Source organism: Anaerostipes amylophilus, from assembly GCF_025567365.1.
GTDB classification, from domain to species: domain Bacteria; phylum Bacillota; class Clostridia; order Lachnospirales; family Lachnospiraceae; genus Anaerostipes; species Anaerostipes amylophilus.
On sequence record NZ_JAOQJG010000002.1, the window covers coordinates 230,059 to 287,729 of the forward strand.

Sequence of the window (57,671 nt, forward strand, 5' to 3'; positions counted from 1 at the left end):
CCCAAGTTTCCCCATAGCATCTTCCAAAACTTCAATACGAGGCAGATAAACCACTCTGAAATGATCCGGCTCCTTCCAGTTAAATCCACTACCATGCACGATCAAAAGCTTCTTCTCACGTAAAAGATCCAAAGCAAACTGCTCATCATTCGTGATATTAAACTTCTTCGTATCAATCTTAGGAAAGATATAAAACGCAGCCTTCGGTTTCACAGCAGAAATACCAGGAATATCACAAAGTGCCTTATAAACATATTCCCTCTGCTCATAAATACGTCCACCAGGAACAATATAATCATTAACACTCTGATGACCACCAAGCGCCGTCTGGACAACCGCCTGCGCAGGCACATTTGAACAAAGTCTCATATTAGAAAGCATATTAAGTCCCTCGATATAATCCTTTGCAACCGCCTTATTACCACTTAAGATCATCCAGCCAATACGGAAACCAGCGATCATATGAGATTTAGACAATCCGGAAAATGTCACACAAAACAGATCAGGAGCAAGAGAAGCAATGGATACATGTTTCTCTCCATCCATCACAAGACGATCATAAATCTCATCAGAGAAGATAATAAGCTGATGTTCTCTCGCAATATCAACGATCTGCTGTAAGACCTCTCTAGGATACAAAGCCCCAGTTGGGTTATTCGGATTGATCAAAACGATCGCTTTCGTTCTATGATTGATCTTCTTCTTAATATCCTCCATATCAGGATACCAGTCTGACTGTTCATCACAGATATAATGAACCGCCGTACCACCAGCAAGCGTAGCACAAGCTGTCCACAAAGGATAATCCGGAGAAGGGATCAAGATCTCATCCCCATCATCAAGCAGGGCAGACATAGAAAGATTGATAAGCTCACTGACACCATTCCCAGTATAAATGCTGTCGATATCAACATTTGGAAGGTGCTTAAGCTGTGCATACTGCATGATCGCCTTTCTCGCAGCGAACAATCCTTGAGAAGGGGAATATCCTTCGCAGTCAGTCAACTGATGTCTCATATCATAAATGACTTCATCCGGTGTTCTAAAACCAAATGGAGCAGGGTTTCCGATATTTAACTTTAAGATATTTGTTCCATCACGCTCCATACGATTCGCTTCATCCACAACAGGACCACGAACATCATATAAGACATTATCAAGTTTGCTTGATTTACTAAAATGACGAACAGGAGGCTTCTTATTGTCGGTCAGAGAAGAACGATCGATCTCAGGTTCAAAGAAATCTTCCTTAGAAGCATCACCAAGAAGCCATTCCTCCTCAACTTCCAATGTATCTGCAAGAAAATGAGCGATATCCGCACGAGGAAGAGTCTTTCCACTGACATACTGGCTGATATGGCTCTTTCCAACCTTTAACCCTGCCTGATCAGCAGCGTGTACTAGATCCACCTGTTTCATTTGTTTTTGCTCCATAGCAGTACGTAAATGCTCTGCAAATAGTTCTTTCTGATTCATAATACAGCTCCTTTATTAAGAAAAGTTCAATTTATATTTAAAAAGTTCAATTTGTTAAAACGATTATATCATAAAAGAAAAGAAAGTTCAATTTAAAATACACAAAAGTTCAAAAACGACAAAAATATACTTATTATAACAAAAAGTACAAGGAAACTTATTGAAATTTATGATAACATGTAAAGAAGATTAATGAACAAGAATAAAAAAACTATATTATGGGGATTAGAAGAATATGGGAGTATCAAAAAGACAGATGCAGAATTTCCTGATCTATATACTTGATATGGTGGGATTGACTGCAGGATATTTTGTTGCAGTTTATCTGCGATTTGGAAATCTAAAAACAGCATATGGGTTTATGAGAGCTGATACATATTTGCGATGGATCATTGCAATGGCAGTTCTGACTTTTGTTTACTTGCTGTTCCACCCAAATCGCAGTTTTTTTAAGCGTAAAATTAAAGACGAAATACGATGCGATTTTCAGACAGCAGTTCTGACTGGAGCCGGGATGTCAATGATCGCATTGCTGATGGCAGATGCATCCGAGTATTCAAGATTCATTTATATGTTTACGATCGGATTTGAGTTCTTTTATATGATCATAGCACATCGTCTGTACCGTAAGTACTGGCTGCGAAGAAGATCCAATCATTCATTTGCAAGGAAAATGATGCTGATCACAACTAGTGGTGAAGCAGAGCAAGTGATCACGAATATTATAAAAGAAAAAACATGGGATTTATGGATCACGAGTATTGTCATTATAGATAAAGATATGGTAGGAGAAAATGTCTATGGGATACCAGTCATTGGATTTACATATCGAAGTATGTTTGAATACGCAGCAAGAAATGTTGTAGATGAAGTGTTTAGCTACATTCCAAAAGAATATAAATATCCAGTTGCAATGACAATTCAGAATTTTGAGGATATGGGAATCAATACAAGTCTGAATATTCCTTTATTCCAGATCAATCAGAATCTAAATAAGACATTAGAAACTGTAGGACCATATAATGTTGTATCATTTTCTGGAAGAGAAGTTTCTTTATTTATGTTACTTCTTAAGAGAGCGATGGATATCCTTGGTGGACTGGTTGGACTTTTGATCACTGGAATCGCATTGATCTTTGTGGCACCAGCGGTGAAACTGGAATCTCCGGGACCATTATTGTTTTCTCAGAAGAGAGTTGGTAGAAATGGTAGAATATTTAAGATCTATAAGATCAGATCGATGTATCAGGATGCGGAGGAGCGTAAGAAGGAATTGATGGCTCAGAATGAGATGGACGGGCTGATGTTTAAGATGAAAGATGATCCTCGTATTACGAAGGTTGGGAAATTTATCAGGAAGACTAGTATTGATGAGCTTCCGCAGTTTTGGAATGTACTGAAGGGGGATATGAGTCTGGTTGGGACTAGACCACCTACAGTGGATGAATTTGAGCAGTATAATGCTTATCATAAGAAGAGGCTTTGTAGAACACCTGGGTTGACTGGAATCTGGCAGGTTAGTGGTCGTAGTACGATTACTGATTTTGAGGAGATTGTGAAATTGGATGTTCAGTATATTGAGAATTGGTCTCTTTGGTTGGATATTAAGATATTGTTTAAGACAGTGGCGCTTGTGTTTAAGGGTGATGATGGGGCGCAGTAGAAGGGAAGTGTACGGTGAGTAGTAATTATATAAGGAAGAAACAATTAAAAATTGCGATGATCGGACATAAAGTTGTTCCATCAAGAAGAGGCGGAATTGAACTTGTACTGACTACGATGTGTCCTAAGATGGTAAAACGAGGACATCAAGTTACATGTTATAATCGTTCCGGTGATAAAGTTGAAAATGAATATGTAAATACCGTAAAAAATGGTACATATAAAGGCGTAAAATTAAAGAAAGTATTGACGATCAACAAGAAGGGGCTGGCAGCAATGACATCCTCCTTTTCTGCTGCTATCAGAGCAGCATTTGGAAGATATGATATTGTACATTTTCATGCAGAAGGACCTTGCACAGCTCTTTGGATTCCAAAATTATTCAGAAAACGTTGTATCGTAACAATCCATGGATTGGATTGGGCAAGAGATAAATGGAAATCTGGATTTGGTTCAAAATATATCAAATTTGGAGAGAAAGTGGCTGCGAAATATGCAGATGAAATCATTGTTTTGAGTAAAGGAGTTCAAGATTATTTTAAACAGACGTATGGTCGAGATACAATTCTCATCCCCAATGGAGTATCAAGACCTGAGAATGTGGAAGCTGATCTGCTCACGAAGAAATTTGGTCTGCATAAAGATGATTATATTTGTGCGTTGTCACGACTTACAGAAGAGAAAGGTATTCATTATCTGATTGAAGCTTATCAGAATGTGAAGACGGATAAGAAGTTAGTGATTGCTGGAGATACTAGTGATACGGATGATTATGTGATGAAACTTAAGAAGTTGGCTGGGAATAATCCGAATATTATCTTTACTGGGTTTGTTTCTGGTAGAACATTAGAGGAACTTTATAGTAATGCTTATGTTTATGTGCTGCCTTCTAAGTTGGAGGGGATGCCACTTAGTCTGCTTGAGGCTATGAGTTATGGGAACTGCGTGATTGGGTCTGATATTGCTGAGATTGCGGATGTGGTTGAGGATAAGGCGATATTGTTTAAGAAGGCTAATGTGGAAGACCTTAAAGAAAAGCTACAGATGGTTTGTGATGATGTGGAGCTTGTGGAAAAGTATAAGAGAGAAGCATCTGGGTATATTTGTGGTAGATATAATTGGGAAGATGTTGTAAGTCGGACTGTTGAGGTTTATAGAGGAAAGAAAAGCTGCAAGGAAAATTAGTAGAGAATAGTAGTGTGGCTTCTATTTGAGGTTATTAAGGTGAAAGGAAAACAAAATGATTAGAGTATTACAGTGTGTAAATGATATGCATCGAGCTGGATTAGAAACGATGCTTATGAATTATTATCGAAATATCGATCGAACAAAGATTCAATTTGATTTCTTGACACATAGACCAGATAAGAGTGATTATGATGATGAGATTTTGAGTCTTGGTGGAAAAGTTTATTATGCACCAAGATTATATCCACAGAATTATCCAGCATATTTCAAATATATGAAAAAGTTTTTTGCAGAACATCCCGAATATCAGATAGTTCATTCTCATATTGATTCTATGAGTTATTTACCTTTATTAGCTGCGAAGAAAGCAGGGGTTCCAATTAGAATTGCACATAGTCATAATACATCTATTGACAAGGACTTTAAGTATATTTTAAAACAGTATTTTAGAAAGAAGATTACAAAGGCAGCTAATTATTATTGTGCATGTGGTCAAGAAGCAGGAGAATTTTTATTTCCGGGAAAAGAATTTAAATTTATACCCAATGCAATAGAAGTAGATAAATTTTTGTATAATGAAGAAGTAAGAGATAGAAAACGAAAAGATCTTGGATTGACAAGTGAATTTGTTGTTGGACATGTTGGAAGATTGAGTTATCAGAAAAATCATGAATTATTGATTAGAATTTTTAGTGAGCTTCATAAGAAAGATGTTAATACAATATTATTATTGATTGGTGTTGGAGAGAAGGAAGATGAAATTAGAGAACAGGTTCATGAGTTGAATTTAGATGAATGTGTAAGATTCTTGGGAAATAGAGATGATGTGAATGAGTTGTATCAAGCAATGGATGTGTTTGTGATGCCTTCGTTGTTTGAGGGAATTCCGGTGGTTGGAGTTGAGGCGCAGTTTGCGGGATTGCCTTGTGTGTTTTCTGATAAGGTGCCGGTGGAAGTGAAATTTACGGAGAATAGTGAATTTGTTTCATTGGAGAAAAAGCTTGAAGATTGGGCAGATATTGTGTTGAGTAAGAAAACAGATTCAGATAGGATAAATGATTTAGAATTTATTAGTACAAGTATGTATAATATAAAGAATGCACATAAGATCTTGGAACAGTATTATGCTGAGACAGAAAGTAGTTTATTATAAAAATATTATACTTTTTATAACTAAGTAAAAGAATATATAGAATAGATATAACTAAAAAAGAAAGAGGTGAGTAGATGTGATTAACTCAAAAAATGATTATTTGAAATATTTAAAACAAGATAAATTGGCATTAGGAAAAAATTATAAATCTCCTAAGTTGGTTCATGATGAAATATGGAGATTTGAGATACTGCTTAGAAAAACGGAATATTATGTAAATTGTAAAAAAACATTTATTGGGAAATTATATAGTAAAGTTTTGCAATTTTTATATTATAAAAAAAGATTGAAATATAATACATATATCCCGTTAAATGTATTTGGACCAGGACTTTCTATTGCTCATTTTGGTTCAATTATAGTTAATGGGAATGCTAAGATTGGTAAAAATTGTAGAATTCAAGACAGCGTGACAATTGGAGCAACAAATGGAGCATCAGATGCTCCAGTATTAGGAGATAATATTTTTATAGGAAGTGGTGCAAGAATTATTGGCAAAGTTAATATTGCTAGTGATATTGCGATTGGATCAAATGCTGTGGTTGTCAACAATTTTAATGAAAGCGGTATAACCATTGGAGGTGTGCCAGCAAAAAAAATCAGTGATAATAATTCACATTCAAACTTGAATAAGTATTTGGAGATAGATAAATGAAATTGTATTCTATAAGAATGAGAAGAAAAGTTTTATTGGGGATTACCTTATTTGTGTGTGCAATCATGTCGAAAGGTTTCGTTGATGCGTTGTTTGTAAATGATAATGCAAATGGAGTTTTAAATCTTTTGAAATACTTTTTTTTAATTGGAGCATCATTTGCTTTTTATGCATCTAACAGAAGTAAGAAGAAAAAGTTTTCTAAAGAATTTAGGATTTTAATGTGTTTTTATTTGTTTGTAGCTTTTATTTCAGTGTTTTCAATAATTGAGAGTGGGCGATTTACATTTAGAACGATTAAAGAATTTTGCTTTATTCTTACACCTATTGTCTTTACATATTATGCAATAAATGCGTTAAATAAAGATGAAATTACAATGATGGCTAAATTTTCAGTAGTAATTTATGTTGTTTCATATTTCATGGAAATTTCAGGTAACTTTTCAATTTCCATGGCAATTAATGCAATTAAAAATTTTTCACTGTTAGGTGGGCAAGCATCATTTGCATATGATTATTATGAAACTAGTCATTTTCCTGATCCGATGATGGCATTATTTTGTTATTTTTGTTATTATAAAAAAAATAATCGAAAGTGGGCATGGATTAGTTATATATCTATCCTTGTGATGAATAAACGTTTAATTATTTTATTTGCTACAATAATACTTATACTTTCTTATTTGCCGAATTGGGAAAAAATAACCTCGATTAAAGTTAATAAAAAAATTTGTATAATATGTGCAATTGTTTTTGCAATATCTCCGTTAGTTGTGATTAAATTGATAACATCTCCTTTAGGCATTTGGTTCTCAAACAAAACAGGTCTAAATATGGCAGATTTTTGGATGGGACGAGACAATATGGTGCTCTATTATTTAAATAATCATTTCCAATCATATGGATTAGGTTCTACTTATGATTTTACTGGATCTATGTTGGAAATAGAAAGTGTTAAAATTTATTTGGAAACAACAATTGTAGGAAGTGTTTTATTATCTATTTCGTATTGGAAGATTACCAATCGTAATTTATTTTCAATGCTTGTTATGTTGTATATTTTTCTAAATATTAATACTTCTACGTCACTTACAACAGGTGCGTTTGCTTGGATTTATTATTTATTTTTGATTGGAGGTATAAATTATGAAACAGTTAATAACGATAATAGTCCCGATCTATAAAGCTGAGAAATATCTAGATAAATGTATTGAGTCATTGGTTAATCAAACATATACTAATATTGAAATAATTTTAGTGAATGATGGTTCACCTGATAATTGTTTTTCTATTTGTGAAAAATGGAAAAGAATAGATGATAGAATAGTTGTATTGAATAAAGAAAATGGCGGACAAAGTGATGCTAGAAATGCTGGAATGAAAATAGCAAAAGGTAAATATTTCATATTTGTAGATAGTGATGATTATGTTTCTAAGGATTATGTAGGGGATTTATTTGATATATTAAAGGCAAACAAAGCAGATATTGCAGTTGGAAAGATGGAAAAATTTCTTGAAGGTTCATCTCTAGAAAGCAGACAAAATGATAGAGAATATATCTTAACATTCAATTCTACTGAAGCGATTCAAGATTTTTTATATGAAAAGCATTTTGTTACAAGTGTAACAGCAAAAATATACAAAAGAGAATTATTTGATGGTATAGAATTTCCAAAAGGAAAAAAATATGAAGATTTATATGTGTTATACAAAATAGTTTCTAAGTGTAATACAGTTGTTTATGGTAATAAACCGGTTTATTATTACATGATTAGACGTGACAGTACTATTGGGACATTAGATCCAGTAAAGAATAAAGATTTTTTATTGGCCGCAAAAGAGGTGCATACGTATGTACTAAACTATTGCTATACAATCAGAAAAGCAGCGGATTTTAAATTATTTCAAGCGGCTATAGAAATGTTTGTTCATTTACCTAAAAAGACTAATAATTATGAACAAAAAAGTTATAAAGAAGAATTGTGGGAGTATATTATAAAATATAGACTTCAGATCGTACAAGATAAAAATTGTAGGTTCAAGTATAGGATACTCGCACTGGTATCTTTTTTGGGACAAACGATATTGAGTAGATTTTTTCAGTTCGCATCTAGGAGATAATACTTATGCATGCATATTTAATAATGGCTCATAAAAATTTAGAGCAAATAAAAAAATTAATGAAGTTACTTGATTATTCTGAAAATGATATATATATCCATATTGATGCTAAAGCGGATGATACTATTAGATTTTTTGATTATGCTTCCTGCTGTACTAAATCAAAAGTAATTCAATCATCAATATTCAAGTCGGCTTGGGGAAGTTATAGTTTGATTGAATGTGAGTTATTTTTATTGAAACAAGCCACTGAAAATAGGAAATATGATTATTATCATTTAATTTCTGGTATGGATTTACCATTAAAAGATCAGTCTGAAATTCATCGATTTTTTGAAAGGAATAGTGGGAAACAATTCGTTCATTTTTCTGGTAAGAATAGTAAGAATGAATACTCAATAAAAAGAAGAGTTAAATACTATTGGGCGACAAATTATTACAATTCTTTAAGTTTTATTGATTTTAGATTAATAAGAAAGATTGATTGTTTTCAAATTAGATTGCAAGAATTATTTCATATTAATAGATTGAAGAATAATGATTTAGTTTTTTATCATGGATCGCAGTGGTTTAGTATAACTGATGAGTTGGTACGAGATTTATTAAAAAAGAAAAAATATATAGAAAAAGTATATAAAAATACAAATTGTTGTGATGAACTAGTTATACAGACATTTATTGCAAACAATGATAAATGGTTTTCGAAACTTTATGATTCAAGAATGGATGATAATTATTGTGCAAATGTGAGGAAAATTGACTGGTCTAGAGGTGGTCCTTATGTTTGGACAGAAAAAGATTTCAACGAATTAATAGATAGTAATTGTATGTTTGCAAGAAAATTCGATGAGAAAGTAGACCCCAAAATCATAGAATTATTATACGAAAGGATTTTATTGAAAGGTAACAATTGTGAAAAATAAATTTATTGGTATTAATGCATTGCTTAACGCAATTAAAACTATATTTTCCATAATATTTCCATTGATAACTTTTCCATATATATCTAGAGTATTAGGAGTTGAAAACATTGGAATTTATAATTTTAGTTCATCTATAGTAAGTTATTTTACACTGCTTGCTGGATTAGGAATTAGTACATATGCAATAAGAGAAGGTGCTAGATATAGAAATGATAGAAATAAAATTTCTGATTTTTGCTCTGAAGTTTTTTCAATTAATTTTATATCAACTTTAGTGTCTTACGTTATTTTGTTATTTTGTTTAATTTTTCTGAATAAGTTACATGATTATATTTCTATAATAGTAATTTTAAGTATATCAATTTCCTTTACAACTTTAGGATGTGAATGGATTTTTAATATTTTTGAGGAATTTGGACTTATTACAATTAGAACAATAATTTGTCAATTTATATCAGTTGTACTGATGTTTATATTTGTGAAAGATAGGGATTCATTAGTTCAATATTCTGTTATTACTTTGATATCAACATCAGGTGCTAACTTTATAAATATCTTTTCTAGAAAAAAATATTGTGATATTAGATTTTGCTTTAATAGCAAAATGAGAAGACATTTAATTCCAATCCTTATTTTATTTGCCAATTCTATAGCAATGACGATATATATTAATTCTGACGTTACAATATTAGGCTTGATATCAGGCAGCTATCATGTTGGTTTGTATTCAGTAGCAACAAAAGTTTACACGATGCTTAAGTCATTGTTGGGAGCTTTAATCGTTGTATCAATTCCTAGATTGTCATCTTATATTGGAATTGGAAATAAAAGAGAATACTCAGAAACGGCATCTACTATATTGAATTCGTTAATTACTTTAGCTGTTCCTGTAATGGTTGGGACATTTGCGTTAAGTGATAAAATAGTGTTTCTATTATCAGGAAAAGACTTTTTACCAGCAACAACTTCATTACAAATACTTAGCGTAGCACTTTTATTTAGCATATTTAGTTGGTTTTATACTTCTTGTGTACTTATTGTAAATAAAGAAGATAAGAGTGTATTGAAAGCTACAACTTTCGCAGCTTTAGCTAATATTATATTGAATGTGCTTTTAATTCCATATTTTAATCAAAATGCCGCAGCTTTCACTACAGCACTTGCAGAATTAATATCAGCAGTTGTATGTTATCTGTATGGAAGAAAGTATTTTCAAAGTAATTTACAAAAAAATGATATTATTTCTACACTTTTAGGCTCTTTTCTGATAATAGTAATTTGCCGCTTAGTAAAAATATATATATCAAGTCTATATGTGAGCATATTTGTTTCTTTTATGTTATCAGTGATTGGATATGGAATTGTTCTAGTGCTGTTTAGAAATAATTCGTTAAAGCTAATTTTAGATTTTGTAAAAAGAAAATAAATCTTTAACTGTTTAAAAATTTCAAAAGTGTGAGGAGTGTTTACTTTTGATTATTGAATAGAATATATTGGTGATTCTATAAAATGAGCCATAGAGAGGAGAAATGATGAGAAATCTTTATGATAGATTACATGATAAAGTCTTGATAAAATATGTAAAAAACCCAGTGACAGAGTGTTACTCCAAAGATTATGTGTTTAAATATCAAGAAGAAATTTATGATGCTACAGTAATTATTCCTTGCTATAATGTAGAAAAATATGTTGCTGAATGTATGGAGTCAATACTGAAACAAAAAACTTCATATAATATTGAAATTATTGCAATAGATGACGGTTCAACAGATAGTACAGCTGAAATACTGTGTCGATATTCCACTAAAATAAAGAATTTTAGAATAATAACACAGTGTAATAAAGGATTTTCTGGAGCACGAAATACAGGTATACGAGAGGCGAGGGGAAAATATCTAATCTTTATTGATTCAGATGATTATGTTACAAGTGATTATATTGATTTTCTCTTAAAAAAAGCATTCTCTAAAGATGCAGATATTGTAGCAACTGGGTATTATACTTTTAATAATGAGAATAGAAAAAAATTAAAGAATATAACAATAAAAGATGAGAATGACACTTCGTTATTAAATGGTTGTGCATGGGGAAAGGCAATAAAAAGAAAGTTTTTTGAACATTTAGTGTTTCCGGAAAATTATTGGTATGAAGATTCTATTATAGCTCATCTTGTTGTTCCGAGAGCGAACTCTATTTATATGGTGTCTAAATGTCAATATGCATATAGAAGTAATCCGACAGGAATTACTAAAACTTCTGTGAATAGTTTAAGAGCTATTGAGTCATTTTATATTACAGATTTGATGCTGCACTCATACGTTCATTTTTATTCAGAGGATGTTACAAACACGCAAGAGTTCATAAATCTCTTAATTGAGCAATTTTACTTGAATGAGAAAAGAGTTATAAGATTAAATTCAGAAATTAAAAGGACAATCTTTATGTATCAATGTAAGTATGTTCATACCCTCCCCATTATGGATTTAAAATTAGAATTTTCTAAAAAGCTATATGCAATAGGGCTATTAAAAAACAATTATCAGATAGCCCAAATTGGTTTAAGACTTGACATTTTGAATAAAATCATACGAAGAATAAAGAATAAATGATATAGATTTGTGAAATTAAAATATTTTTTTGAATACTTAAACCTGGAAGAACTTAAGTTCCCAGGGACCTTAAGAAATCAGTCTCAAAGTGAATAGTTATATTGAATAAAAAATACGAAAAAATTTTGAAAAATAGGTTCGCTTTTTATAAAAAAGGAACTTTTATATTGTAAAGGGGAGAAAATACGAATGAATACAACATTAATTATTATGGCAGCTGGAATCGGCTCCAGATTTGGAGAAGGAATTAAACAGTTAGCCCAGATGGGACCAAATGGAGAGATCATCATGGATTATTCCATTCATGATGCAAAAGAAGCAGGCTTTAATAAAGTAGTCTTTATTATCCGCAAAGACATTTTCAAGGAGTTCGAAGAGATCATTGGAAACAGAATCAAAGAACAGATCGATGTTGAATATGTATTTCAGGAGCTTGATGATCTGCCAGAAGGTTTTGAAGTACCAGAAGGAAGAACAAAAGCATGGGGAACAGGACAGGCAGTTTTATGCTGCAAAGATGTAGTGAAAGAACCATTTGTGATCATCAATGCAGATGATTATTATGGAAAAGAAGCATTTGTGAAACTGCATGATTTCTTAGTATCAGGAGAAGACCTTGGAAGAGAATTTACCATGGGAATGGGAGGATTCATTTTAAAGAACACATTAAGCGATAATGGAACTGTGACCAGAGGAGTCAGTGTTGTCGATGAGAATGGTTTATTAAGTCAGGTACATGAGACAACAGGAATTGAAATGGGAGAAGACGGACAGATCAAATGCGACAGTGAAGAAGTACAAGAATGGATCAGTCCAGAAGATAAAGTATCCATGAACATGTGGGCAGGATATCCAGAATTTTTAGATTTCTTAGCAGAGGATTTCAAAGATTTCCTTGCAAATGTGGAAGAAGGAGATTTAAAGAGCGAATATCTGTTACCGAATATTGTGGACAAACTTTTGAAAGAAGAAAGAGCGAACGTGAAGGTGCTGGAGACACAGGATCGTTGGTTTGGAGTTACATATAAGGAAGATAAAGAGACTGTGCAGGATGCTTTTAGGGAGTTGATTGCTGATGGAGTTTATGCGGAGAAGCTTTGGGAGTAGATGAATAGGTGGTAGCCAATAGAATGTGGTTTTTGTTAGGATCATATTTTATTGGCTAGAAAAACTTAAGTTCCCAGGGACATTAAGAAATCAGTCAACAAAGTAAATTGTTATATTGAATAAAAAATACGAAAAAATTTGAAAAACTAGATTCACTTTTTGAAAGGAATAACTTAAGCTCCCTGAGAATGGATTTGATATTAAAAAGATTATTAAAAAATTTAGAAAGTAGGTGAATGAATTGTGGCGACCTTTTATGAGGTAAAACATTTGCTTTGTAAATTACTTGGGCAAGAAAGACTGAATGATGATGAAATAGTAAACAACGATGATGATATAGTTTTTGAGCCTCGTTCTTTTAGGGTACGGCAAGAAACGAGACAGATTACTATTTTAAATTCTGACTTAGTGGAGCTTTATAATAAAGTTTTTTCTATGAATACAAATGATTTAGAATTATATTCAGAAGATGGTTATGAAGTTGCAATAAACATGAATTATTATTTAATGCGTCACCAAGAATTTCCATTTAAAGCAGAGGATGAAATAAATGGTATAAGTTATGAGATAGGCTATCCAACGGCTGAATATAGCTTATATTTACTTATGCTAGTTAAAGATGCCATGAATCAGCAGGAAGGTCGTAATAATAGAATACCACCTATGCGGTTACGAAGATCTATTGGTTTAGATAGAGTGTTTAATAATGAAGAAGAAAATACTTTAGAAACTGTTTTACATAAAATAATTGGAGAATGTTCTTTAAAAATAAAAAATATAAATGAAAGTTATAAATCATTAGATACATTTAGAAAAATGAAAACTTCATTTTTATTTGAATTTATGTACAAAACAGGAAATTCGGTTATTGAATTTTTAGATATCTTAGATATTTATCCAATGAATAATGTTATGAGAAGCAGAATTGCTGAAACTCAAATTGACGCCCCACCATTGAGAAAATATAGTGAAGATGTAGTAGACTATTATAAACAGGCATTAGCATCAAATGATCCTTATATTAAATATATTTCATTCTATCATGTCATGGAATATTTTTATGATGAAGTATTTAAACGCAAGATGGTTACTGATTTAAAAAATAAAATTACACATCCAGATTTTTCATATAAAAATGAAGATAAAATATATGAAATAGCGATGTTTGTAAAAAATAGATTACGTATGAATGACGAGACTGGTCATGGAAATGAATTAGAATCTTTGAAATATGTCTTAAATGAATATGTCTCTATTGATGCACTTAAAACAAGGATAAATAGAATAGATTTAAATGCACTTAATTATTATCAGAATAATAAAGTCGCTTTTTGTAATGCACCAGTTATTAGTTGGTCGGATTCTCAAGGAGCTTTTACACAAATTGCAAAACGAATATATTTTACTAGAAATTCATTGGTACACAGTAAAAGTGGAAAAAATAAAGAACGTTATCATCCATATCAAGATGAAAAACAATTACAATTGGAAATTCCCCTTGTAAAGGCGGTGGCAGAAGCAATTATTATTAATTCAAGTGAGATTCTATAGTATAATTTAAGCATTCCTGGATACTTAAGTTCGGGGGTGCGGACGAATTCTTGGACCAATTTACGCTAGTCCCAGACTTCGTCTGTATTCCATTGGACTGACTCCTCCCAATGACATTTTGATTCTCTTTTCTCTAAACCAAATGATATATTCTATAATGGTCTCATAAATTAAGACACTTTTTCGGACAGATCTTAATGAATCTGATATACTTAAATCAATACATAAGAAAGGATTCAGTGTCATGTCCAGAAAAAGAAGAAATTTTAGTGCAAAATTTAAATCAGACCTTGTGATCGAGCTACTCAAAGGAGAAAAAGATCTCAATACCTTAGCAACAGAAAACAATATTCAACCAAATCTTCTCCGTAACTGGAAAAGAGAATTCTTGAACAATGCTTCTGCTGTGTTTGACGACAAACGTGAGGAAAACCTCAAGGAAAAGCTTGTCGAAGAACGCAAGGAAAAAACTGAGTATGCAAAAAAGGTTGGTCAGTTAACCATGCAGGTGGACTGGCTCAAAAAAAAATCTGAAGAAATTTGCGGACCTGACTACGAGAGTAAATTTAGTCCGAAACCTTTTGACGACTAAAGAACTTCCTGCTTCTGTTGGCACAAGCTTACTTGATATCAACCGTACAAGTATTTATTACAAAGGATCTCCAGTATCTGATGATGAACTGGCATGTAAAGAGATCATTGATCATCTCCATACGGATAATCCAACCTGGGGTACAAGACAGATGTCTGCACAATTAAAAGCCAGAGGATATAGAGTCGGTCGTCGGAAAGCCAGACGATACATGAATGAAATGGACATTCATCCAATCTATCCTAAGATGAATCTGTCTAAGCGTATGCAACAGGCAAAAGCCTGCCCTTATCTACTCCGCAATGCTGTCATCGATAAACCAAATCAGGCATGGTCCATTGATATTACATATATCCCGATCAAACATGGATTTCTATATTTGACTGCAGTGATCGACTGGTACAGCCGCTGTATTGTCGGATGGGAAGTGGATGATACTCTCGATACCCGAATGGTGATCAATGCGTTAAACAAAGCATTTAAGATAGCCAAACCTCAGGTTTTGAACTCTGATCAGGGATGCCAGTTTACCAGCCAGCAATATATCGATTTTGTAAAAGAAAATGGTATCCGTCAGAGCATGGATGGAAAAAGTCGTTGGGCTGATAATATCATGATCGAACGATGGTTTCGAAGTTTTAAGTATGAAGAAGCTTACCTGACACAATATAATAATATCAAAGAAGCCAGAGCAGCTATCAAACAATATGTTCACACCTATAACTTTGAAAGATATCATTCTACATTGGATTATCACACACCAGCGGAATATTATTATCCTGCAATGCTAATGTCATATGTAGCTTAATTATCTGTAAAGAAAACTAGTTCATCCTACGTACGTCTCTACAGATACAGTAACTTATCAACCTATCAACCTATCAGTTCATTATGAAAGTCTTAGATTTTTGTCTTGACAACTGAACCACTATACATAGCGGCTTTTTCAGATGAAATCATTATCACAAGTGCAGAAAAAGGAAGTGGCGCACTGATTACAGCTCAGTACGGAGAAAAATATCATAGAAAAATTTGGATTATAACGAATGATCGTAAGAGTTCGGTATAGTCATTATCATAATCCTATATTCTTACTACAAAAATTGGTACTACAAATTGCACAAAATCCTTCTGTGATCAATAATAGTTCTTGAGAAGATTGCTGGTTATCTCAAGAAAGTCATATATATAGTATCGTCATTTCCTAGAAAATATCATAATAGATTGAATGAGTAGAAATAATTTGATAAAATATACATAGAAAATACATAATACAGAATACAAAAAAATAAAAAAGGAGAATATGATGATTCATTTTTTAGGAACAGTCGCAATGATCTTAGTATTAAGCTTAATGATTACAGGACTTTTAAAATTAAATTACAAAGATTTATGGGTATCAGAAGATAAAAAAGTTGCTGAACCAGAAGTAAGAACATTAAGAAGTTGTTAGTTAAACCAAGAGGATGTCGAAAGAAACGGCATCCTTTTTTACATTTCGCACCATATAAATAACCACTCACACCATATTCGTTTATTCTTTAAAGAAATATGATAGCGTAAATTATGAATAGGGAAAAGAAAGCAAAAGAGAGGAGGCAGATAAGTTGTTACAAAAAATAAAATATCTTTCATTTTTTATAAAAGAGGATATGATGGAGCCATTAAGATATCTGATTGTCGCATGCAGTATCGGAATGGTATTTTTGATGCTGTTAAAGATGTTTGACATGATCTTTCCACAAGGGAAACATTTTCATAGAAAGAAATATGTCTGGACACTGATCCTGATCTATGCGATCGTATTTATTAATGTAGGATTTTTCTCAAGAGAACCAGGAACAAGAACGGATGTAAGTTTAAAATTATTTGAAACATGGGGGAATTCAATGATCGCTCATGCGTATTTTGTGGAAAATATCATCATGTTTATCCCATATGGTATATTACTTCCAATTGCATTTAAGAGGATTCGAAAAATCTGGATGTGTGTAGGAAGTGCATGCATGATCAGTTGTATGCTTGAAGTAATGCAGCATATGACTGGCAGAGGATATGCACAGATCGATGATGTGATGACGAATACCATAGGAGCCGCAGTTGGATATGTGGTGTGGAAGATTTTTGACAAATTGCGTCTGGTTTTTTTTAAGAAACCATGATATACTAACTAAGTTACTGAGGCGTTTTCCGAGACTGCTGAAAAGCTTATTACAGCTAATAAGTGAATAAAATCACGAAGATTAGCAGGTTAGTAGTCGGTTTTTCAGTTGTTTCGGCGCCTTAAGACAAAAGAATATAAAGGAGACGAACTATGACAAAACAGTTTAGCATGGAACTTGCAGGACGTACACTGATGGTTGAAGTCGGACGTGTTGCAGCACAGGCAAATGGTGCAGCATTTATGCACTATGGCGATACTGTTGTATTATCTACAGCAACAGCATCTGAAAAACCTAGAGATGGAATTGATTTCTTTCCATTAAGTGTAGAATACGAAGAGAAATTATACGCAGTAGGTAAGATCCCAGGTGGATACTTAAAGAGAGAAGGAAAACCTTCTGAGAATGCAATTCTTACAGACCGTGTGATCGACCGTCCAATGAGACCACTGTTCCCTAAAGATTACAGAAATGACGTTGCATTAAACAATTTAGTTATGTCTGTAGACCCAGACTGCAGCCCAGAGCTTACAGCTATGCTTGGTTCTGCAATCGCAACAGCAATCTCTGACATTCCATTTGACGGACCTACAGCATCTACAATGGTAGGACTGATCGATGGAGAATTCGTGATCAACCCAACTTCTGCACAGAAAGAAGTTTCTGATCTTGCATTAACAGTTGCATCTACAAGAGAGAAAGTTATCATGATCGAAGCTGGTGCAAATGAAGTACCTGAAGATGTGATGTTAGAAGCAATCTTCAAAGCTCACGAAGTAAACCAGGAGATCATCAAATTCATCGATACAATCGTTGCTGAATGTGGAAAAGAAAAACATGACTATGAACATCACATTGTAGATCCAGAGATGTATGATGATATGGTAGCTTTCATCACTCCAGAAGCAATGGAAGAAGCTGTATTTACAGATGACAAACAGACAAGAGAAGCAAATATTCGTGCAATCGAAGAGAAATTAGAAGAAAGATATGCTGAGAATGAAGAATGGTTAGCACAGATCGGTGAAGCTGTTTACGCATTCCAGAAGAAGACTGTTCGTAAGATGATCTTAAAAGATCACAAACGTCCAGATGGTCGTGAGATCAAACAGATCCGTCCACTTCATGCAGAAGTTGACTGCTTACCAAGAGTTCATGGATCTGCATTATTCCAGAGAGGACAGACTCAGGTTATGACAGTAACAACACTTGGATCATTATCTGAAGCACAGCGTCTTGACGGAATCGATGTAACAGAAACTACAAAACGTTATATGCATCACTATAACTTCCCTTCTTATTCTGTAGGAGAAACAAGACCAAGCAGAGGACCAGGACGTCGTGAGATCGGACATGGTGCATTAGCAGAGCGTGCGTTAGTTCCAGTATTACCAAATGAAGAAGAATTCCCATATGCGATCCGTACAGTATCTGAGATCATGGAATCTAATGGATCTACATCTCAGGGAAGTATCTGTGCATCATCTCTGTCATTAATGGCAGCAGGTGTTCCGATCAAAGCTCCAGTAGCAGGTATTTCTGTAGGACTTGTCACAGGAGAAGGAGATGACGATTACATCATCTTAACAGATATTCAGGGATTAGAAGACTTCTTCGGAGATATGGACTTTAAAGTAGCTGGTACAGACAAAGGTATCACAGCGATCCAGATGGATATTAAGATTCATGGATTAACAGAACAGATCATCCGTGAAGCGATCGCAAGAACAAAAGAAGCAAGAACACATATCCTTCACGATGTAATGAACCCAGTGATTCCAGCTGCAAGAGACCACGTTGGAGAATATGCTCCAAAGATTTCCCAGTACAAGATCGATCCTGAAAAGATTTCAGAAGTTATTGGTAAACAGGGTAAAACAATCAATGGAATCATTGATGAAACTGGTGTTAAGATTGATATTGACGAAAGTGGACGTATCGATATCTTAAGTGAAGATCAGGCAATGATCGACAAAGCGATCAGCATCATCAAATCTATCGTAGAACCATTAAATGTTGGAGATATCTACGAAGGTGAAGTTGTAAGAATCATGAACTTTGGTGCATTTGTACAGCTTTCTCCAAACAAAGATGGAATGATCCATATTTCTAAACTTTCTAACGAAAGAGTAGAGAAAGTAGAAGATGTCGTTAATATCGGAGACAAAGTAGCTGTCAAGGTATTAGAGATCGACAAGATGGGAAGAATCAATCTGAAATTAGAAGAGAAGATTGAAGACTAATTAAGAATCATCAAACAGCTTTTTGTATGCGAAAGTGTATGAAAAGCTGTTTTTCTATATGGAGATAACGTTTCTATACAAGAAACAACAAAGGAGATATACAAGTTTGAAACATATTATATTAGCATCTGCATCACCAAGAAGAAAAGAAATCTTAGAACTTGCAGATTTAGACTTTGATATTATGCCGAGTGATGCCGAGGAGATTACGACAAAAACAGAACCACATGAAGTGGTTATGGAATTGGCATCTATTAAAGCAAGAGATATTTATGAACGATCAGATAAACAGAGTATGGTCATTGGGGCTGATACAGTTGTAGCTTATCATGGACAGGTTCTTGGAAAGCCGGCAGATGAAGCCGATGCTAAAAGAACATTAATGATGTTAAGCGGACAGACACATGAAGTGTATACAGGTGTTTGCCTGATCGAAGATGGGGAAGCAAAAACATTTTATGAAGAAACAAAGGTAACATTTTATGAGATCAGTGAAGATGAGATAGAGCGTTACATTGAGACGGGAGAGCCAATGGATAAAGCTGGATCATATGGGATTCAGGGAAAAGCAGCGGTATTCATCAAAGGGATTGAAGGAGATTACTACAATGTTGTAGGATTTCCGATTGCAAGATTTCTGCAGGAAATTAGAAAATAGTCATGTATTTTTTGAAAATATAAGGCAAAAACCTTTGACGATACCTATAGACCTCTGTTATGATGTGAGGTAAAGGCAAAAAGCAGATAGACCGAAGAGTACGGTATTTATAAATGTTATTATGTATAAGTAGAAAGGGATTAGAAAAATGAGCAAGATTGCGATCGTAACAGATAGTAACAGCGGAATTACCCAGAAAGAAGGGAAAGAACTTGGAATCTCAGTGATTCCAATGCCATTTTATATTAATGAAGAATTATATTTTGAAGATATCACATTAACACAGGAAGAATTTTATCAGAAGTTAGATGAGGATGCAGATATCAAGACATCTCAGCCAGCACCAGGAGATGTGTTGGATCTGTGGGAGAAATTATTAGAAGATCATGATGAGATCGTACACATTGCGATGTCCAGCGGATTAAGCAGTTCCTGTGCAACAGCAGCGATGTTAGCCGATGATTATGATGGAAAAGTACAGGTTGTGGATAATCAGAGAATTTCTGTAACACAAAGACAGTCTGTAGAAGATGCCATGAAATTGGCAGAAGAAGGAAAATCTGCAAAAGAGATCAAAGATATCTTAGAAGCAGATAAATTAGATTCAGGAATCTTCATTATGGTAGATACATTAAAATATCTTAAGAAGGGTGGACGTGTTACATCAGCTGGAGCAGCGATCGGTACAGTCCTTGGAATCAAGCCAGTACTGCAGATTCATGGTGAGAAGTTAGATGCATTTGCCAAGACAAGAGGTGTCAAACAGGCAAAGAAAAAGATGATCGCGGCAGTAAGAAAAGAATTAGAAGAACGTTTTCCAGATGGAGATTTTGCAAAACATGCTTATCTTCAGTCTGCATATACGAAAGATAAAGAAGCAGCGCTTAAGTGGAAAGAAGAATTGATGGCAGAATTCCCAGAAATGGAATTTCATCAGGATCCACTATCTTTAAGTGTTGCATGCCATATCGGTGCAGGAGCACTGGCAGTTGCATGGACACATAAGATTGATGATTGATTAATTTAATATAGTAAAATAAACCTTTTTTTATATGTCATAATAGAATTTTAGATGAAATCCCTGTGTAATCATAGCACAGGGATTTCTTTTGTGTTACAATACAGTCAATTTTGGTAGACTAGATGGCAGGAGGTAATTCCTATGGAGATGAAAAAGGTTTTGAAATACGCAATGGAGATCGGAGAATGGATGCTAAAATCTGGTGCGGGTGTTTCAAGAGTGGAAGATACCATTTCAAGAATCTGTAAAGCATACGGGGCAAAAGAAGCTAATGTATTTTCTATCACATCGAGTATCGTAACGACGATCGAAGATGAAGAAGGAGAAATCATAACACAGACAAAACGTATCAGATATTATAAAACAGATTTTAAAAAATTAGATGAATTAAATCAGCTGTCAAGATATATGTGTAAATATCTTCCGGAAGAAGAGGAAGTTAGAGAAAGAGTTCTGAAAATAAAAAATGGAAATATGATCACATTTTTGGAAGAAGTGATCGTATCAGCCGTGATCGCAGCAGCCTGGACTTCATTTTATGGAGGGGGAATCACAGAAGATGTTATAGCGACACTAAGTGGAGCTTTAGTAACGATATTAGCCAGATACTTAAAGATACTTGCACCAAATGAAATGGTCCTAAATTTTTTATTATCATTTTTTGTAGCATCGTTAGCATATGTTTGTGCAAGCGTTGGAATAACACAGGATTATGGAAAGATCATTATCGGTAATATCATGCTGCTTGTTCCGGGAGTGGCATTTGTCAATGCACTTAGAGATATGATCGGTGGGGATATGATGTCTGGAATCTTGCGTGTGTGTGAATCCGTGTTGTTAGCAGTCTTTCTTGCGGCAGGTTCTTTTATGGCACTGATATTTTGGGGAGGTGTGTTATAAATGAAAACAGAGATCATTCAGGTACTTGCAAGTTTTGTCGGAAGTTTTGGATTTGCAGTGCTTTATAATCTTCGAGGAAGAAAACTTTGTATGGCTGGAATTTCAGGAATGGTATCCTGGATCGCATATTTAGTTGCATGGAATGAGATGCCAAGTGTATTTGCAGCGAATTTAGCAGCTGCGGCAGTCGCAACGGTTTATGCAGAGACGATGGCCAGAATTTTAAAGACACCAGTTACGGTATTCTTGATCACCGGGATCATTCCGCTTGTTCCAGGAGGAAATTTATATTACACAATGAATTATGTTCTTGCCAAGCAATGGCATTTATCTTCTTTATATGGACAAAAGACAATCTTGATCGCAATCGCAGTTGCTGCGGGGATCATGATAGCATCATCGATTTATGGGATTTGTGCATTGGTGTGGAAGTATTGTAAGCAAGAAGTGAAATAGGAATGAACGCAAAGAAACAGGCATAAAATAAGACCATACCAATAGAAAGTGAAAGGATCTTATGGAACAAGATGAGAAATTTGATAACCAGTTCAATCTGGCACTGGATCTTACGAAAGAAGAACGGGAAAGGTCAGAAGATTTAAATGCTGGATATGATCAGACATTTGATCGATGGGAGATTATCTTTCGTTATGCAGGTGATCTAAAGACATTAAAAAAATCATCAACAACCAATATTGAACCATTGAGCATGGGATATGCGATCGCATATATGAAAGAAAATGATTTAGAAGCATTTTCAAGAAATGAACAAGTGATCTTTATAGAAAAACCAAAAAATTTATTATTAAACCGACAGGTATCAATTTCAGCTTCCTGTATGTTGTCGGTAAAGAATACACCTCTTTCATTGACTGGAAGGGGTGTTTTTGTTGCAGTGATTGATACAGGAATCGATATATTTCATTCGGATTTTATCAATGAAAATGGAGATACGAAAATTTATGAGTTATGGGATCAGACGATTTCGGGAATCCCACCACAGCCATTTATAAATGGAACTTTGTATACAAGAAAAGAGATCAATGTAGCAATTCATTCAGAAAATGGACGGCAAATGTTTCAAAGTCGTGATGATCTTGGTCATGGAACGCATGTAGCATCCATCTGTGCAGGAAGAAATGGTGTGGCACCAGAGGCAGAACTGATCGTTGTGAAATTAGGAGATATAAGCAAACAAGGATTTCCAAGGACGACACAGTTGATGACAGCACTGCAGTATGTGATCGATACAGCGATAAGGGAAAACAGACCAGTGGCAGTGAATATCAGTTATGGGCATAATTACGGGGATCACAGAGGAAATTCGTTGTTGGAGACATTTGTTTCACAGATCGCAGGGCAGTGGAAAAGCTCTATTTGTATAGGAACTGGGAATGAGGGAAATAGTGGGCGTCATAAACAAGGAAAGATCACGACAAAAACGGAGCTGATTTTATTTGATGTGGCACCATTTGAGCAGAACTTGAATCTACAGATCTGGAAAGATTTTGTGGATGAATTCAAGATCAGACTTGAGTCTCCATCGGGAATCACATATACGATCGTGGACCAGCAAGGAAAATCGCAATACACATATAAGGATACAACGGTTTACGTGTACAATGGGTACTCAACACCATATAATGTTAGGCAGGAACTATATTTTAGTTTTATACCGATGGAAGGAAATTATATAGAAAGCGGTCAGTGGAAGATAGAAATTTCACCAGTGAATATAAAAAATGGTGAATATCAGATGTGGCTTCCGGTATCTGCAGGAAGCAATCCAGAAACCAGATTTTTAGAACCAGATAAAGTATTTACTTTAACAATTCCTTCAACTGCAAGAAATGTGATTTCCGTAGGTGCTTATGATGTCAGATATCAGGCTTATGCAGATTTTTCAGGAAGAGGAGATCAGAAATTTTGTGTAGATAAGCCGGATCTTGTAGCACCAGGTGTTGGAATTTTGGCAGCAGCAGTTGGAGGAGGCGAGAGTGTAAGATCAGGAACATCGATGGCAACACCATTTGTTACAGGATCAGCAGCTCTTTTGATGGAATGGGGAATTGTAAGAGAAAACGATCCATATCTTTATGGAGAACGAATGAAGGGGTATCTTCATAAGGGAGCGAGACGATTACAGGGATATGATAGATATCCGAATGATGAAATTGGATATGGACGGTTATGTGTGTCTGAAAGTTTGTATCAATAACGATATTTTATGAAAAAATACAACTAATATCCGCAATTTTTGTATCATATTTCCAGTTTATATGCTAAAATTAATAATATACTGGGAATACGAAAGGGGAAGAGACAATCATGAAAACAGAAAGATTTGACAAGAAACTGTTCAAACAGGAAGTCATCAATAATCTTAAGACTCAGTTCAGAGTAGAGCTTGATAATGCCACCCAGCAGCAGATTTATCAGGCAGTCGCTTATGCTCTGAAAGAGTGGATCATTGAAGATTGGATGGATACTCAGAAGACTTATGAAGAAAAAGACCCGAAGATTTTATATTATATGTCCATGGAATTCCTGATGGGAAGAGCACTTGGAAACAACCTCATTAATATGAGTATGTATGGAGAAGTGAAAGAAGCATTAGAAGAATTAGGTGTAGACCTTAACATGGTAGAAGACCAGGAACCAGATCCAGCCCTTGGTAATGGTGGACTTGGACGTTTAGCAGCATGTTTCTTAGATTCACTTGCAACACTTGGATATGCAGCATATGGATGTGGAATCCGTTATCAGTATGGAATGTTCAAGCAGAAGATCAAAGACGGATATCAGATAGAAGTACCAGATGAATGGTTAAAGAATGGAAATCCATTTGAATTAAAACGTCCTGAATATGCGAAGGAAGTACGTTTTGGAGGAAATATCCGTACAGAATATGATGAAGCAGCTGGAAGAATAAACTTCATTCAGGAGAATTATCAGTCTGTTATGGCTGTACCATATGACTATCCAGTTGTAGGATATGGAAATCACATTGTTAACACATTAAGAATCTGGGATGCAGAACCAATCACTGACTTCCAGTTAGATTCATTTGACAAAGGTGAATATGACAAAGCCGTAGAACAGAAGAACCTTGCAAAGAATATCGTAGAAGTATTATATCCAAACGATAACCACTATGAAGGTAAAGAACTTCGTTTAAAACAGCAGTATTTCTTCGTATCTGCAAGCTTACAGGCAGCAGTAGCCAAATATAAGAAGAATCATGACGACATCACAAAACTTTATGAGAAGATGACAATCCAGATGAACGACACTCATCCAACAGTATCTGTAGCAGAACTGATGAGAATCTTAATGGATGAAGAAGGTCTTGGATGGGATGAAGCATGGGAAGTTACAACAAAGACTTGTGCATATACAAACCATACGATCATGGCAGAAGCATTAGAGAAATGGCCAATCGATCTGTTCTCAAGATTACTTCCTAGAGTTTACCAGATCGTAGAAGAGATCGACCGCCGTTTTGTGAACAAGATTCGTGAGATGTATCCAGGTAACGAAGAGAAAGTCAGAAAGATGGCAATTCTCTGGGATGGTCAGGTACGCATGGCACACATGGCGATCGCAGCAGGATACTCTGTAAATGGTGTAGCTAAACTTCATACAGAAATCTTAAAGAATCAGGAATTAAAAGATTTCTATCAGATGATGCCTGAGAAGTTTAACAATAAGACAAACGGAATCACACAGAGACGTTTCTTAATGCATGGTAATCCATTACTTTCTGACTGGGTAACTAAAAAACTTGGAACAGATACATGGGCAACAGACCTTTCTTTAATGTCAGGACTTAAGAAATATGTAGATGATCCAAAATCACAGAAAGAATTTATGGAGATCAAACTGCAGAATAAAAAACGTCTGGCAAAATATATCAAAGAACATAATGGAATCGATGTTGATCCTACATCTATCTTTGATGTGCAGGTAAAACGTCTTCATGAATATAAACGTCAGCTGATGAACATCTTACATGTAATGTATCTGTACAATCAGTTAAAGAAGAATCCAAATATGAACTTCTATCCAACAACATTTATCTTTGGTGCGAAGGCAGCAGCTGGATATCGTCGTGCAAAACAGACGATAAAACTGATCAACTCTGTAGCTGATAAGGTAAACAATGATGCATCGATCAAAGGTAAATTAAAAGTAGTATTTATCGAAGATTATCGTGTATCTAATGCGGAATTGATCTTTGCGGCAGCAGATGTCAGCGAACAGATTTCTACAGCATCCAAAGAAGCATCAGGAACAGGTAATATGAAGTTTATGTTAAATGGTGCACCAACACTTGGAACAATGGATGGAGCGAACGTTGAGATCGTTGATGAAATCGGAGAAGAGAATGCATTTATTTTCGGTTTAAGTTCTGAAGAAGTTATCAACTACGAGAACAATGGTGGATATCATCCATATGAGATCTATGAGAATGACAAAGATATTCATGAAGTATTAGATCAGTTAGTTGATGGAACATATGCAGATGGTGACCATGAACTTTACAAAGACTTATATCAGAGTCTGTTATTTGGTGATACAGGAAGTCAGGCAGATATGTACTTTATCTTAAAAGACTTCCGTTCATATGCAGAAGCTCATGAGAAAGTGGCAAAAGCATATCAGGATACAAAGAAATGGGCGAAGATGGCAATGACAAATACTGCAGGATGTGGTAAATTCTCATCTGACCGTACAATTCAGGAATATGTTGATGATATCTGGCACTTAGATAAAATTAGATAAGTAGTGGAAATTGTGATATAATAGGAGAAGTCTCTTTTGGAGGCTTCTCTTTTTGTGGGGAAAATACTTCAAAGAAATGATAACAAGTGACATAAAGATGAAGATAAGGGGAAGAATGTGAAGGAAGGAATAAAAAAGATTACAGCATGTCTGTTGATCATACTAATGACTATAACATTAACACCGATATACAAAGCTACTCATAAAGTATCGGCTGCACAGAATTTTAAAATTCATTTTATTGATGTTGGCTGCGCAGATGGAGCATTGCTTCAGTATGGGGAAGGAAGCAACGCCAAATATGCAATGATCGATACAGGAGCTGAAAAATACAACGGAACGAAAGATAAGACATATGCCAAGAAAAAAGATCCAGCTTATGAGTATCTTAAAAAAATGGGTGTAAAGCATTTGGAATTTGTGATTCTTACACATCCACATCGGGATCATATTGGCGGCTTGGTAAAGATTCTGAAAGATAAAACCATTACGATCAATACGATTTATGGGAATTCTTTAGAAATGACTTACTTAAGGAGCAATGATAATGTTAAGGAACAGACTTCAGAAACTGCGAAATGGACAAAATTTGATTCAAATACATACCAAAAAGTAAAGGATGAAATTGAAAAAAGAAATAGTGAAGAAGATGAATCTTTGCATGTAAAATATGTTATTCCCAAGGCCGGCTCAAAGATTTATCTTGGCCAGGCACAGATTACGTTTTATGGGCCACTGGAGAATAATTATAAGTATGGAAGACAAGTGGATCTTAATGTAAGGCAGGAAAATAAATATTCCATCGTTACAAGAATCGTTTATGGAAAGAATTCATTTTTGATGACAGGAGATGCCCAGAGAGAAACGATAGAGAAGATTATCAAAAAAGGTTATAATCTGCAGGCACAGGTATTAAAAGAACCACATCATGGTTATCAAGATGTAAAGGAAAAGGACAAACTGATCGCAGGACGGACATCAGATCACAAATTATTGATCGATCATACCAAAGCAAATATTGCGGTTATCAGCAATGGATATAAAAATACAGGGGAAGTTCCCATGAAAAATGTTCTTACGGATCTTTCCAAGATGGATATTTATGAGACGGGTAACAGGGGAACGATCGTTATCACCTCTGATGGAAGTCATTTATATGTAAGAACAGAAAAAGGTGGAAATAAACCGAGTGTCAATGGAAAAATCATATCATCAGGAAAGAGTATTTCCATGCCAGTCTTGCAGTCCATTGATATCGTAAGCAATAAAAAAACAAAAATACTTCCAGCATATCCTGGAACAAAAGATGCAAAGAGTATCTATACAAACAAAAATGTGACAATAAAGATCAATGCCAGTGCCAGAAGTTTTACGAAGATTAATAGTGTGCAATATAAGATCGTGAAAAAGGGACAAAGCAGTGCCAAACTTCCGTATTGTTATGGAAAATCTGTGACCTTAAAGAACGGAACGATTGCAAAGGTCTATGTAAAATATAATACGATGCTTGGAGAGAAGGAATTAAAACTTCCGCAGATCGTTGTTGATACCAAGGCACCGACAAAGCTTAGGCTTAAGAAGAAAAAATCAGGAAAGAAGAAAAAAGTAACTTTTTCGGCAAATTATGGAACTAGTGGCAAGAAGAAAACCGCGTATAAGTTAGTTCCAAAAGGAAAGAGTGCCAAAAAATATAAATGGAAAACTGCAAACGATGTCAGATATGATGCGAAAAAATATAGAAAAGCAAGATTATATGTGCGTTTTATTGATAAAGCAGGAAACAGCAAGACAACGAAGATGTCAATATAAGATGAGGAGACAGACTGCTTGTATGATAAAACATAATTTGCTATACTGAAAAGTAACAACAATATAAGAACAGATCAGGAGAATGAGAATGAATAGCAGATTAAAAGGAATTGTAACAGTTATACTGATCGTGATCATAGGATTGGTTGCGGTCAGCGGTATTGGATATATCAGACAGAGAATGGCAGCAGATCAGGGTGTGAAATATCTAAAACAGAAAGAATATCAGAAAGCATATGAAGAATTTGATAGTGCGGCCTCAAGATTTACATTGATCTTTACAAAACAGAAGAAGAATGTTCTGTTTTATGAAGGAGAGGCATTGTATCAGATGGGTGAATATAACAAAGCAGCTGAAATTTATGATCGATTGATCGATCGTGGAGAAGTTAAGGCATATTCTTTAAAAGCATATTGTCTGATGCAGAGAAATAAAACAAAAGAAGCACTAGAAGTATGCAATCTTGGAATTTCAGAATTTCCGAAAGAAGGAGAGATCTACTGTACCAAGTATGCAATTTATGCAAAACAGGAGAAATACAAAGAAGGACTTCAGGTTATTAAAAAAGCATTGAAACAGGATGAATTAAAGAATAAGAAAGAAGTGCTCTTTGCAAGGATTGGTGCATATGAGTCTTTGTTTGATTTTGATACAGCATATAAATATACAAAAGCTTATGTAAAGGCGTATCCAAAGGATGCACAGGGAAAGAAAGAACTGACATTTTTGGAAACAAGATAAATGGCAGACAAAAGCATTGAATGAGGGAATGTTATGGGCAAAGATATTCTGATAAGAGATCAGATTTTTTCGACATATGATAGTCTGTATGATGCAGAAAAGAAGGTTGCAGATTACGTGGCAGGACATCAGGAAGATGTGATCAATATGTCGGTGGCTGAACTGGCACAAAATTGTGCTACGAGTCAGGCTACTGTGATTCGCTTTTGCAAGAAGATCGGATGTGAGGGATTTCACAAGTTGAAGTTGAAACTTGCTGGAGAACAAAGCAAGCAGGAAGAACTGGCAGCATCGAATGAAATTAATATTGAGAATATGGAACAGTCTCTTCACAATATTATGGTTAGTAAAGTAGAAGAGATTAAAGCAACTTTTCACAATTTTGATCAGAAAGAACTTCGAAGTATTGTGGATGCAGTTTTGGGTGCAAATCTCATTGAATTTGCTGCGATGGGCAATACAATACCGATTGCGATGGACGGAACATATAAGTTTAATCAGCTTGGGCTACATGCTGTGACTTCTCCAATGTGGGAGACACAGGAGGCATTTGCAAGAACGCTGAAGAAAGGTGATGTATTTTTTGCGATTTCAGCATCGGGAGCATCTAAGCGTCTGATCCGCATGGCTAAGATCGTGAAGAAGCAAGGTGGAGTGACTGTTGCAGTGACGAATCAGGCAAAGTCACCGATAACTGAGATTTGTGATCATGTGATCATAACAGCAACAAGGGAACACATTTTTTATGATCAGGTTAGTTTTACAAGGATGGCTGCGATGGCAGTGATCGATACATTATTTATGTTGATACTTTCTATGAAGAACGATTTCTTTGAGAATGTTGCAGAACATGAACGCTCCGTGATAGAGGAAAAATTATAAGGAAGATGGAATAAGATGTTTATTTTGATAATAGGAGTGTTGATCATATTTTGTATTCTGTTATTTATCTGCTATTCTTATATGCAGAATCAGCGTTCAAAATATGTCTCACAGATGTATAAAGAATTTAAAGAACAATATGGGGCCAATGCAAAGGTTGCTATGGGATTTTCACAGACAAATGTGTTTTCTAAAGCAATGACATTGATGATCGCGGTAAATCCAGAAGATCATCGAGTTATTGATGCATGGGCAGTGACTGATAATGACATGGAAATAGAAGGAAGAACTTGTGCAGAATATCTAGGAATTGATATTAATAAATATGCGGAAGATGTCAGAAAAAGAAGTGATAAGGATCTTTTGATGAGAAAACCAACACAGATCAAAACAGCAAAAGAAAAGGCATTTGCGATGGCGGTAATGCAGATATTAAATCAGGAATAGGAAAGAGTCATTATGGAAGAGATCAAGAAAGAGATTATTGAAAAGGTTATTCTTGTTGCAGTGGCCGATCAGGACGTGAGAGAGGCAGAAGAATCTCTTGATGAATTAGAAGAATTGGTAAAGACTGCTGGAGCAGTGGTTGCAGCAAGAGTGATTCAAGTAAGAGAAGCTCCGCATCCGGGAACTTATATTGGAAAAGGAAAGATTGACGAAGTTAAGGCATTGTTATATGGAACAGATGCGATAGGTATTGTATGTGATGATGAGTTATCTCCTGCGCAGATGGGGAATCTTAGTGATGCACTAGATACAAAGGTAATGGACAGAACTTTGATCATTCTTGATATTTTTGCTAAGAGGGCATTTACAAGAGAGGGTAAGATACAGGTAGAACTTGCACAGCTGAAATATCGTGCATCCAAACTTACCGGACAGGGAAAAGCGTTATCAAGGCTTGGAGGAGGAATTGGAACAAGAGGACCTGGAGAAAAGAAACTTGAGATGGATCGTCGCTTGATCCGAACGAGAATATCAAGACTTAAGGCAGAACTCCGTGATGTTGTAAAGCACAGAGAAGTACAGCGAAAACAGCGCCAGAAGAATCATCTTCCGGTTGTGTGTATTGTTGGATATACGAATGCTGGAAAGTCAACGCTTCTGAATCATTTTACAAATGCAGGTGTCTATGAGGAAGATCAGTTGTTTGCAACCCTTGATCCAACAACAAAGAGTCTGGATTTAAGTGGCGGGCAGACAATTCTTATGACAGATACGGTCGGATTTATCCGCAAACTTCCACATCATTTAGTAGAGGCTTTTAAAAGTACATTGGAAGAAGCAAAATACAGTGATCTGATCCTGCATGTTGTTGATGCTTCTAATCCGCAGAAAGAAAAGCAGATGGAGGCGGTATACGAAACATTAAAGCAACTTGGTGCGAATGAATCGCCGATCGTGACAGCATTTAATAAGATCGATCTTTTGAATGGAGATGAGATTTTAAAAGATCAAAATGCAGAAGCGGTCGTAAGAATTTCAGGAAAGACAGGAGAGGGGACTGACCAGTTATTAGAGAATATTGAAAAGATTCTGCAGAAACAGAAATTATATCTGGAGAAATTATATGATTATCAGGATGCAGGTAAGATTCAACAGATCAGAGCTCATGGACAGCTTTTGAAAGAAGAATATAGAGAAGATGGAATTTATGTAGAAGCATATATCCCAAAAGAGATTCTTGGAAACATCTAGGAGGAATTGAAAGTGATCATTCAGAAAGTAATTAATAACAATGTTGTTAGTACATTTGATGCAAACGGCAAGGAAGTTATTTTGATGGGCAAGGGAATTGGTTTTCGAAAAAAAGCAGGAGATGAATTAGATAAAAACAAGATTGAGAAGATTTTTACATTGGATTTAAGCGGGAAGTCTTCTTTTGTTCAAGAAGTTATGGCAATTATTCAAGAATTCTATGAAATCGTTCTTAATCCAGAACATCCGGCATATCAGCGGTTTGCAACGCATCTTCAATATCTTGAGACAGAGATCATGTCAAAGAAACATCCGATGGAAGAAGATGAAGAAGCAGATGTTGAATTTTATGAAAGAAATCAGAAAAAATATCCGGAAGCCTATGTGTGCAGTCAGAAGATCGTGGAACATATTGAACAGCATTATGATTGTAAATTATCTGCGGATGAGAAAATGTATCTTATCATTTATGTAAAAAGGCTGATCCTTGAAACAAGTGGTCAGATATAAATCTAGGTTGACTTATGCGTCAGAATTTGATATTATAATGTTATCAGATTTTGGATTGTGACTGGTAAGGCAGGCAAGACCTATTTAATAAGTGTGAACATTTGTTAAAGTAGGTCTTTTTTTATGCTTTTTTAAGGAATTGCACTTAGATGAGTACAAAGATAAGCCAGTTAAAGATCCAGATAAATTAAAATTATTTTATATGTGAGAAGGAGAAACAATTATGGTATCAAAGAAATTTGTCATTGAAAACGAACAGGGATTACACATGAGACCAGCAGGAGTTTTAGCGAAAGCTGTAACTAAATTCGAATCTGACGTAACTATCGTATTCGAAGATAAAAAAATCAACGCTAAAAGCTTATTAAACATCATCGGAGCTTGCATCAAATGTGGTTCTGAAATCGAATTAGTATGTGAAGGTCCAGACGAAGAAGCAGCTCTTGCACATGCAACAGAACTGATTGAATCTGGATTAGGTGAATAATCACTGCTCATAATGGGTGTAACATATAATTTGATAAAGGACGGGTGGCAACATGTATAAAGGTATAGGAGCATCTGCTGGTATCGGTATCGGTAAGATCGTTAAGATTAAGGAAGAAGAACTTAATTACACAAAACAGTCTATCGAAGATACAGAAGCAGAGAAAAAACGTTTAAGCGATGCAATTGAAGTTTTCATTGAGAAGACTCAGAAGATGGTTGAATCCATGAAAGTAACTGCTGGTGAGCAGGAAGCAGAGATCTTAGAAGGTCATATCATGATGATCCAGGATCCAGCGATCTCAGAACAGATCGAAGCTAAGATCGATGGAGAGAAGATCAACGCAGAAGCTGCTGTAGAAGAAGCTTGCGATTTCTTCGCACAGATCTTCGCTATGGCAGACGATGAACTGACACAGCAGAGAGCATCTGACTTAGGCGACATCAAAACTCGTTTAATTAAGATCTTACTTGGAATTGAAGAAGTAGATATCAGTGCAGTTCCAGAAGGAACAATCTTAGTAGCAGAAGATTTAACACCATCTATGACAGCAGGAATCAATCCTGCAAATGTTCAGGGTGTATTAACAGAGATCGGTGGTAAGACATCTCACTCTGCGATCATCTGCAGATCTATGGAAATTCCAGCAGTTCTTAGTATCGAAAACATCGTTTCTATCGTGAACGATGGAGATGAAGTTGTTCTTGACGGATCAACAGGAGAAGCATTCATCAATCCTGAAGCATCTGTTGTAGAAGAATATAAAGCTAAGAAAGCAAAATTCTTAGAAGAGAAAGCTGCCCTTCAGAAGTTTGTTGGACAGAAATCCCAGACAGCAGACGGACACGTTGTGGAACTGGTTGCTAACATCGGTGGACCAGACGAAGCAGAAGGTGTCTTAGAGCGTGATGGAGAAGGTGTTGGATTATTCAGATCTGAGTTCTTATTCATGGAAAGCGATGCGATTCCATCAGAAGAAGCTCAGTTTGAAGCATACAAGAAAGTAGCTGAAACTCTTGACGGTAAACCAGTGATCATTCGTACACTGGATATCGGTGGAGATAAAGCTCTTCCATATCTTGGACTTCCAACAGAAGAGAATCCATTCTTAGGATTCAGAGCAGTACGTTTCTGCTTACAGAGAAAAGAAGATATTTACAAACCACAGCTTCGTGCATTATTACGTGCAAGTGCTTTCGGTAAAGTTCGTATCATGGTACCATTAGTAACATGTGTAGACGAGCTTCGTGCAGTCAAAGCGATCATCGAAGAACTGAAACAGGAATTAGATGCAGAAGGTATCGCATACGACAAAGACATCCAGGTTGGTGTTATGATGGAAACTGCAGCAGCAAGCTTAATTGCTGACATTCTTGCAAAAGAAGCAGACTTCTTCAGTATCGGTACAAACGATTTAACTGGATACACAATGGCAGCCGACAGAGGTAACCCAGATGTTGCATATCTGTACTCTGCATACAATCCAGCTGTACTTCGTTCTATCAGAAATATCATCTCAGCTGCAAACAAAGAAGACATCATGGCAGGTATGTGTGGAGAAGCAGCAAGCGATCCATTATTAGTACCAGTATTACTTGGATTCGGATTAAACGAATTCTCAGTAAGTGCTACAGCAATCCTTGCTACAAGAAAAGTAATGTCTCTGTGGACAATGGATGAATGTAAAGCATTAGTTGATGAAGTAATGCAGTTAGAAACAGAAGCAGAAGTGAAAGCTTTATTAGAAGAAAGAGCAAGAAGCTAAGATTATATGATTTAGTTTCTTACGGGAATATGGAAAGGACCTTGGTAATTTAGTTATCAGGGTTCTTTTTTTTGTATAGTAATGGAACAATATATTAAGTAGGTATACTTATTAAAAAAGTCAACCATAATATTTCACAAAAATAAAAAAGTTTTTTGTATTAAACGACGAAAAAACTAAATCTGATTGCCTGTAAAATGGTGAAATGTTACAATTCAAGCATAAGGGGAGAATGAAAACGACATATCAGGATACTGTATGAACTTAAGCTCCTTGAGACCTTATGAAGTCAGAAAATAGAGGTACAATAAAAGAGTGCAGAATGAAGAAATTAGAAAAATAGAAGCAAGAATCTTAGAAATGATGAATATATGAAAATTGTCAGATATTATAAGGTCTACGGTACCCAATGTGCATATGTTAGATAGCCTTAAAATAAGAAATTCTTAAGGCTATCTAATAATGCTCATTATTAGATGAGGAGGTTATAATGATAAGTTCTGAAAAAAATAAGGATTTATGGATTGAAGATTATAAAAAAAGAGTAAAAGTTTTATCCGCACAAGAAATAAAATTATTAGAAACTAGTTGGTCAAGTGAAAATAATAAAGTAGAAAATTATTTTAGAACAGATGATGGTCAAGGAAAGTTAAATTTATGGTTAATAGATACATATAATTATGAAAATTTGACTGTAGAAATGCAAGTTAATCTTAATGTTATATCAAAAGACGCTGGATGTGAAATAATAATTAAACCTCAAAAATTTAAATTATACTATTTAAAAATGGTGATATTTTTTTATATAGTGTTAATGATAATATTTGGTGTTATATCACAAAGCGTTATAGTGTTTGCTTTTGGAGCAGTTCAAGTTATGATTTTATATGTTCAAAATCGAATAATATATAAAAATACGAGAAATCGTATAATAGATAAGATACAAAATATGTGATGAAACGTAGATATCATAAGATCTGCGGTACCTTAAGTATGACAAAGAAGGAAAACAGACAGCTGTATAAAATCTTAAGGTCCCAGGGACATTAAGATTAAGTAAATCCGCAAGTACAAATCGAAGAAACAAAAAGGTGAGAATAAAATGGTAAAAATTAAAATATTTATTTGCACTATATGGATAGCAGCTTTTTGTGTAACTATCGGTGGTTGTAAATCTTACAGACAAAGCAGAAAGCAAAATCAAAAATTATACAATGCCATAGAAACAAATGAAGTTGAAGCAGCCAAAGAAGCAATTGATGATGGTGCCAATATGAATTCGTTTCGAAATATAGGCTTGACAATGGATAGTCTTTATGGAAAATCAGATAAAAATCCAGTATATGCTGATACAGCCATGCATGAAGACAATAAAATTGCCCAGTATTTAATAAGAAAAGGAGCTGATCCCAATTACAAGGATAAAGACGGAATTTCATTACTTATGCTTGCTGCCCAACAAGGAAATATAAAATTTTGCAAGCAATTGGTAGAAAAAGGAGCTGATGTTAAGTATAAAAAAAGAGGAATATCAGCTCTAGATTACGCATTATCAACGGGCGAAATTCAAGATGCTAAAACTCAAATAGAATTAATAGAATATCTGTATCAACAAAAAATTCCAGTTACAAAAATGACAAAAAGAATATTGATCAATGGATATCGTACGGGCGTTTATGGAGATACATCGGCAAACACGGAATATATTCTTCAATGGGGAATGAAGCAGGGAATTGTAAAAATGAAAGACCTGTCAAAGAAACGAAAGATTTTCTATCAAATCTCAATAGGACAAGAAATAAATTCATCAATTTTAAAAGGAATTTCCATTCATGAATTACATAATACATATGGGGAGAATATTGCAATGGTTGCTGCCCAATATGGAAATTTGAAAGTGTTAAAATATGCAGTAAAGAATAAGATTTCTGTTCGAGAAGAAAATGCAGATTTTCAAAATATATTTGACCTTGCGATAAAATCAAACAACATTGATACAATAAAATATCTAATGGATATTATAAAACCATCCCCAAAAGATATATGCGAATCAATTGAGAATTCGATAGATTCTATTTCGGAGAAAACATTAGGGTACTTATTGACAAAATTAACAGATATAAATATATCACCAGAAGATAATGATGAAAATATATTAGAAACAGCAGCAATGAGTGACCGAATAGATCTTGCAGAATTGTTAATAAAAAAGAAGGCAGTAGTTACACCAATAGCATTAATAAACGCGGTAGATACGGGAAATATAAAATTAGTAAAACTATTGCTTAGCAATGGAGGCGAAGTTAATAAGATTGGAAAATACTCTGATGGAGAAAAAATGACATCTGCTTTATATGAAGCGATTACATTAGGAGATTTTCCAATGGTAAAATTTTTGATCAAGGAAGGGGCAGGTGATACGGATATAAAAGAAGCTGTAACAGACAGTAATAGTTATAGAATAAAAAAATATATTTATCAAAAGTTTCCGGGATTGCAAGATGACTAATACTATAGTGACTTAAGTTCCCTGAGACCTTACGAAGTCATAGTAAGAACAATGTAAGAAAGACAGGTGGAAAACCAAGCAATAGACGGGAAGAAATTAGAGAACAAAAAGCAAGAGGAGAGAGAAATAAAAGAAAAAGAAAGGGATATAAGCATTCAAAGTAAATATACAAAATAATAGAAAATAGTGATACTTGATTCGCTTAAGATAACAAATATTTCTAAGAAAAAACTTAAGCTCCCTGAGACCTTACGAAGTCAGAAAACAAGGAATTAATAACACAATAAAAGAGTGTAGAGTGAAGAAATCAGAAAAGCAGAAATAGTAATCTTAAAAAAGAACAAGATATGGAAATTGCCAGATAACATAAGCATTCCTGTAATTCATAAATAATGTCAATAGACGAAAGAAGAACCTCACAGTATAATTAAGATATCATCTTGGCGGATGAAAAACATCTTAATTATCGGAGGTCCTTATAATGAATTATACACAGAATCAAAAGATTGAACAAGTCACAGAATCAACTTTAGTACTCGGAGTTGATATCGGAAGTTCTGAACACTATGTCAGAGCATTCGATTACCAGGGAAGAGAGCTGACAAGAAAAGTATTCAGATTTTCAACTGATATCAATGGGTTCAACAGCTTTTATGACTGGGTTACACAAATATGCATAAAGCATGGAAGTGCTGATGCAATATACCAGTATACGGATTTTGGAGAAACAATGATCCAGGGTTATGATCAGGCGAAAAATGAAATATGTTATGCGGGTGGGATCTATGATCAGAGTACAGGTCTATATTATCTGAATGCCAGATATTATAATCCAGAAGATGGAAGATTCCTAACAGAAGATACTTATCATGGAGAAAATGATAAACCTGATACGCAACATTTATACGTGTATTGCAGTGAATTATGTGGATCCTAGTGGGCATTATGCAGTGGCATTGTATACGTTAGTAAAGATAGTTGCCGGAGGAGTGGTATTTTATGTATCATATTCAACTTGGAAAAGACGAAGAATCAAGACACGATATGCAACAAGAATACTAAATGAAAAATACGGAAAAGGGAATTGGGGCAAAGGACCTGGATCAGAATATAGTCGTATAATAAAATATCATAGGAAATAAATTATGAGGAGGAAAAATAAAATGATAGTGTATGAACTGAGTTGGTGGTATTTAGATGAAGAGAGTGGAAAATCTGATGAACAGGTAATTGCAGTATATTCATCTGAACAATTAGCTCAAAAAGCAATAGAAAGATTTAAAATACAACCAAGATTTATAGGACATGAGGAAGACTTTTACATAAGTAAATATATAATAAATCATGAGGAGTGGAAAGATGGTTATTTTTGCAGTGACGATTTGAAAGGAGATATGTAATAAATATGTATGTTTATAAGTTAATATACGAAAAGCAAAACAAAGGAATAGGATCTATGAATATAGGATATTATAGTAGTTATAAAAAAGCAAGGAAAGTAAAAAAGAAATATCAAGCAATAGTTCCAGGATTTAAAGATCATTCGCATGGGTTTAAAATAAAAAAAATAGAAGTAAATAGAGATAATTATTATTTTATGTAAATAGAAAGGACTTAAGTTCCCTGAGACCTTACGAAGTCACTGATTAGCGAATATCGTTATACAGAATATACTTATGATCAAAGAGGAAGGCTCACAGCATTTGCAGAGATCAGTCAGAATGCCCAGCCAACGGCAGATGATATCAAAGCCCATCAGATCCGGTATACTTATAATGAGGATGGAAATCTCAGTAAGGTATCCTATCCGACCACCAAAGATGGACTCCAGTCATTATCTTATATTTATGATGAAAACGGATGGCTGCAGGAGATCAAAGGAGAACTGTATTCCAAGAATCAGACAACAGAGAAAGTCCTCAGAAGTTATACCTATGATGCGTACGGAAAAGTTAAAGAGATCAAGGATTACAGGAATCTGTTAAAGAATGGTGATCAGGCAGTTCAAAAAGTTTATATCTATGACAGTTTTGACCGTGTTAAAGAGATGATCTACACTGATCTAGAGACAGAAAAAGTGATGGAAATCAAAACTCACAGAACTTGATTGGAACAGAAGGAAATATCCTTGCAACTGAGAGATTCAAAGGGGATGATACGCAATATTATCTGTATAATAAAGATATTCAGGGAAGTACAACTAGCCTAGTGAAAGAAGATGGAAGTGCAGATGCAACCTATCAGTATACGGATTATGGAGAGACAATTATTCATGGAGATGATCAGGCGAAAAATGAAGTGTGTTATACTGGTGGAATCTATGATCAGAGTACGGGATTGTATTATCTGAATGCACGGTATTATAATCCAGTGAATTATGAGGATCCTAGTGGGCATTTTTTAGTAAGTACAGCAGTTTTAGTAGGTGTCGGAGTAGGAGGAATTGTTGGTGCAATAGCTGGTTCATATAAAGGTAAATTAGTTGCTAAAAGATTAGGATATAAAGGGAAAAAAGAAATTTATTTATAGCAACATAGGGAATTAAAGGAGCTGTAGTAGGAGCCATTATAGGAGCATTTGCAGGTTATGGTATCGGTGTTGCTATGGGAGCGTCATCAAGTAGTGGATTAGCGGAAAAAGGAGTCAATAGTGCAATAAGAAGAGTAGCTTCTGATCAAAATAAAGTAAGGCACATTATGCAGAGTAAACATGAGTGGACAAAAGTAACAAAAAAGAATCAGTGGAAGTATGTAAAACCAATTGTAAAAAAGGAAATGAAAAGTGGAAAAATGGAAGCTATAGGAAAAACTAAAGGAAAAGAAATTGTATATAAATTTGTATACAATTATAAAGAGAAAATTATCGAAGGTACATGTATAGCTAAGAAAGGAGTTGTAAAATTAAGTGATGCATGGGTTAAAACAATTGGTTTATGATAATCAGCCATTTTTTTCTTTAAATCAAACTGGAAAAACGAATCGAGAGTTATATATTTTGTGGAAACAAAATAAGAGAGATGATATTTTCTTACTTTTATATACACAGCTTTGGATGGCATTAGAAGAAGTTTATATGGAGAATGTTATAGATTATTATAAGAAAGATTGTTATGAAAAAAAACTTTTTTTTGAATTAGTAGAATATCAAAAAAGGTTTTTTAAAAAAAATATCAAAATACAATTACTTACAGGTTATTTTTATGCAACCACGGAATATTTATTTTTCTTAAATAAGGAAAATGATATTTATAACATAGTTGATGAAGGAAAAAATATAATAAAAAAACTATATGATAATAATCAAGAAAAATTAGAAGTGTATATTTTTTATATTTGCATTTTACAAGGAAAGAGAAAAAATGGATAAAAAAAAGAAAATGGTATTTACGAGAAATTAAAAAACTATTTCCAAGTAATTCGGAAATAGATCAATATTTTCGGGAAATATTTTTACTGTAAGTAATGTTAAAGACTTTGTAACAATGATAGTATGTAATATACAATTACAAAATAAAAAAGATTCTTTTATTAAAGCAACCATTGACGACAAAGGGAATATATATGTTGCGACTGGAATGTTAGGTGTCGTTCAGAAATTTAACAAGAATGGCGACTTTATTAAGAGTATCTTAATTAAGGATGATATTGATATGATTAAGAATGAAAGAGATGGAATTCATGTATATGCAGGCAAGTTTGATTATACGGATTATCATATAACAGAGAAAAAAATAATAGAAAAAGAAATAAGTGAAACAGATTTAGATCATATAAAATCGGTACCCAATGAATTGGTGATTGGTAATTTCTGGATTTTCAAAGGTAAAATTACAATTCAAAAGCAGCAAAATTGTAGTGATAACAGGAGGAGACGAAATTGGAAGTTAATGTAGAAATTGTATTAAGTTATAATGATGAAGAAACAGATTGGAAAATAAAAAAAAATTATCTCTAGATTTTTATACAGATTAAAGAAATACAGAACAGGAAATCGATTTGCTGGAGAATATACATATAAGATTAATCAAGATTCAGAACTATATAAACAAATAATTGAATTTTATAAATCAAATAGGAAAGATGTAGAATTTATCTGCTTAGGTTATGATGTAGAAGTTTTAGATGAAGAGTTTGAAAAGGCAAAAGCATTCGTTTTATGTTTTCCAGAATATTACTGTGAAGAATACGAAGATATTGAAAATGAATATAGTGAATGTGAAAGTTGTCATAGTAAAGAAAAAACAAATAGCTTATTTTATGCACAATCGAAAGGCTATATAAAAAAACATGAGAATGATTATGGGTTTGCAGGATTGGATGGAACAGGAGAGTTGTTGTTATTACCAAAACTGGTGGAGAAATTAAAAGAATCAGGAGTAGATAAAAAATATTTTCAGCCGATTATAAGCAAAAGTAAAAAGATATTAGGATATACTTTTATTACTGATAATATATTACCACAGAAAAGTTATATTGATGAAAATTATAAATTTGAAAATCAATGTGAAAAATGTGAAAGAATAAATATGACAGAAAATGAAAACATTTTCTATTTCATACCGAAAAGAATAACAGAAGAAGGAATAAAAAATTTAAAGGATGTAAATAAGACATATGAATTTTACGATGAGTATAGGGAAATTATAATAAGTAAAAAGGTTGCACAAATTATAAAAGAAAATGTTCCATATGTAAAATTTTACCCTGTTATTTTAGATAACAGAAATTAAAAACAAATCAACTATTCAGGAACCACCCCACGATTCTCAACGATCGTAGAAAACACGATCATCGTACTAGTTTTCCCAAAGTGCTGCAATTTCCCAATAAATTCATCCAGTTCCATCGTACTAGGAAAAGCAACCTTCAGCAGCACAGAATAATTTCCAGTTACACAATCACATTCCAGTACATTTGGATGAGCTCGAAGAAAAGGATAAACTTCGGGTTTTTGTGCAGGGCTGATCTCAAGACTGATATATGCTTTAATATGATAACCAAGTTGGATCGGGTCAACAGAAGCATGAAATCCAGTCAGAATTCCTTCCGCTTCCAACCGCTTAATTATTTAAAGTAAATCAAGACTTTCATTAAAAAAAGAAAAGCTGAAACACAAAATTTGAACTTTAAATTTGGAAAGACAGGATTAAGGTTTACGAACATTGCATACTGTGTTAAGCTTCAACACATAAAATCTTGAAACAAGACGACAGCATCGTAATGGTCAAAAAAGCAGCAGCGATCACGAATGAAAAGTCTGGAAAACTTGACCAGCAAATCGCTTAGACGATCATTCAGGCATGTGATGAGATTCTGGATGGAAATTTAAGAGATCAGTTTATCGTGGATGCGATCCAAGGAGGGGCTGGAACTTCTGCCAATATGAATGCAAACGAAGTGATTGCCAATCGTGCGATAGAAATCCTTGGTGGAACCAAAGGAGATTACAGCATTGTACATCATGGGAAGAACACAGCTTCAGGATGCCGTTCCAATGAGACTAGGACAAAGTTTTGGAGCATTTGCACATGTTTTAAAAAAGGATATTAAGAGACTAAAAAATGTTATGGATGAGATGAAAGTCTTAAACATCGGAGCAACAGCCAATGGAACAGCGATCAATGTAGCCCCTTACTATCTTGCAAACATTTCTTATGAATTAAGCAAAGTTGCAGGAATTTCATTAAAACAGGCAGATGATCTGATCGATGCCACACAGAACTTAGATGGATTTGTCAGTGTATCCGGGGTGTTAAAAACATGTGCCGTTGATATTTCCAAGATATCCAATGACCTGAGATTAATGTCATTTGGCCCAAGAACTGGTTTATCAGAAATCAATCTTCCAGCAAGACAGAATGGTTCATCCATCATGCCAGGAAAGATCAACCCAGTGATTCCAGAAGTTGTATCACAGGTTGTATACCTGATCATTGGACATGACTATACGATCACGATGGCAGCCGAAGCCGGACAGTGCGAAAAATATATTGAAAAAAGTGTTGGAATCTCAACAGCGTTATGTCCATATATCGGATATGCAAAGTCTGCTGAGATTGCAAAGAAATCACTAAAAACAGGAATTTCTGTAAAAGAGCTGGTATTAGAAGAAGGTCTGTTAAATGAAGAAGAATTAAAAGAGATCTTAAAACCAGAGAAAATGACACAGCTTATGAGAGAAAAAGTGATGAAAGCAGTATCATAAATACAATTAGAATACAAAAAAGAATGAAAAGTAAGAAGAGGCTTTGGAGAAATTCAGAGCTTCTTTTATTGCAATATCCTCTCGCACAAGATATAATACATAAATAGAACATAAGTACGATTGGAGAATGGAAAGAATGATAATAATTCTATGCTTAGACAACAACAACGGTATGATGTTTAATGATCGAAGGCAGAGTCAGGATCGAGGCTTGCGAGAGTATATTGCGGAGATGACCAAAGGGGAGAAGGTCTATATGAATGCATATACAGAGAAGTTGTATGAAGAGATCAACGATCCGATTGTTTGTGAAGATTGCTTACACAAGGCAGGAAAAGGGGAGACTTGTATTGTAGAGAATCTTCCATTAAAACCAGTGATAGATCAGATTGAAGAGATCGTGATCTTCCGTTGGAATAAAGTCTATCCGTCCGATCAGGTACTGGATGTGAATCTTGAGGAATGGAAACTTGCAGAAGAAGAACAGATCGAAGGTTCCACTCACGAGATTACAAAACAGATCTATCTTCCAAAACAATAAGCTAGATCAGAAAAGAATATAACAAGAGGAGAAACAGTTGATGATGAGAGTAACAAAGAAATTATATGCTCTGCTGATCGCAGGAATGATGGCGGTATCACTGGCAGGATGCCAGAGTACAGGCAATAGCAGTAATGACGAAAGCACACAGAACGAACAAAGCAGCAAAGGAAGTACAAATTCTTCCACCAAATCTGTATCATCTGACAATATTCCGGATTTTTCAGGGAATATGACGGTTGCTGTTGACAATAATAATCCAGATTTTACATCCAAAGATCTGACAACAAAATCCTACGAGTCTTACAGCAGACTTGACTCTGAAGGAAGATGTCAGGTGGCGGAAGCGTGTGTTGGAAAAGATATCATGCCAAAAGGAAAACGCGGAACAATCGGTATGGTAAAACCAACCGGATGGCATACAGCAAAATACAATAACGTTGATGGGAAATATCTATATAACCGTTGTCATTTGATCGCTTACCAGCTGACCGGTGAGAATGCCAATAACAAGAACCTGATCACAGGAACAAGATCTTTTAACGTGGATGGAATGTTACCATATGAAGAGATGGTCGGTGACTATGTCCGTGAGACAGGAAACCATGTATTATACAGAGTCACACCAGTCTTTGACGGAGATGATCTGGTAGCCAAAGGGGTACAGATGGAAGCGATGTCTGTGGAAGATAAGGGAGAAGATATCAAGTTTAATGTCTTTGTATATAACGTACAGGATGGAGTGAAGATTGATTATGAAACAGGAGACAGTGAAGCAGACAGCAGCGTAGAGGTGACAACAGAGAATTCCAAAGCAAGCCAGAAATATCATACAGATCAGAATTCTTCCAATAACAGCAACAGTTCAGACAGCAGTAACAATTCAAACAGCAAAAGTTACAGAAGCAATAAAAATACAACAGCAGCGAAAACAAATACGAAAACAAGTACTTCACAGGAAATTCGAGGAAACAGCAGATCAAAAGTTTATCATTGTCCGGGACAAAGAGACTATGACCGTATGGGAACATCAAAATATTTAGTGACATTTAAGAGTGAAAAGGAAGCACAGGCAGCAGGTTATCGTAAGGCACAAAGATAAAAAAGTTAACGATCCATAAAGACAGACAGGAGGAATCTTATGAGTTTAAATGCAACACCAAGAGGAGACAGGATTCACATCGCATTATTCGGAAAACGAAACGCCGGAAAGTCCAGTGTCATCAATGCAATGACTAATCAGGAGCTAGCGATCGTATCCGATGTCAAAGGAACAACAACAGATCCTGTATACAAGGCAATGGAGCTTCTTCCATTAGGACCGGTTGTTATGATCGATACACCGGGGCTTGATGACGAAGGAGAATTAGGAGCAAAGCGTGTTAAGAAAGCAAAAGAAGTATTGGCAAAAGCTGATATAGCACTCGTGATCATGGATGCGACCGCAGGCATGACAGAGTTTGAAGAAGATATGATATGTCTGATCGAAGAAAAGAAGATTCCTTATCTTAAAGTCTACAATAAGATGGATCTTACTGATGCAAAAGAATGGGAAGAAGACAAAGCATGTTTCGTCAGTGCCAAGGATAAAAAAGGTATCTGGGAGTTGAAAGAAGAGATTGGGAAACTGATTCCAACCGATGATGATACATTAAAGATCGTAGGAGATTTAGTTTGTCCAAATGATTTTGTGATCTTAGTCGTACCGATTGACAGTGCAGCACCAAAAGGCAGACTGATCCTGCCACAGCAGCAGACGATCCGTGATCTTTTGGAAGCGGGTGCAGCATCGATCGTTGTGAAAGAGACAGAATTAGAAAAGACATTAGAAGAAATCGGCAAGAAACCAGCCTTAGTGATCACAGATTCCCAGGCATTTGGAAAGGTTTCAAAGATCGTTCCAGAAGATATTAAACTAACTTCATTTTCAATCCTGTTTGCAAGATACAAAGGAGATCTGGAAGAGGAAGTCAGAGGAGTCAAAGCTTTAGAACATCTAGAAGACGGAGCAAAGATTCTGATCGCAGAAGGATGTACTCATCACAGGCAGTGTGATGATATCGGAACGGTGAAAATCCCAAGATGGCTGAAACAGTATACAGGCAAGACGTTTGATATTCATACAAGCAGTGGAAATTCATTTCCAGATGATCTTGATACTTATGATCTGGTTATTCACTGTGGAGGATGCACATTAAATAGAAGAGAGATGAAGAACCGTATCGCAAGAGTCAAAGATGCAGGGGTTCCAATCGTCAATTATGGAATCTTTATTGCAGCAACACAGGGAATTCTAAAGAGAACTTTAGAACCATTTGAAGAAGCAAGCAGGATCTTAAATGAGATTTAGGATAGACTATTTCAAAAAATCAGCATAAATTAACAAAAATCAGCAAGACTGCTTCTTTACAAAGAAAGATAAGTTTTGTAGAATAGAAAGATAGAATTAAAAACCAATGGGAGGAAATCATGAGCAAAGTAAGAACAAGATTTGCACCAAGCCCTACAGGGCGTATGCATGTAGGTAACTTAAGAACAGCCCTTTATGCATATCTGATCGCACGTCATGCAGGCGGAGATTTTATTTTAAGAATTGAAGATACAGACCAGGAAAGACAGGTAGAAGGAGCAGAACAGATCATCTACAATACTCTTAAGAAAGCTGGGATGAATCACGATGAAGGGCCAGATGTTGGTGGAGACGTTGGACCATATGTTCAGAGTGAAAGACAGGCTCAGGGACTGTATTTAAAATATGCGAAAGAGTTGATCGATAAAGGAGAAGCATATTATTGTTTCTGCGATCAGGAAAGATTAGACACACTGAAAGTAAAATCAGGAGATGTTGTGATCAGTCATTATGACAAGCACTGCTTAAACTTATCCAAAGAAGAAGTTCAGGCAAAATTAGATGCAGGAGTACCATATGTAATCCGTCAGAATAACCCAACAGAAGGAACAACATCTTTCGTAGATGAGATTTACGGAGAGATCACAGTAGATAATATCGAATTAGATGATATGATTCTGATCAAATCCGATGGATATCCAACATACAACTTTGCAAACGTTGTTGATGACCATTTAATGGGAATCACACATGTTGTTCGTGGTAACGAATACTTATCTTCTACACCAAAATACAATCGTTTATACGATGCATTTGGATGGGAGAAACCAGTATACATTCACTGTCCACTGATCACAGACGAAGAACATCACAAATTAAGTAAGAGAAAAGGACATTCTTCCTTCGAAGATCTGATCGAACAGGGATTCCTACCAGAGACGATCGTAAACTTCGTTGCATTACTTGGATGGAGTCCAGGAGGAGAACAGGAAATCTTCTCATTAAAAGAATTAGAAGAGATCTTTGATTACAAACATATGTCTAAGACACCAGCAGTCTTTGACATGAATAAGATCAAATGGATGAATGGTGAATATATCAAAGCTATGGATTTTGATCGTTTCAAAGAACTGGCTATGCCATATGTAACAGAGACGATCCACAGAGAGATGGATTTTGATAAGATTCTTTCAATGGTTAAGACAAGAATTGAATTATTTACAGAGATTCCGGGACATATTGATTTCTTTGAAGCAGTTCCAGAATATGATGTAGAAATGTATAAACATAAGAAGATGAAGACAACACCAGAGACTTCATTAACAGTATTAAAAGAAATCTATCCAGTGATCGAAGCACAGGAAGACTTTACAAATGATGCGTTATATGAGATGTTAGTATCCTTTGCAAAAGGACATGAGTATAAGAATGGTTATGTAATGTGGCCAGTTCGTACAGCAGTATCCGGAAAGCAGATGACACCGGGTGGAGCGACAGAATTAATGGAACTTCTTGGCAAAGAGGAATCTTTAAAGAGAATCAATGATGCAATTGTAAAACTGGAGGCAGCACTTGCGTAATCATTTAAGTGAGGCACAGAAAGAAGCTGTGATGCATAAGGATGGACCAATGATGGTACTTGCAGGACCAGGATCAGGAAAGACCCTTGTGATCACAAAGAGAATTCAATATTTGATATCGCATTATCAGATTCTGCCGCAGCGGATTTTGGTCATTACATTTACCAGAGCTGCTGCGAATGAGATGAAGGAGCGATTTTGGCGGCTGGCAGGGGAAACCCTGCCGGTTTCTTTTGGAACATTTCATTCTGTATTTTTTACGATTTTAAAATATGCTTATCATTATAGTGCAGATAATATTCTGCCTGAACATAAGAAATATGATTTTATCCGTGAGATCATTACAGACCATGAACTAGACATAGAAGATGAGGCAGATTTTATGCGTTCGGTCATTCAGGAGATCAGTCTGGTAAAAGGACAGATGATACCGCTTGATTATTATCATAGTGGATGTTGTGGAGATGAAGTGTTTAAAGAGATTTTCCATGCATATGAGGAGAAACTTCATCAGAATCGATGGATTGATTTTGATGATATTTTGGTGTATACATACGAATTATTAAAAGAACGGGAAGATATCAGGAAGGCGTGGCAGCAGAAGTTTCCATATATTTTGATTGATGAGTTTCAGGATATTAATAAGATTCAGTATGAGATTGTGAAGATGCTGTCCGGAGAAAATCAGAATCTGTTTATTGTAGGTGATGATGATCAGTCAATTTATAAGTTTCGTGGTGCAAGACCAGAACTTATGTTGAACTTTCCGAAGGATTTTAAGAATACGAAACAAGTAATATTAAATCGCAATTATCGTTGTGGAAAGCAGATCGTACAGACGGCAGAAGATATTATTTCTTATAATACAAAGCGTTTTGAAAAGAAAATGGAAGCACAGCCAAACAGTGAAGCCAAGGTTGAGATTCGAACATTTAAAGATCATTATGAGGAAAATAAGCATATTGTATACACAATTAGGGAAGAGATGGCAAAGAAAACACCATTATCCCAGATTGCGATTCTTTATCGCACCAATCAGGGACCGAGACAGTTGATCGGGGCTTTGATGGCATATAATATTCCGTTTTATATGCAGGATGCAGTGCCGAATCTTTTTGATCATTGGATTTCCAAGAATATTATTGACTACATGAAACTTGCCAGAGGAGACATGAGAAGAAGTACATTTTTAAGAGTGATGAATCGACCAAAACGTTATATCAGCCGTGAGTATCTGACGGATTCAGAAGTTTCTTTTGATGATCTGCTTGAGAAAGTTAAGGATAAGCCATGGCTGTATGAATATGTTGAAGATTTTAAGGAAGATCTTCGTATCATGAAGAATATGACTCCATTAATGGCAATTAATTATATCAGAAAGTCTGTTGGTTATAATGCATACATTTCGGAATATGCAAGATTTCGAAAGATTCAGGAAGAAGAATTCACACATGTACTCGAAGAACTTCAGGAAAGTGCCAAAGGATATGACACATATGAAGAGTGGTTTGATCATATCAGAGAATATACAGAGGAATTGAATCGTCAGTCAAAAGAAAACGAAGAGTCGAAAGAAGGTGTGGTTGTAAGCACTATGCACAGCACAAAAGGACTGGAATTTGAACGAGTATTTCTTCCAGATGTCAATGAAGATGTGATTCCACATAAGAAATCAATGAAAGAGGAAGATGTTGAAGAAGAACGCAGGCTTTTTTATGTTGGTGTGACAAGGGCAAAGAAATATTTACATATTTTATCAGTAAAAAAGCTATATAATAAAGACAGCAGGCCATCAAGATTCCTTGTGGAACTTGAAAAACGGCAGGAAGAAAGGAGTGCAGAAGATGGAAAATAGACCAATACCAAGAGCTGGTGAGTTTTATATGCACTTTAAAGGAAAACTTTATCAGATCATTACAGTTGCATCACACACGGAGACAGAAGAAGAGTTGGTGATCTATCAAGCGTTGTATGGGACATATAAAACCTATGCAAGACCACTAGAAATGTTTTTAAGTGAAGTGGATCATAAAAAATATCCAAAGGCAGAACAAAAATATCGTTTTAGAAAAGTTGAACTTTGTGAAAATGCAGGAGATCATGTAGGTGTAAAAATAGCAGCTGAACAAAAAGCAGATGCCAAACCAGCATATGAGGAAACATCAGAAAATGTTCAGAAAATTACACAGGAAGAGGAAGAAGCACAAGAAAATAATATTGAACCATTGCTTAAGTTTCTTGATGCATCAGATCTTAATGAACGCCTTAATATTCTGGTTCAGTATAAAGACCAGATCACAGAGACAATGCTTGAATCTATGGGAATGGCAATGGACTGTGTGTTAACTGGAAAGACATTGGAAGAACAGTATTACGAACTTGATAAAGTGATCAGAACAAAACTTCAATATGAGAAAAAGCCCCGCATTTAATGTGCAGGACTTTTTAAATTTAATAAGCATCCGAAGTTTTGCTAAAAGAAATAGATAGTTATTAGTTAATTATTCTTCATCTTCAAGAATTTCATCTAAGACAGCAGTAACTGTTTCGTATTCTTCATCAGTTTCAATGTTATCAAGACTGAAAGTATCAGGATCTTCAGAATCTTCGTTATAACGATATAAAAGTAAAGCACTTTCTTCATCTTCGCTTTCTAGATCTTCAATGGAAACTAGTGCGATATATTCTTGATCATTTAATTCTTCTACAGAGAATAAAGCAATGACAGCACAGTCTTGTTCAGTTCCATCTTCTAATTCTAAATGGAGTACAGGAGTTTCTTCTTCGATAATATTATCTTGTTCGTTAAATTCGCTCATTTTGCTACCTCTTTTCTTAGTCTTTTGTTTCACTATACTAAAGGAAGAAGAAAAAAGCAAGGAAAGGATAAAAAAAGATCACTTTGTCTAAGAATTGACAAGAAAAAACAGGTGTGATACGATACGAAATAATGGAGGTAACACAATGGAAGAATACAAATTTTTGCTGGATATTGCGATTATTCTGGCAATGACCAAGGCATTCAGCCTGGTATCAAAGAAGTTTAACATGCCGCCAGTTGTTGGAGCGTTGATCGCGGGAATCATTTTAGGGCCAGTTGTCCTTAATATAGTGGATCCTTCAGATTCGATTTTAAATTTGGCTGAAGTAGGAGTTGTAGTACTGATGTTTCAGGCTGGACTTGAAACCGACATAGATGAATTGAAGAAAAGTGGAATACCTGCTTTTGTTATTGCGTTATGTGGGGTATTAGTTCCGCTTGTAATGGGTGCAGCATTATCGTTAGCATATGGAAGAAATATGTTAGAGTCAATTTTTATCGGAGTGATCTTAACAGCAACTTCTGTAAGTATTACGGTAGAAGCACTGCAGGATATGGGACATTTGAAAGGAAGAGTCGGGACAGCAATCCTTGGAGCTGCGATTATTGATGATATTCTCGGAATCGTCTTATTATCAATAATGACAAGTCTTGGAGGAGCATTAGGATTTCATATTCAGGCAATCCTTATGGTTTTGGTAAAGATGGCAGCATTTTTTGCAATTTCAATTATTGGAGGAATCGGAATCAAGAAGTTTTTCCAATGGTTGTCTACTTATAAGAACCCTGAGATTGAACGACATAGAAGAAGAGTTCCTGTTTTTGCATTAGCGTTTTGTCTGGCTCTTGCATTTTTTGCAGAGTTATTTGGAATCGCAGATATTACAGGAGCATATCTTGCTGGAATCATTCTTTGCAGACTTCCAGAGAGATTTTATATTTACAATAAGATTGAAGTTTTATCTTATATGATGATCACACCAATATTTTTTGCGAGTATTGGATTGAATGTTGATATTCATGGAATGACACAGACATTGATCGTATTTACGATTATTTTATGTGTGATCGCAGTGATCTCAAAGATTGCAGGATGTGGTCTTGGGGCCTTGCTTTGTAAATATGGAAAGCGTGAATCTGTACAGATTGGGGCAGGAATGGTATGTCGTGGTGAAGTTGCACTGATCGTTGCACAGAAAGGAATTTCTGTAGGATTGCTTTCAGAAGTTTTCTTTGCACCAGTTGTTATCATGGTACTTGTGACGACCTTGTTATCACCGATCATATTAAAAATGCTTTTTACAAAATAAAGAATATTACGACACAGATAAAACAATAGAAAAGAGGCTTTAAGATGATAGACACAGTAGTATCTGTAAAACTTCCGATCGGAGAGATGTTAAGGATCAAGAGAAATCGTTTGATGCCAGATCATGTGACGGGGGAAGAAAAGAGAATCTGTCTGGTATCAGGAATTTATGGGGATGAGCTTGGAGGTCAGTATATCTGTGGAGAGATCATACGAAGGATCAAAGCAGAATTTCACAATCTTACGGGAATCGTAGATGTTTATCCAGCGGTCAATCCATTAGGACTGGATGCCAGAACAAGAGCAGTACCTATTTCTGATATCGATTATAGCAGTGCATTTCCGGGAGATATCAATGGAGGACTGGAAGATTATACAGCAGCAAAACTGCTTGAAGATATCAAAGGGGCATCTTGCTGTATAGACATTCATTCTAGTAATATCTTTTTGCAGGAAGTTCCTCAAGTACGTTTGAATGATGACTATGATGAGATGCTGCTTCATTTAGCAAAGTATATGAATACAGATCTGGTATGGATCCATCCTTCACAGACAGTCAATGAAGGAAGTCTTGCATATGCATTAAATCAAATGGGAATTCCGACAATGGTAACAGAATCAGGATCAGCATTCCGTATCCGTTACGAATATTGCCGTCAGATCATTGATGGAATTTTTTCTGTGATGGCAGAACTTGGTATTTGGAAAGGCAAGACAAATGGTAAGAATGATGTACCATTTATCAATGAAGATAAGATCTGTTATTTAAACTGTGAATTCAGTGGATTGTTTGTTTCATACAAACGATTAAAGGATCGAGTAAAAAAAGGTGAGATCATAGGAATTATACAGAATCCATTAATGGGAGCGACAGAAGAAGAAGTGATCGCTCCAGTAGATGGAATATTAATGACATTAAGAGAACATCCAAGTGTAGCAGAAGGCTCTCTGGTTGCCAGAGTGATCGGAGGCGGGAATTTATGAAGAAAGAAGTTATATATTCCTCAGGCAATTATTTAAGAGGAGAATTTACGATAGAAGGATATCGTTTTGGAAAGCAAAGCGAGGAATCAGAACAAGCAGCATGTATTGTAGGTGCTATGCGTGGAAATGAATACCAACAATTATATATATGTTCACAGCTTGTCAAACGCCTAAAAGAATTGGAAAACAGCGGTGCGATCGTTGGAGATAATCAGATTCTTGTCATTCCATGTGTCAATAACTTTTCAATGAATGTTGGAATGAAGTACTGGGTATCTGATAACAGTGATATTAACCGACAGTTTCCTGGTAATTTTGATGGGGAACCGACAAGCAGACTTGCAGCACATTTATTTGAGAAGGTCAAAGGATTCCGCTACGGAATTCATTTTGCATCATTTTTTCGATGTGGTGATTTTGTACCGCATGTAAGAATGCCAGCAACAGGAAAAGAAAGTACAAGTCTGGCAAGTTTATTTGGTCTGCCATATGTATTAACAAGCAAACCAAGAAATTTTGATAAAACGACTTTAACTTATAACTGGCAGATCAATGGAACGGATGCATTTTCGTTATATTCCGGAGAAACGGACAATATCGATGTGAATCTGGCCAAACAGGCAGTATCTGCTGTACTTCGATTCTTGACTCGAATGGGTATTTTAAAATATAATTGCCATAACGGGTATATTGCGAGTATGATAGAAGAAGAGGATCTTGTATCAGTTAAAGCAAGTGCTCCAGGATTTTTAAGACGTTTTGCAGCGATCAATGAGGAAGTCAACAGAGGTCAGTTGCTAGGAGAAGTTTTGAATCCATACAATGGAGAAATCTTATCAGAGATTCGTTCAACGGCAGACGGAATTATATTCTTTGCCGAGAATCAGCCAACGATTTTGGAAAATGCATCTGCATTTCAGGTGATTAAGAAACTACATGAATAAATGGGAGGAAATCATGGGAGAAGTTAGAAGAGTCTATGTTGAAAAGAAAAAAGACTACGCAGTAAAAGCAAAAGAACTGCATGCAGCATTGAAGCAGTATCTTGGACTGGATGTCGAATCCGTTCGTGTCCTTGTCCGCTATGACATCGAAAATCTGTCCGATGTAAGTTATGAAAAAGCACTGGTTACAGTATTTAGTGAACCACCAGTTGACGACGTGTATGAAGAGACATTACCACTTGCCGATGGAGAAGTATCTTTCAGCGTTGAATTTCTGCCAGGACAGTTTGATCAGAGAGCAGATTCCGCACAGCAATGTGTGAAACTGTTAGACGAAGATGAAGATGCCCTGATCAAAAGTGCAACAACTTATGTTGTGAAAGGTGACTTAACTGACGAACAGTTAGAAGCAGTCAAAGAGTATTGCATCAACCCAGTTGACTCAAGAGAGGCATCTGCAGAGAAACCAGAGACATTAGTAATGGATTTTGAAGAACCTGCAGATGTTAAGATTCTTGATGGATTTAAAGATATGGAAGAGGATAAATTTAAAGAATTATATGATTCTTTAAATCTGGCAATGACATTCAAAGATTTCCTTCATATCCAGAATTATTATAAGGGAGAAGAGAATAGAGATCCTTCTATGACAGAGATCCGTGTACTGGATACTTACTGGTCTGATCATTGTCGTCATACAACATTCTCTACGGAACTTACAAATATTGGATTCCAGGATGGATTTTACCGTGCACCATTAGAAGAAGCATATTATTCTTACATGGATGACTTTGAAGAGATGTACAAAGATCGCGATGATAAATATGTTTGTCTGATGGATATGGCATTAATGGCTATGAAACGTCTTAAGAAAGACGGAGTTCTTGATAACATGGAAGAAAGCGATGAGATCAATGCCTGCAGTATCGTAGTGCCAGTAGAGATTGATGGCAAAGAAGAAGAATGGCTGATCAGTTTCAAGAATGAAACACATAACCATCCAACAGAGATCGAACCATTTGGTGGAGCTGCAACATGTCTTGGTGGAGCGATCCGTGATCCATTATCAGGACGTTCTTATGTATATCAGGCAATGCGTGTAACAGGAGCTGCTGATCCAACTGTTCCATTAAAAGATACACTAAAAGGTAAATTACCACAGTACAAGATCGTAAATGAAGCTGCAAATGGATACAGCTCTTACGGAAACCAGATCGGTCTTGCAACAGGATATGTCAATGAAGTATATCATCCAGATTATGTTGCAAAACGTATGGAAATCGGTGCCGTTATGGGTGCAGCACCTAGAAAGAACGTTATCAGAGAGAATTCTGATCCAGGAGATATCATTATCTTATTAGGTGGTAGAACAGGACGTGATGGTTGTGGAGGAGCAACAGGATCATCTAAAGTTCATACTGAAGAATCTATCGAAACATGTGGAGCTGAAGTTCAGAAAGGTAATCCACCAACAGAACGTAAGATCCAGAGATTATTCAGAAGAGAAGAAGTCAGCCGTCTGATCAAGAAATGTAATGACTTTGGTGCAGGTGGAGTTTCCGTAGCGATCGGAGAACTTGCAGATGGTCTGATCGTAGATCTTGATAAAGTACCTAAGAAATATGCCGGACTTGATGGAACAGAGCTTGCGATTTCTGAATCTCAGGAACGTATGGCAGTTGTTGTAGATCCAAAAGACGTAGAACAGTTCCTTGCATACTCAGCAGAAGAAAACTTAGAGGCAGTTGAAGTTGCAGTTGTAACAGAAGATCCAAGACTGATCCTTAAATGGAGAGGAAAAGAGATCGTTAATATCTCAAGAGCTTTCCTTGATACAAACGGAGCACATCAGGAAACAGAAGTATTTGTAGAGATTCCTCACCGTGTAGAATCTTACTTTAATCGTAAGGATGAGACAGGAACATTCGAAGAAGTATGTAAGAATACATTATCTGACCTTAATGTATGTTCACAGAAAGGTCTGGTAGAGAGATTTGATAGTTCTATTGGAGCAGCAACAGTGACAATGCCATACGGTGGAAAATATCAGTTAACACCAATTCAGACAATGATTGCAAAACTTCCAGTTCTTAAGGGAAAATGTGATACTGTTACAATGATGAGTTATGGATTTGATCCATATCTGTCTAAATGGAGTCCATTCCATGGAGCAGTTTATGCGATCACAGAATCTATTGCTAAGATTGTAGCTTCTGGTGGAGACTATAGAAATATTCGCCTGACATTCCAGGAATACTTCAAACGTCTTGGAGAAGACAAGACTCGCTGGGGACAGCCAGTTGCAGCATTACTTGGTGCATATCAGGCACAGATGGGATTCGGACTTGCATCCATTGGTGGAAAAGACAGTATGTCTGGAACATTTAATGATATCGATGTACCACCAACACTTGTATCATTTGCAGTGGATGTAGCGAAGACAACAGATATTATCACACCAGAACTTAAGAAAGCAGGAAACAGACTGGTTCGTATTTGTATCCCAACAGATGCATACAATCTGCCAATCTATTCTGAAGTGAAGAAAGTATATAAACGCATCACAAAACTGATCAAAGATGGAGCAATCAAATCTGCTTATGCGATCGGTGGAGGCGGAGCTTTAGAGGCAGTCGCTAAGATGGCATTTGGTAATAAATTAGGTGTTATCTTTGATGAAGAAATAGAATTAAAAGACTTAACAGATCCTAAGTTTGGATCATTTGTTGTTGAGATGAATACAAGAGACATTCATAAACTAGGAATTCCTGGTCTTCTGATCGGTGAGATCACAGAGAAACATGAATTTGTATTCGGTGATGAAGTGGTTACATTAGAAGAAGCAATTGATACATGGCAGAAACCATTAGAGAAAGTATTTCCAACAAAATCTGAAGGAAGTCAGAATATCGTTGATACAACAAGACATTACATAAAAGGAAATATTTACGTATGTAAGAACAAGGTTGCAAAACCAAACGTATTTATTCCAGTATTCCCAGGAACAAACTGTGAATATGATTCAGCCAAAGCATTTGAACGTGCTGGAGCAAATGTTATTACAAAAGTATTTAAGAACCTTGATGCACAGGGAATCCGTGATTCAGTAGAAGTGTTTGAAAAAGCGATCAATGAATCACAGATCATCATGTTCCCAGGTGGATTCAGTGCTGGTGATGAACCAGATGGTTCTGCAAAATTCTTTGCAACAGCATTTAGAAATGAAAAATTAAAAGAAGCAGTTATGGATTTATTAGATAATCGTGACGGACTTGTACTTGGTATTTGTAACGGATTCCAGGCTCTGATCAAATTAGGTCTTGTACCAGAAGGTAAGATCGTAGAACAGAATGCTAAATCTCCAACTCTTACTACAAACCGTATCGGACGTCATGTATCTAAAGTTGCTTATACAAGAATTGCATCTAATTTGTCACCATGGTTTAACAATGTGAATGTAGATGATGTCTTTAGCATTCCGGTATCCCATGGAGAAGGACGTTTCGTAGCAGACGAAGATGTGATCCAGGAACTGTTTAAAAATGGACAGGTAGCAACACAGTATGTTGATTTAAATGGAGATCCTACAATGAACGAGGAATTTAATCCAAATGGTTCTTACCATGCGATTGAAGGTATCACAAGTCCAGATGGACGAGTTCTTGGTAAGATGGGACATTCAGAACGTCGTGACAGTTATGTTGGAATCAATATCTATGGACAGAAAGAT

The 57,671-nt window shown here is 35.3% G+C and carries 54 protein-coding genes and 2 pseudogenes (1 of these 56 running past the window's edge); 52 read left to right on the forward strand and 4 right to left on the reverse strand.

Annotated elements, in window-relative coordinates:
- The coding region (locus OCV53_RS03620) for an aminotransferase class I/II-fold pyridoxal phosphate-dependent enzyme (RefSeq protein WP_081019932.1) at positions 1-1,476 on the reverse strand (1,476 nt) is incomplete at its 3' end.
- Between the two features lie 235 nt (positions 1,477-1,711).
- Between OCV53_RS03620 and OCV53_RS03625 the strand changes: the two genes are divergently transcribed.
- The 11 genes from OCV53_RS03625 (at position 1,712) to OCV53_RS03675 (ending at position 14,445) form a co-directional block, all read left to right on the forward strand.
- The gene (locus tag OCV53_RS03625; protein ID WP_022374556.1) at positions 1,712-3,139 is read left to right on the forward strand and encodes a sugar transferase; all 1,428 of its coding nucleotides are present in this window, start codon (positions 1,712-1,714) and stop codon (positions 3,137-3,139) included.
- A 56-nt stretch (positions 3,140-3,195) separates the two neighbouring features.
- On the forward strand, positions 3,196-4,323 hold the full coding sequence (locus tag OCV53_RS03630) for a glycosyltransferase family 4 protein (RefSeq protein WP_055196605.1): 1,128 nt from the start codon (positions 3,196-3,198) through the stop codon (positions 4,321-4,323).
- 55 nt (positions 4,324-4,378) lie between these two features.
- Entirely contained in the window at positions 4,379-5,479 is a 1,101-nt protein-coding gene (locus tag OCV53_RS03635; RefSeq protein ID WP_055196606.1) for a glycosyltransferase family 1 protein, read from the forward strand.
- A 76-nt stretch (positions 5,480-5,555) separates the two neighbouring features.
- Complete coding sequence (locus tag OCV53_RS03640; protein WP_055196607.1) at positions 5,556-6,134, forward strand: serine O-acetyltransferase; 579 nt, start codon at positions 5,556-5,558, stop codon at positions 6,132-6,134.
- Positions 6,131-7,318 carry a hypothetical protein gene (locus tag OCV53_RS03645; protein ID WP_055196608.1) on the forward strand — a complete coding sequence of 396 codons (1,188 nt, stop codon included), beginning with the start codon at positions 6,131-6,133 and terminating at the stop codon, positions 7,316-7,318. Before OCV53_RS03640 ends, OCV53_RS03645 begins: the two co-directional genes overlap by 4 nt.
- Positions 7,281-8,255 carry a glycosyltransferase family 2 protein gene (locus tag OCV53_RS03650; RefSeq protein ID WP_055196609.1) on the forward strand — a complete coding sequence of 325 codons (975 nt, stop codon included), beginning with the start codon at positions 7,281-7,283 and terminating at the stop codon, positions 8,253-8,255. The genes OCV53_RS03645 and OCV53_RS03650 overlap by 38 nt, the downstream gene beginning before the upstream one ends.
- A gap of 5 nt (positions 8,256-8,260) precedes the next feature.
- Positions 8,261-9,178, forward strand: a complete 918-nt coding sequence (locus OCV53_RS03655; RefSeq protein ID WP_055196610.1) for a beta-1,6-N-acetylglucosaminyltransferase — start codon at positions 8,261-8,263, stop codon at positions 9,176-9,178.
- Positions 9,168-10,604 (forward strand): flippase, encoded by a 1,437-nt coding sequence (locus OCV53_RS03660; RefSeq protein ID WP_055196611.1) that lies wholly within the window; start codon positions 9,168-9,170, stop codon positions 10,602-10,604. Before OCV53_RS03655 ends, OCV53_RS03660 begins: the two co-directional genes overlap by 11 nt.
- Positions 10,605-10,707: 103 nt before the next feature.
- Complete coding sequence (locus tag OCV53_RS03665; protein WP_081019933.1) at positions 10,708-11,787, forward strand: glycosyltransferase family 2 protein; 1,080 nt, start codon at positions 10,708-10,710, stop codon at positions 11,785-11,787.
- Between the two features lie 189 nt (positions 11,788-11,976).
- The gene (locus OCV53_RS03670; RefSeq protein ID WP_055196613.1) at positions 11,977-12,894 is read left to right on the forward strand and encodes a nucleotidyltransferase family protein; all 918 of its coding nucleotides are present in this window, start codon (positions 11,977-11,979) and stop codon (positions 12,892-12,894) included.
- 243 nt (positions 12,895-13,137) lie between these two features.
- On the forward strand, positions 13,138-14,445 hold the full coding sequence (locus tag OCV53_RS03675; protein WP_055196614.1) for a hypothetical protein: 1,308 nt from the start codon (positions 13,138-13,140) through the stop codon (positions 14,443-14,445).
- 60 nt (positions 14,446-14,505) lie between these two features.
- Here OCV53_RS03675 and OCV53_RS12280 read toward each other — a convergent pair whose 3' ends face one another.
- Positions 14,506-14,691, reverse strand: a complete 186-nt coding sequence (locus OCV53_RS12280; RefSeq protein ID WP_081019934.1) for an IS3 family transposase — start codon at positions 14,689-14,691, stop codon at positions 14,506-14,508.
- Here OCV53_RS12280 and OCV53_RS03685 point away from each other — a divergent pair.
- The 30 genes from OCV53_RS03685 to OCV53_RS03825 all read left to right on the forward strand — a co-directional run bounded on the left by OCV53_RS03685 (position 14,690) and on the right by OCV53_RS03825 (position 41,937).
- The gene (locus tag OCV53_RS03685) at positions 14,690-15,037 is read left to right on the forward strand and encodes a transposase (protein ID WP_055196615.1); all 348 of its coding nucleotides are present in this window, start codon (positions 14,690-14,692) and stop codon (positions 15,035-15,037) included. The genes OCV53_RS12280 and OCV53_RS03685 overlap by 2 nt on opposite strands.
- A complete protein-coding gene (locus tag OCV53_RS03690; RefSeq protein WP_242852106.1) occupies positions 15,027-15,845 on the forward strand; it encodes an IS3 family transposase in 819 nt (272 codons plus the stop codon). Before OCV53_RS03685 ends, OCV53_RS03690 begins: the two co-directional genes overlap by 11 nt.
- A 105-nt stretch (positions 15,846-15,950) precedes the next feature.
- Entirely contained in the window at positions 15,951-16,106 is a 156-nt protein-coding gene (locus OCV53_RS12515; RefSeq protein ID WP_172674543.1) for a DNA-processing protein DprA, read from the forward strand.
- Positions 16,107-16,343: 237 nt separating this feature from the next.
- Complete coding sequence (locus tag OCV53_RS03695) at positions 16,344-16,490, forward strand: hypothetical protein (protein ID WP_155492455.1); 147 nt, start codon at positions 16,344-16,346, stop codon at positions 16,488-16,490.
- Between the two features lie 154 nt (positions 16,491-16,644).
- Positions 16,645-17,199: a VanZ family protein gene (locus tag OCV53_RS03700; RefSeq protein WP_055196617.1), complete on the forward strand. Its 555-nt coding sequence runs from the start codon at positions 16,645-16,647 to the stop codon at positions 17,197-17,199.
- Between the two features lie 152 nt (positions 17,200-17,351).
- A complete protein-coding gene (locus tag OCV53_RS03705; protein WP_055196618.1) occupies positions 17,352-19,442 on the forward strand; it encodes a polyribonucleotide nucleotidyltransferase in 2,091 nt (696 codons plus the stop codon).
- A 106-nt stretch (positions 19,443-19,548) separates the two neighbouring features.
- A complete protein-coding gene (locus OCV53_RS03710) occupies positions 19,549-20,100 on the forward strand; it encodes a Maf family protein (protein WP_055196619.1) in 552 nt (183 codons plus the stop codon).
- 148 nt (positions 20,101-20,248) lie between these two features.
- Positions 20,249-21,118, forward strand: a complete 870-nt coding sequence (locus OCV53_RS03715) for a DegV family protein (protein ID WP_055196620.1) — start codon at positions 20,249-20,251, stop codon at positions 21,116-21,118.
- Between the two features lie 144 nt (positions 21,119-21,262).
- Positions 21,263-22,021 (forward strand): threonine/serine exporter family protein, encoded by a 759-nt coding sequence (locus OCV53_RS03720; protein WP_022375597.1) that lies wholly within the window; start codon positions 21,263-21,265, stop codon positions 22,019-22,021.
- Positions 22,022-22,477: a threonine/serine exporter family protein gene (locus OCV53_RS03725; RefSeq protein WP_022375598.1), complete on the forward strand. Its 456-nt coding sequence runs from the start codon at positions 22,022-22,024 to the stop codon at positions 22,475-22,477.
- 61 nt (positions 22,478-22,538) lie between these two features.
- The gene (locus OCV53_RS03730) at positions 22,539-24,239 is read left to right on the forward strand and encodes a S8 family peptidase (RefSeq protein ID WP_055196621.1); all 1,701 of its coding nucleotides are present in this window, start codon (positions 22,539-22,541) and stop codon (positions 24,237-24,239) included.
- Between the two features lie 110 nt (positions 24,240-24,349).
- A complete protein-coding gene (locus tag OCV53_RS03735) occupies positions 24,350-26,806 on the forward strand; it encodes a glycogen/starch/alpha-glucan phosphorylase (RefSeq protein ID WP_055196622.1) in 2,457 nt (818 codons plus the stop codon).
- A gap of 117 nt (positions 26,807-26,923) precedes the next feature.
- Complete coding sequence (locus OCV53_RS03740) at positions 26,924-28,615, forward strand: ComEC/Rec2 family competence protein (RefSeq protein ID WP_055196623.1); 1,692 nt, start codon at positions 26,924-26,926, stop codon at positions 28,613-28,615.
- Positions 28,616-28,703: 88 nt separating this feature from the next.
- A complete protein-coding gene (locus OCV53_RS03745) occupies positions 28,704-29,357 on the forward strand; it encodes a tetratricopeptide repeat protein (protein WP_055196624.1) in 654 nt (217 codons plus the stop codon).
- Positions 29,358-29,390: 33 nt separating this feature from the next.
- Positions 29,391-30,239: a MurR/RpiR family transcriptional regulator gene (locus OCV53_RS03750; protein WP_022375603.1), complete on the forward strand. Its 849-nt coding sequence runs from the start codon at positions 29,391-29,393 to the stop codon at positions 30,237-30,239.
- A gap of 15 nt (positions 30,240-30,254) precedes the next feature.
- Positions 30,255-30,686 carry a hypothetical protein gene (locus tag OCV53_RS03755; RefSeq protein WP_022375604.1) on the forward strand — a complete coding sequence of 144 codons (432 nt, stop codon included), beginning with the start codon at positions 30,255-30,257 and terminating at the stop codon, positions 30,684-30,686.
- 12 nt (positions 30,687-30,698) lie between these two features.
- Positions 30,699-31,937, forward strand: a complete 1,239-nt coding sequence (hflX, locus tag OCV53_RS03760; RefSeq protein WP_055196625.1) for a GTPase HflX — start codon at positions 30,699-30,701, stop codon at positions 31,935-31,937.
- A gap of 12 nt (positions 31,938-31,949) precedes the next feature.
- Positions 31,950-32,447 carry a CAT RNA binding domain-containing protein gene (locus tag OCV53_RS03765; protein ID WP_022375606.1) on the forward strand — a complete coding sequence of 166 codons (498 nt, stop codon included), beginning with the start codon at positions 31,950-31,952 and terminating at the stop codon, positions 32,445-32,447.
- Between the two features lie 223 nt (positions 32,448-32,670).
- A complete protein-coding gene (locus OCV53_RS03770; RefSeq protein ID WP_006568975.1) occupies positions 32,671-32,934 on the forward strand; it encodes an HPr family phosphocarrier protein in 264 nt (87 codons plus the stop codon).
- Between the two features lie 52 nt (positions 32,935-32,986).
- The gene (ptsP, locus tag OCV53_RS03775; RefSeq protein ID WP_009204346.1) at positions 32,987-34,699 is read left to right on the forward strand and encodes a phosphoenolpyruvate--protein phosphotransferase; all 1,713 of its coding nucleotides are present in this window, start codon (positions 32,987-32,989) and stop codon (positions 34,697-34,699) included.
- Positions 34,700-35,189: 490 nt separating this feature from the next.
- Entirely contained in the window at positions 35,190-35,654 is a 465-nt protein-coding gene (locus OCV53_RS03780; RefSeq protein ID WP_055196626.1) for a hypothetical protein, read from the forward strand.
- 147 nt (positions 35,655-35,801) lie between these two features.
- Positions 35,802-37,208 carry an ankyrin repeat domain-containing protein gene (locus OCV53_RS03785; RefSeq protein ID WP_055073150.1) on the forward strand — a complete coding sequence of 469 codons (1,407 nt, stop codon included), beginning with the start codon at positions 35,802-35,804 and terminating at the stop codon, positions 37,206-37,208.
- Between the two features lie 481 nt (positions 37,209-37,689).
- Entirely contained in the window at positions 37,690-38,145 is a 456-nt protein-coding gene (locus OCV53_RS03790; protein WP_070097214.1) for an RHS repeat-associated core domain-containing protein, read from the forward strand.
- A gap of 226 nt (positions 38,146-38,371) precedes the next feature.
- Complete coding sequence (locus tag OCV53_RS03795; protein ID WP_055196627.1) at positions 38,372-38,608, forward strand: DUF7336 domain-containing protein; 237 nt, start codon at positions 38,372-38,374, stop codon at positions 38,606-38,608.
- A 5-nt stretch (positions 38,609-38,613) separates the two neighbouring features.
- Positions 38,614-38,811 carry a hypothetical protein gene (locus OCV53_RS03800; protein WP_055196628.1) on the forward strand — a complete coding sequence of 66 codons (198 nt, stop codon included), beginning with the start codon at positions 38,614-38,616 and terminating at the stop codon, positions 38,809-38,811.
- 500 nt (positions 38,812-39,311) lie between these two features.
- A complete protein-coding gene (locus OCV53_RS03805; RefSeq protein WP_055196629.1) occupies positions 39,312-39,737 on the forward strand; it encodes an RHS repeat-associated core domain-containing protein in 426 nt (141 codons plus the stop codon).
- A 74-nt stretch (positions 39,738-39,811) separates the two neighbouring features.
- On the forward strand, positions 39,812-40,144 hold the full coding sequence (locus tag OCV53_RS03810) for a polymorphic toxin type 35 domain-containing protein (RefSeq protein WP_055196630.1): 333 nt from the start codon (positions 39,812-39,814) through the stop codon (positions 40,142-40,144).
- Positions 40,113-40,574, forward strand: a complete 462-nt coding sequence (locus OCV53_RS03815; RefSeq protein WP_331485864.1) for a hypothetical protein — start codon at positions 40,113-40,115, stop codon at positions 40,572-40,574. The genes OCV53_RS03810 and OCV53_RS03815 overlap by 32 nt, the downstream gene beginning before the upstream one ends.
- A gap of 115 nt (positions 40,575-40,689) precedes the next feature.
- Entirely contained in the window at positions 40,690-41,100 is a 411-nt protein-coding gene (locus OCV53_RS03820; RefSeq protein WP_242852107.1) for a hypothetical protein, read from the forward strand.
- Between the two features lie 420 nt (positions 41,101-41,520).
- Positions 41,521-41,937 (forward strand): hypothetical protein, encoded by a 417-nt coding sequence (locus tag OCV53_RS03825; protein WP_242852108.1) that lies wholly within the window; start codon positions 41,521-41,523, stop codon positions 41,935-41,937.
- An 11-nt stretch (positions 41,938-41,948) separates the two neighbouring features.
- Here OCV53_RS03825 and OCV53_RS03830 read toward each other — a convergent pair.
- Positions 41,949-42,272 (reverse strand): annotated as a pseudogene (locus tag OCV53_RS03830) (Lrp/AsnC family transcriptional regulator); the annotation flags it as partial.
- Positions 42,273-42,415: 143 nt separating this feature from the next.
- Between OCV53_RS03830 and OCV53_RS03835 the strand changes: the two are divergent.
- The 7 genes and pseudogenes from OCV53_RS03835 to OCV53_RS03865 all read left to right on the forward strand — a co-directional run.
- Positions 42,416-43,412: pseudogene (locus tag OCV53_RS03835) on the forward strand (lyase family protein); the annotation flags it as partial.
- Between the two features lie 136 nt (positions 43,413-43,548).
- Entirely contained in the window at positions 43,549-43,953 is a 405-nt protein-coding gene (locus OCV53_RS03840; protein WP_022375381.1) for a hypothetical protein, read from the forward strand.
- A gap of 40 nt (positions 43,954-43,993) precedes the next feature.
- Positions 43,994-45,055 carry a DNA/RNA non-specific endonuclease gene (locus tag OCV53_RS03845; protein ID WP_022375380.1) on the forward strand — a complete coding sequence of 354 codons (1,062 nt, stop codon included), beginning with the start codon at positions 43,994-43,996 and terminating at the stop codon, positions 45,053-45,055.
- A gap of 39 nt (positions 45,056-45,094) precedes the next feature.
- Entirely contained in the window at positions 45,095-46,303 is a 1,209-nt protein-coding gene (gene hydF / locus OCV53_RS03850) for a [FeFe] hydrogenase H-cluster maturation GTPase HydF (protein ID WP_022375379.1), read from the forward strand.
- A gap of 119 nt (positions 46,304-46,422) precedes the next feature.
- Complete coding sequence (gene gltX / locus OCV53_RS03855; RefSeq protein ID WP_022375378.1) at positions 46,423-47,883, forward strand: glutamate--tRNA ligase; 1,461 nt, start codon at positions 46,423-46,425, stop codon at positions 47,881-47,883.
- Complete coding sequence (locus tag OCV53_RS03860) at positions 47,876-49,738, forward strand: ATP-dependent helicase (protein ID WP_081019935.1); 1,863 nt, start codon at positions 47,876-47,878, stop codon at positions 49,736-49,738. Before gltX ends, OCV53_RS03860 begins: the two co-directional genes overlap by 8 nt.
- Entirely contained in the window at positions 49,728-50,315 is a 588-nt protein-coding gene (locus tag OCV53_RS03865) for a DUF1653 domain-containing protein (RefSeq protein ID WP_055196635.1), read from the forward strand. Before OCV53_RS03860 ends, OCV53_RS03865 begins: the two co-directional genes overlap by 11 nt.
- 69 nt (positions 50,316-50,384) lie before the next feature.
- On the opposite strand, the gene OCV53_RS03870 is transcribed toward OCV53_RS03865, so the two are convergent.
- Positions 50,385-50,702, reverse strand: coding sequence for a DUF1292 domain-containing protein (locus OCV53_RS03870; protein ID WP_055196636.1), 318 nt, complete (start codon positions 50,700-50,702; stop codon positions 50,385-50,387).
- A 145-nt stretch (positions 50,703-50,847) separates the two neighbouring features.
- Here OCV53_RS03870 and OCV53_RS03875 point away from each other — a divergent pair, with 145 nt between their 5' ends.
- The 4 genes in view from OCV53_RS03875 to OCV53_RS03890 are tightly spaced (at most 44 nt apart) and all read left to right on the forward strand, a layout consistent with a single transcriptional unit that may run on beyond the window.
- Positions 50,848-52,014, forward strand: coding sequence for a cation:proton antiporter (locus OCV53_RS03875; protein WP_055196637.1), 1,167 nt, complete (start codon positions 50,848-50,850; stop codon positions 52,012-52,014).
- A 44-nt stretch (positions 52,015-52,058) separates the two neighbouring features.
- Entirely contained in the window at positions 52,059-52,997 is a 939-nt protein-coding gene (locus tag OCV53_RS03880) for a M14 family metallopeptidase (RefSeq protein WP_055196638.1), read from the forward strand.
- Positions 52,994-53,941, forward strand: a complete 948-nt coding sequence (locus tag OCV53_RS03885) for a M14 family metallopeptidase (RefSeq protein WP_022375372.1) — start codon at positions 52,994-52,996, stop codon at positions 53,939-53,941. Before OCV53_RS03880 ends, OCV53_RS03885 begins: the two co-directional genes overlap by 4 nt.
- 13 nt (positions 53,942-53,954) lie before the next feature.
- On the forward strand, positions 53,955-57,671 hold the 5' portion of the coding sequence (locus OCV53_RS03890; RefSeq protein ID WP_055196639.1) for a phosphoribosylformylglycinamidine synthase. 39 nt of this gene lie beyond the right edge of the window; only the first 3,717 of its 3,756 coding nucleotides appear in the window; it begins with the start codon at positions 53,955-53,957; the stop codon falls past the right edge of the window.

Excerpts from the sequence above, each read along its gene's own strand:
- OCV53_RS03625 (WP_022374556.1), top strand. The coding sequence starts at position 1,712 with ATGGGAGTATCAAAAAGACAGATGCAGAATTTCCTGATCTATATACTT.
- OCV53_RS03630 (WP_055196605.1), top strand. The coding sequence starts at position 3,196 with ATGATCGGACATAAAGTTGTTCCATCAAGAAGAGGCGGAATTGAACTT.
- OCV53_RS03635 (WP_055196606.1), top strand. The coding sequence starts at position 4,379 with ATGATTAGAGTATTACAGTGTGTAAATGATATGCATCGAGCTGGATTA.
- OCV53_RS03645 (WP_055196608.1), top strand. The coding sequence starts at position 6,131 with ATGAAATTGTATTCTATAAGAATGAGAAGAAAAGTTTTATTGGGGATT.
- OCV53_RS03650 (WP_055196609.1), top strand. The coding sequence starts at position 7,281 with ATGAAACAGTTAATAACGATAATAGTCCCGATCTATAAAGCTGAGAAA.
- OCV53_RS03655 (WP_055196610.1), top strand. The coding sequence starts at position 8,261 with ATGCATGCATATTTAATAATGGCTCATAAAAATTTAGAGCAAATAAAA.
- OCV53_RS03665 (WP_081019933.1), top strand. The coding sequence starts at position 10,708 with ATGATGAGAAATCTTTATGATAGATTACATGATAAAGTCTTGATAAAA.
- OCV53_RS03670 (WP_055196613.1), top strand. The coding sequence starts at position 11,977 with ATGAATACAACATTAATTATTATGGCAGCTGGAATCGGCTCCAGATTT.
- OCV53_RS03685 (WP_055196615.1), top strand. The coding sequence starts at position 14,690 with ATGTCCAGAAAAAGAAGAAATTTTAGTGCAAAATTTAAATCAGACCTT.
- OCV53_RS12280 (WP_081019934.1), bottom strand. The coding sequence starts at position 14,691 with ATGACACTGAATCCTTTCTTATGTATTGATTTAAGTATATCAGATTCA.
- OCV53_RS03695 (WP_155492455.1), top strand. The coding sequence starts at position 16,344 with ATGATTCATTTTTTAGGAACAGTCGCAATGATCTTAGTATTAAGCTTA.
- OCV53_RS03705 (WP_055196618.1), top strand. The coding sequence starts at position 17,352 with ATGACAAAACAGTTTAGCATGGAACTTGCAGGACGTACACTGATGGTT.
- OCV53_RS03715 (WP_055196620.1), top strand. The coding sequence starts at position 20,249 with ATGAGCAAGATTGCGATCGTAACAGATAGTAACAGCGGAATTACCCAG.
- OCV53_RS03720 (WP_022375597.1), top strand. The coding sequence starts at position 21,263 with ATGGAGATGAAAAAGGTTTTGAAATACGCAATGGAGATCGGAGAATGG.
- OCV53_RS03725 (WP_022375598.1), top strand. The coding sequence starts at position 22,022 with ATGAAAACAGAGATCATTCAGGTACTTGCAAGTTTTGTCGGAAGTTTT.
- OCV53_RS03730 (WP_055196621.1), top strand. The coding sequence starts at position 22,539 with ATGGAACAAGATGAGAAATTTGATAACCAGTTCAATCTGGCACTGGAT.
- OCV53_RS03735 (WP_055196622.1), top strand. The coding sequence starts at position 24,350 with ATGAAAACAGAAAGATTTGACAAGAAACTGTTCAAACAGGAAGTCATC.
- OCV53_RS03745 (WP_055196624.1), top strand. The coding sequence starts at position 28,704 with ATGAATAGCAGATTAAAAGGAATTGTAACAGTTATACTGATCGTGATC.
- OCV53_RS03750 (WP_022375603.1), top strand. The coding sequence starts at position 29,391 with ATGGGCAAAGATATTCTGATAAGAGATCAGATTTTTTCGACATATGAT.
- OCV53_RS03755 (WP_022375604.1), top strand. The coding sequence starts at position 30,255 with ATGTTTATTTTGATAATAGGAGTGTTGATCATATTTTGTATTCTGTTA.
- hflX (WP_055196625.1), top strand. The coding sequence starts at position 30,699 with ATGGAAGAGATCAAGAAAGAGATTATTGAAAAGGTTATTCTTGTTGCA.
- OCV53_RS03770 (WP_006568975.1), top strand. The coding sequence starts at position 32,671 with ATGGTATCAAAGAAATTTGTCATTGAAAACGAACAGGGATTACACATG.
- ptsP (WP_009204346.1), top strand. The coding sequence starts at position 32,987 with ATGTATAAAGGTATAGGAGCATCTGCTGGTATCGGTATCGGTAAGATC.
- OCV53_RS03780 (WP_055196626.1), top strand. The coding sequence starts at position 35,190 with ATGATAAGTTCTGAAAAAAATAAGGATTTATGGATTGAAGATTATAAA.
- OCV53_RS03785 (WP_055073150.1), top strand. The coding sequence starts at position 35,802 with ATGGTAAAAATTAAAATATTTATTTGCACTATATGGATAGCAGCTTTT.
- OCV53_RS03790 (WP_070097214.1), top strand. The coding sequence starts at position 37,690 with ATGAATTATACACAGAATCAAAAGATTGAACAAGTCACAGAATCAACT.
- OCV53_RS03795 (WP_055196627.1), top strand. The coding sequence starts at position 38,372 with ATGATAGTGTATGAACTGAGTTGGTGGTATTTAGATGAAGAGAGTGGA.
- OCV53_RS03800 (WP_055196628.1), top strand. The coding sequence starts at position 38,614 with ATGTATGTTTATAAGTTAATATACGAAAAGCAAAACAAAGGAATAGGA.
- OCV53_RS03810 (WP_055196630.1), top strand. The coding sequence starts at position 39,812 with ATGGGAGCGTCATCAAGTAGTGGATTAGCGGAAAAAGGAGTCAATAGT.
- OCV53_RS03820 (WP_242852107.1), top strand. The coding sequence starts at position 40,690 with ATGATAGTATGTAATATACAATTACAAAATAAAAAAGATTCTTTTATT.
- OCV53_RS03840 (WP_022375381.1), top strand. The coding sequence starts at position 43,549 with ATGATAATAATTCTATGCTTAGACAACAACAACGGTATGATGTTTAAT.
- OCV53_RS03845 (WP_022375380.1), top strand. The coding sequence starts at position 43,994 with ATGATGAGAGTAACAAAGAAATTATATGCTCTGCTGATCGCAGGAATG.
- hydF (WP_022375379.1), top strand. The coding sequence starts at position 45,095 with ATGAGTTTAAATGCAACACCAAGAGGAGACAGGATTCACATCGCATTA.
- gltX (WP_022375378.1), top strand. The coding sequence starts at position 46,423 with ATGAGCAAAGTAAGAACAAGATTTGCACCAAGCCCTACAGGGCGTATG.
- OCV53_RS03865 (WP_055196635.1), top strand. The coding sequence starts at position 49,728 with ATGGAAAATAGACCAATACCAAGAGCTGGTGAGTTTTATATGCACTTT.
- OCV53_RS03870 (WP_055196636.1), bottom strand. The coding sequence starts at position 50,702 with ATGAGCGAATTTAACGAACAAGATAATATTATCGAAGAAGAAACTCCT.
- OCV53_RS03875 (WP_055196637.1), top strand. The coding sequence starts at position 50,848 with ATGGAAGAATACAAATTTTTGCTGGATATTGCGATTATTCTGGCAATG.
- OCV53_RS03880 (WP_055196638.1), top strand. The coding sequence starts at position 52,059 with ATGATAGACACAGTAGTATCTGTAAAACTTCCGATCGGAGAGATGTTA.
- OCV53_RS03885 (WP_022375372.1), top strand. The coding sequence starts at position 52,994 with ATGAAGAAAGAAGTTATATATTCCTCAGGCAATTATTTAAGAGGAGAA.